General features: G+C 73.9%; 49 protein-coding genes (1 of these 49 running past the window's edge). 18 read left to right on the top strand and 31 right to left on the bottom strand.

What is annotated here, in order from left to right; all coding sequences use genetic code 11:
* Window positions 1-151: 151 nt before the first annotated feature.
* The 5 genes from ACF07N_RS18320 to ACF07N_RS18340 form a co-directional block, all read right to left on the bottom strand.
* The gene (locus tag ACF07N_RS18320) at window positions 152-1267 is read right to left on the bottom strand and encodes a winged helix DNA-binding domain-containing protein (protein WP_392113883.1); all 1116 of its coding nucleotides are present in this window, start codon (window positions 1265-1267) and stop codon (window positions 152-154) included.
* Window positions 1268-1325: 58 nt separating this feature from the next.
* On the bottom strand, window positions 1326-4913 hold the full coding sequence (putP, locus tag ACF07N_RS18325) for a sodium/proline symporter PutP (protein WP_392113886.1): 3588 nt from the start codon (window positions 4911-4913) through the stop codon (window positions 1326-1328).
* Window positions 4914-5108: 195 nt separating this feature from the next.
* Window positions 5109-5585, bottom strand: coding sequence for a SpoIIE family protein phosphatase (locus tag ACF07N_RS18330; protein ID WP_392113889.1), 477 nt, complete (start codon window positions 5583-5585; stop codon window positions 5109-5111).
* 166 nt (window positions 5586-5751) lie between these two features.
* The gene (locus ACF07N_RS18335; protein ID WP_392113892.1) at window positions 5752-6342 is read right to left on the bottom strand and encodes a hemerythrin domain-containing protein; all 591 of its coding nucleotides are present in this window, start codon (window positions 6340-6342) and stop codon (window positions 5752-5754) included.
* Between the two features lie 11 nt (window positions 6343-6353).
* Entirely contained in the window at window positions 6354-7553 is a 1200-nt protein-coding gene (locus ACF07N_RS18340) for a hypothetical protein (protein ID WP_392113895.1), read from the bottom strand.
* 252 nt (window positions 7554-7805) lie between these two features.
* Between ACF07N_RS18340 and ACF07N_RS18345 the strand changes: the two genes are divergently transcribed.
* Entirely contained in the window at window positions 7806-8480 is a 675-nt protein-coding gene (locus ACF07N_RS18345) for a hemerythrin domain-containing protein (protein ID WP_392113898.1), read from the top strand.
* 6 nt (window positions 8481-8486) lie between these two features.
* On the opposite strand, the gene ACF07N_RS18350 is transcribed toward ACF07N_RS18345, so the two are convergent.
* The 6 genes from ACF07N_RS18350 to ACF07N_RS18375 form a co-directional block, all read right to left on the bottom strand.
* Complete coding sequence (locus ACF07N_RS18350) at window positions 8487-9020, bottom strand: hypothetical protein (protein WP_392113901.1); 534 nt, start codon at window positions 9018-9020, stop codon at window positions 8487-8489.
* 54 nt (window positions 9021-9074) lie between these two features.
* Window positions 9075-9623, bottom strand: coding sequence for a DUF1360 domain-containing protein (locus ACF07N_RS18355; protein WP_392113903.1), 549 nt, complete (start codon window positions 9621-9623; stop codon window positions 9075-9077).
* A gap of 5 nt (window positions 9624-9628) precedes the next feature.
* Window positions 9629-10579, bottom strand: a complete 951-nt coding sequence (locus ACF07N_RS18360) for a Rieske 2Fe-2S domain-containing protein (protein ID WP_392113905.1) — start codon at window positions 10577-10579, stop codon at window positions 9629-9631.
* Window positions 10580-10640: 61 nt separating this feature from the next.
* Window positions 10641-11816, bottom strand: a complete 1176-nt coding sequence (locus tag ACF07N_RS18365) for a zinc-dependent alcohol dehydrogenase (RefSeq protein ID WP_392113908.1) — start codon at window positions 11814-11816, stop codon at window positions 10641-10643.
* Window positions 11813-12283: a hypothetical protein gene (locus tag ACF07N_RS18370; protein WP_392113911.1), complete on the bottom strand. Its 471-nt coding sequence runs from the start codon at window positions 12281-12283 to the stop codon at window positions 11813-11815. Before ACF07N_RS18370 ends, ACF07N_RS18365 begins: the two co-directional genes overlap by 4 nt.
* 6 nt (window positions 12284-12289) lie before the next feature.
* A complete protein-coding gene (locus tag ACF07N_RS18375) occupies window positions 12290-12748 on the bottom strand; it encodes a DUF4383 domain-containing protein (RefSeq protein WP_383331097.1) in 459 nt (152 codons plus the stop codon).
* Window positions 12749-12880: 132 nt separating this feature from the next.
* Here ACF07N_RS18375 and ACF07N_RS18380 point away from each other — a divergent pair, with 132 nt between their 5' ends.
* A complete protein-coding gene (locus ACF07N_RS18380) occupies window positions 12881-14134 on the top strand; it encodes a cytochrome P450 (protein ID WP_392113914.1) in 1254 nt (417 codons plus the stop codon).
* Between the two features lie 75 nt (window positions 14135-14209).
* Here the strand turns inward: ACF07N_RS18380 and ACF07N_RS18385 are convergent, their stop codons facing one another.
* Window positions 14210-15187: an SDR family oxidoreductase gene (locus tag ACF07N_RS18385; RefSeq protein ID WP_383588363.1), complete on the bottom strand. Its 978-nt coding sequence runs from the start codon at window positions 15185-15187 to the stop codon at window positions 14210-14212.
* Window positions 15188-15367: 180 nt separating this feature from the next.
* Between ACF07N_RS18385 and ACF07N_RS18390 the strand changes: the two genes are divergently transcribed.
* From ACF07N_RS18390 to argG, 4 genes are all read left to right on the top strand, one after another.
* Window positions 15368-17179, top strand: coding sequence for a methylmalonyl-CoA mutase family protein (locus ACF07N_RS18390; protein ID WP_392113917.1), 1812 nt, complete (start codon window positions 15368-15370; stop codon window positions 17177-17179).
* On the top strand, window positions 17176-19362 hold the full coding sequence (gene scpA, locus ACF07N_RS18395; RefSeq protein WP_392113920.1) for a methylmalonyl-CoA mutase: 2187 nt from the start codon (window positions 17176-17178) through the stop codon (window positions 19360-19362). The genes ACF07N_RS18390 and scpA overlap by 4 nt, the downstream gene beginning before the upstream one ends.
* A complete protein-coding gene (gene meaB, locus ACF07N_RS18400) occupies window positions 19359-20351 on the top strand; it encodes a methylmalonyl Co-A mutase-associated GTPase MeaB (RefSeq protein WP_392113923.1) in 993 nt (330 codons plus the stop codon). Before scpA ends, meaB begins: the two co-directional genes overlap by 4 nt.
* Window positions 20352-20424: 73 nt before the next feature.
* A complete protein-coding gene (argG, locus tag ACF07N_RS18405; protein WP_392113926.1) occupies window positions 20425-21879 on the top strand; it encodes an argininosuccinate synthase in 1455 nt (484 codons plus the stop codon).
* 71 nt (window positions 21880-21950) lie between these two features.
* On the opposite strand, the gene pntB is transcribed toward argG, so the two are convergent.
* Together pntB and ACF07N_RS18415 are read right to left on the bottom strand one after the other, a co-directional pair.
* Entirely contained in the window at window positions 21951-23384 is a 1434-nt protein-coding gene (pntB, locus tag ACF07N_RS18410) for a Re/Si-specific NAD(P)(+) transhydrogenase subunit beta (protein WP_392113929.1), read from the bottom strand.
* A gap of 6 nt (window positions 23385-23390) precedes the next feature.
* Window positions 23391-24947: a Re/Si-specific NAD(P)(+) transhydrogenase subunit alpha gene (locus ACF07N_RS18415; protein ID WP_392113932.1), complete on the bottom strand. Its 1557-nt coding sequence runs from the start codon at window positions 24945-24947 to the stop codon at window positions 23391-23393.
* Window positions 24948-25404: 457 nt separating this feature from the next.
* Here ACF07N_RS18415 and ACF07N_RS18420 point away from each other — a divergent pair, with 457 nt between their 5' ends.
* The 4 genes from ACF07N_RS18420 to ACF07N_RS18435 all read left to right on the top strand — a co-directional run bounded on the left by ACF07N_RS18420 (window position 25405) and on the right by ACF07N_RS18435 (window position 29296).
* Complete coding sequence (locus ACF07N_RS18420) at window positions 25405-26229, top strand: class I SAM-dependent methyltransferase (protein ID WP_392113935.1); 825 nt, start codon at window positions 25405-25407, stop codon at window positions 26227-26229.
* A gap of 213 nt (window positions 26230-26442) precedes the next feature.
* Window positions 26443-27885, top strand: coding sequence for a family 43 glycosylhydrolase (locus ACF07N_RS18425; protein WP_392113938.1), 1443 nt, complete (start codon window positions 26443-26445; stop codon window positions 27883-27885).
* A 61-nt stretch (window positions 27886-27946) separates the two neighbouring features.
* Window positions 27947-28873, top strand: a complete 927-nt coding sequence (locus ACF07N_RS18430; protein WP_392113941.1) for a polysaccharide pyruvyl transferase family protein — start codon at window positions 27947-27949, stop codon at window positions 28871-28873.
* Between the two features lie 102 nt (window positions 28874-28975).
* On the top strand, window positions 28976-29296 hold the full coding sequence (locus ACF07N_RS18435) for a DUF3040 domain-containing protein (RefSeq protein WP_383331133.1): 321 nt from the start codon (window positions 28976-28978) through the stop codon (window positions 29294-29296).
* A gap of 85 nt (window positions 29297-29381) precedes the next feature.
* Here the strand turns inward: ACF07N_RS18435 and ACF07N_RS18440 are convergent, their stop codons facing one another.
* From ACF07N_RS18440 to ACF07N_RS18480, 9 genes are all read right to left on the bottom strand, one after another.
* Window positions 29382-30278, bottom strand: coding sequence for a glycosyltransferase family 2 protein (locus ACF07N_RS18440; protein WP_392113944.1), 897 nt, complete (start codon window positions 30276-30278; stop codon window positions 29382-29384).
* The gene (locus tag ACF07N_RS18445) at window positions 30275-31156 is read right to left on the bottom strand and encodes a glycosyltransferase family 2 protein (protein ID WP_392113947.1); all 882 of its coding nucleotides are present in this window, start codon (window positions 31154-31156) and stop codon (window positions 30275-30277) included. Before ACF07N_RS18445 ends, ACF07N_RS18440 begins: the two co-directional genes overlap by 4 nt.
* Before the next feature lie 17 nt (window positions 31157-31173).
* A complete protein-coding gene (locus ACF07N_RS18450) occupies window positions 31174-32172 on the bottom strand; it encodes a glycosyltransferase family 9 protein (protein WP_392113950.1) in 999 nt (332 codons plus the stop codon).
* A 302-nt stretch (window positions 32173-32474) separates the two neighbouring features.
* The gene (rfaE2, locus tag ACF07N_RS18455) at window positions 32475-33836 is read right to left on the bottom strand and encodes a D-glycero-beta-D-manno-heptose 1-phosphate adenylyltransferase (protein WP_392113953.1); all 1362 of its coding nucleotides are present in this window, start codon (window positions 33834-33836) and stop codon (window positions 32475-32477) included.
* 1 nt (window position 33837) lies between these two features.
* Entirely contained in the window at window positions 33838-34437 is a 600-nt protein-coding gene (locus tag ACF07N_RS18460; RefSeq protein ID WP_383331145.1) for an SIS domain-containing protein, read from the bottom strand.
* Window positions 34437-35654, bottom strand: coding sequence for a glycosyltransferase (locus tag ACF07N_RS18465; RefSeq protein ID WP_392113956.1), 1218 nt, complete (start codon window positions 35652-35654; stop codon window positions 34437-34439). Before ACF07N_RS18465 ends, ACF07N_RS18460 begins: the two co-directional genes overlap by 1 nt.
* Window positions 35651-36601, bottom strand: coding sequence for a glycosyltransferase (locus ACF07N_RS18470; RefSeq protein ID WP_392113959.1), 951 nt, complete (start codon window positions 36599-36601; stop codon window positions 35651-35653). The genes ACF07N_RS18465 and ACF07N_RS18470 overlap by 4 nt, the downstream gene beginning before the upstream one ends.
* Complete coding sequence (locus ACF07N_RS18475; protein WP_383338464.1) at window positions 36598-37587, bottom strand: glycosyltransferase family 9 protein; 990 nt, start codon at window positions 37585-37587, stop codon at window positions 36598-36600. The genes ACF07N_RS18470 and ACF07N_RS18475 overlap by 4 nt, the downstream gene beginning before the upstream one ends.
* Window positions 37584-38192, bottom strand: coding sequence for a D-glycero-alpha-D-manno-heptose-1,7-bisphosphate 7-phosphatase (locus ACF07N_RS18480; RefSeq protein WP_392113962.1), 609 nt, complete (start codon window positions 38190-38192; stop codon window positions 37584-37586). Before ACF07N_RS18480 ends, ACF07N_RS18475 begins: the two co-directional genes overlap by 4 nt.
* Before the next feature lie 270 nt (window positions 38193-38462).
* Here ACF07N_RS18480 and ACF07N_RS18485 point away from each other — a divergent pair, with 270 nt between their 5' ends.
* Together ACF07N_RS18485 and ACF07N_RS18490 are read left to right on the top strand one after the other, a co-directional pair.
* Window positions 38463-39251 (top strand): polysaccharide deacetylase family protein, encoded by a 789-nt coding sequence (locus tag ACF07N_RS18485; RefSeq protein WP_383331160.1) that lies wholly within the window; start codon window positions 38463-38465, stop codon window positions 39249-39251.
* Between the two features lie 83 nt (window positions 39252-39334).
* A complete protein-coding gene (locus ACF07N_RS18490) occupies window positions 39335-39775 on the top strand; it encodes an SRPBCC family protein (protein ID WP_383331162.1) in 441 nt (146 codons plus the stop codon).
* 118 nt (window positions 39776-39893) lie between these two features.
* On the opposite strand, the gene ACF07N_RS18495 is transcribed toward ACF07N_RS18490, so the two are convergent.
* The 5 genes from ACF07N_RS18495 to ACF07N_RS18515 form a co-directional block, all read right to left on the bottom strand.
* Entirely contained in the window at window positions 39894-41045 is a 1152-nt protein-coding gene (locus ACF07N_RS18495) for an XdhC family protein (RefSeq protein ID WP_392113966.1), read from the bottom strand.
* A gap of 52 nt (window positions 41046-41097) precedes the next feature.
* Complete coding sequence (locus tag ACF07N_RS18500; RefSeq protein WP_392113969.1) at window positions 41098-42555, bottom strand: NCS2 family permease; 1458 nt, start codon at window positions 42553-42555, stop codon at window positions 41098-41100.
* 203 nt (window positions 42556-42758) lie between these two features.
* The gene (locus ACF07N_RS18505; protein WP_392113972.1) at window positions 42759-45146 is read right to left on the bottom strand and encodes a xanthine dehydrogenase family protein molybdopterin-binding subunit; all 2388 of its coding nucleotides are present in this window, start codon (window positions 45144-45146) and stop codon (window positions 42759-42761) included.
* Window positions 45147-45148: 2 nt separating this feature from the next.
* Window positions 45149-45730: a (2Fe-2S)-binding protein gene (locus tag ACF07N_RS18510; protein WP_392113975.1), complete on the bottom strand. Its 582-nt coding sequence runs from the start codon at window positions 45728-45730 to the stop codon at window positions 45149-45151.
* Window positions 45730-46620 (bottom strand): FAD binding domain-containing protein, encoded by an 891-nt coding sequence (locus tag ACF07N_RS18515; protein WP_392113978.1) that lies wholly within the window; start codon window positions 46618-46620, stop codon window positions 45730-45732. The genes ACF07N_RS18510 and ACF07N_RS18515 overlap by 1 nt, the downstream gene beginning before the upstream one ends.
* A 379-nt stretch (window positions 46621-46999) precedes the next feature.
* On the opposite strand from ACF07N_RS18515, the gene ACF07N_RS18520 reads away from it, so the two are divergent.
* Both ACF07N_RS18520 and ACF07N_RS18525 read left to right on the top strand, forming a co-directional pair.
* On the top strand, window positions 47000-48673 hold the full coding sequence (locus tag ACF07N_RS18520) for a PucR family transcriptional regulator (protein WP_392113981.1): 1674 nt from the start codon (window positions 47000-47002) through the stop codon (window positions 48671-48673).
* 165 nt (window positions 48674-48838) lie between these two features.
* Window positions 48839-49603, top strand: a complete 765-nt coding sequence (locus ACF07N_RS18525) for a hypothetical protein (RefSeq protein ID WP_392113984.1) — start codon at window positions 48839-48841, stop codon at window positions 49601-49603.
* A gap of 299 nt (window positions 49604-49902) precedes the next feature.
* Here the strand turns inward: ACF07N_RS18525 and ACF07N_RS18530 are convergent, their stop codons facing one another.
* Complete coding sequence (locus ACF07N_RS18530; RefSeq protein ID WP_392113987.1) at window positions 49903-50712, bottom strand: GntR family transcriptional regulator; 810 nt, start codon at window positions 50710-50712, stop codon at window positions 49903-49905.
* A gap of 176 nt (window positions 50713-50888) precedes the next feature.
* Between ACF07N_RS18530 and ACF07N_RS18535 the strand changes: the two genes are divergently transcribed.
* Window positions 50889-51740 (top strand): (2Fe-2S)-binding protein, encoded by an 852-nt coding sequence (locus ACF07N_RS18535; RefSeq protein WP_392113990.1) that lies wholly within the window; start codon window positions 50889-50891, stop codon window positions 51738-51740.
* A gap of 304 nt (window positions 51741-52044) precedes the next feature.
* Window positions 52045-53085 (top strand): DUF2637 domain-containing protein, encoded by a 1041-nt coding sequence (locus tag ACF07N_RS18540; protein WP_383331192.1) that lies wholly within the window; start codon window positions 52045-52047, stop codon window positions 53083-53085.
* 57 nt (window positions 53086-53142) lie between these two features.
* Here ACF07N_RS18540 and ACF07N_RS18545 read toward each other — a convergent pair whose 3' ends face one another.
* Window positions 53143-53634, bottom strand: coding sequence for an ATP-binding protein (locus tag ACF07N_RS18545; RefSeq protein ID WP_383331195.1), 492 nt, complete (start codon window positions 53632-53634; stop codon window positions 53143-53145).
* A 426-nt stretch (window positions 53635-54060) separates the two neighbouring features.
* On the bottom strand, window positions 54061-54684 hold the full coding sequence (locus ACF07N_RS18550; protein WP_383331198.1) for a hypothetical protein: 624 nt from the start codon (window positions 54682-54684) through the stop codon (window positions 54061-54063).
* A gap of 188 nt (window positions 54685-54872) precedes the next feature.
* Here ACF07N_RS18550 and ACF07N_RS18555 point away from each other — a divergent pair, with 188 nt between their 5' ends.
* Window positions 54873-56516 (top strand): helix-turn-helix domain-containing protein, encoded by a 1644-nt coding sequence (locus ACF07N_RS18555; RefSeq protein WP_392113995.1) that lies wholly within the window; start codon window positions 54873-54875, stop codon window positions 56514-56516.
* Window positions 56517-56813: 297 nt separating this feature from the next.
* On the top strand, window positions 56814-57051 hold the 5' portion of the coding sequence (locus tag ACF07N_RS18560; RefSeq protein ID WP_392113998.1) for a peptidase inhibitor family I36 protein. 98 nt of this gene lie beyond the right edge of the window; 238 of the gene's 336 nt are visible here — the first part of the coding sequence; it begins with the start codon at window positions 56814-56816; its stop codon lies off the right edge, out of view.

The raw sequence follows: 57051 nt of genomic DNA on the forward strand, positions 1-57051 counted from the left end.
CCCCGGCACCCCTGCCGCCGCCTGAGGCCGGCCCCGGCCCCCCCCCCCCCCGGGCCCCCCCCCGGGGGGGGGCCCCCCCGGGGGGGGGGGGGCCCCCCCCGGCGCCCCCCCCCCCCCCCCCTCTCCATGTCCGGGCCGGGGCGGACGCCGCTCACCGGCGTACGGTGCCGAAGCGGATGTCGTACGACGTGCCCGGGTGCATGGTCCGCAGCATCCGCTCGCCCTCGGCGGTGACCTCCGCGCGCCGCTGCGCGCCGAGCGGTGCGAAGGGCTCGATCACGAGCGCGTCCCGCTCCAGCCGCCACAGGCCGGCGAGGAGGCCGTCGACGAGGAGCGTGCAATGGGCGATGTTGCCCTGCCAGTTGCGGCCGCGGTGCTCGGCCGGGACGACCCGGGTGCGGTCGGCGTGGGAGAGCAGCAGGTTGTCGAACTCGGGCAGGAAGCGCGGCGGCGCGGGGGTGTCCGGGTCGGGACGCGGGGCGTCCGGCAGGTCGAAGAGTTCGGTGCCCTTGTCGTCCTGGAAGGTGACCAGCCGCGGGCGCAGCCGCTCGAATGCCTCGCCCAGGCGGGTCAGTCCGGCCCAGGTCTGCATGTCGCGCACGGAGGCCGGGCCGAAGGCGGCGAGGTAGCGCAGCACGACCGCGTCGGGCTCTGCGGGCACGCCGACGGGGCGGCCGAGCCACCGTTCGGCGGTGGTGAGGGCGACCTGGCCGCCGCGTTCCCACAGGCCGCGCGGGGTGACCTGGACGAGCGGCAGGCGGCAGCGGGCCGCGACGGCCAGGGCCTGCGGGTCGGCGTCGGGCCACTCCCGGAGCAGGGCCTCGCGCAGTTGCTTCATGGTGCGGGGCTCGGCCTCGACGAGGTCACGGGCCAGGCGGTCGAGCCGGTCCAGGTCGACGCCGGCCAGGCCCGAGCGGAACTGGCCCAGTTCCCGGTCCGTCGCGGGCTGCATCAGCGGCCGCAGGGCGAGGCAGTCGGCCGCGGTGTGGGTGTGCAGGGTCGAGCGCATCGTGACCAGGCGGACGGCCTCACGGTCGGCCATCAGCCGCGACAGCTCCTCCGGCGCGAAGCCGTCGAGGCGGGCCGCGAGCGCGTTGTACGGAGGCTTGACGTTCTGCGCCTGGAGGCCGACGAGGTGCTCGACCGCGCCGGCGGCGGACATCCGGGCCGGGCGCAGGAGCAGCTGCCGGTCCAGGGTGGCGCGGTTGAGGGCCCGGGTCCCGAGGCGGGGTGCCGTACGGGTGACGCTCCGCTTGGTGTTCGTCATACGAGGCACGGTAGCCGGGCTTGCGGACAGGTTCTGTCCGCGAGTCCGGCGCGGTCCGCTACCGGCCGGGGTCCTCACCGTGCCGCAGGACCTGCTCGGTCCAGATGATCTTGCCGTTCGCCGTGTAGCGGGTGCCCCACCGCTGGGCGAGCTGCGCCACGATCAGCAGGCCCCGCCCGCCTTCGTCGGTGGTCCGGGCGTGGCGCAGGCGCGGCGCGGTGCTGGCACCGTCGGAGACCTCGCAGATGAGGCCGCGGTCCCGGATCAGGCGCAGGCAGACCGGTCCGGTCGCGTGGCGGATGGCGTTGGTGACCAGTTCGCTGACGATGAGTTCCGTGGTGAAGGCCAGGTCCGGCAGGCCCCACTCCGCCAGGCGCCCGACGGCGAGGGAGCGGGCGTGCGCGACGGCCGCCGGGTCGCTGGGCAGGTCCCAGGAGACGACCTGCTCCGCGGCCAGCACACGGGTCCGGGCGAGCAGCAGGGCCACGTCGTCGGACGGCGGTCCGGTCAGCAGGGCGTCGACCGCGCCCCGGCCGATCTGCTCCAGGTCCGTCCCGGGCGACCCGAGGGCGTCGCCGAGCCGGTCGAGCCCGAGGTCGATGTCCCGGTCGTAGGTCTCGACGAGGCCGTCCGTGTAGAGGGCGATGAGGCTGCCCTCGGCCAGTTCCATCTCGGTGGACTCGAAGGGGAGGTATCCGAGGCCGAGGGGTGGCCCGGCGGGCAGGTCCAGGAGCCGGGCGGTGCCGTCGGGGCCGACGATCACGGGCGGGAGATGACCGGCCCGGGCCAGCGTGCACCGTCTGCTGACCGGGTCGTAGACGGCGTACAGGCACGTCGCCCCCAGGAACGCCGTGCCCGCGGATTCCTCGTCCGCCGCGGCGGGCTCCCTGTCGCCGTGCGCCCCGAGGTGGCCGATCACCAGGTCGTCCAGGTGGGCCAGCAGTTCGTCCGGGGGCATGTCCAGGTCGGCGAGGGTGCGGACGGCCGTGCGCAGACGCCCCATGGTGGCCGCCGCGTTCATGCCGTGCCCCACGACGTCCCCGACGACCAGGGCGACGCGGGCCCCGGACAGCGGGATCACGTCGAACCAGTCGCCGCCCACCCCGCTGGGCGCGTCCGCGGGCAGGTACCAGGACGCCACCTCCAGCGCCGAGCCCCCGGCCAGTTCCTGCGGCAGCAGGTAGCGCTGCATGGAGCGGGCCGCGGCGCGCTCGCGGGTGTAGCGGCGGGCGTTGTCGACGGACACGGCCGCCCGCGACACGAGGTCCTCGGCCAGCCGTACGTCGTCGTCCTCGAAGGGGCCCGTGCGGGCGGTGCGGGCGAACGTCGCCACGCCGAGGGTGACGCCGCGCGCCCGCACCGGTACGACCACCAGCGAGCGGAAGCCGAAGTCGCGCAGGGTCGAGCCGAGCGACTCGTCCTCGGTCACCCAGGCGCTGGCCGAGAGGTCGAGGACCTTGTCGACCAGCGTCCGGCTCTCCCGCAGGCACCGGGTCACGGGCGACAGGGGCGCGCGCCGCACCGTCTCGCCCACCGCCAGGCTCGCCTCCGGGCAGCCCTCGCGCACCGACTGCTGGCCCGCGCGGCGGATCACGGGCGTCATGCCCACCGGGCCGGGGGCCGGTTCCTCGCCGCGCATGACCGAGTCGAGCAGGTCGACGGCGACGAACTCGGCGACGGCGGGCACCGCCTCGTCGGCCAGTTCCTGTGCGGTCCGGGTGATCTCCAGCGTGCTGCCGATGCGCGCGCCCGCGTCGTTGAGCAGCGCCAGGCGTTCCTGGGCCCGCCGGCGTTCGGTGACGTCGACGACCATGTAGGAGACGCCGACGGTGCGGCCCTTGCGGTCCCTCATGCCGAAGAAGGAGGCGGAGCAGGCACGGACACGGCCGGGGTCGAGGTGGCCGGGGGCGCGGTACTCGTGGTCCAGCACCGGTTCGCCGGTCTCCAGGACCGTGCGCATCTGCTCCTCGAAGGCCGCCGCCTCCGCCTCCGGCAGCACCTCCCGCACCTGGCGTCCCAGCCGCCGTTCGAGCGGGATGAGACGCTCCAGCGGCTCGTTCACCCAGACGTAGCGCAGGTCGGCGTCCAGGACGGCCATGCCGACCGGTGCGTCGGTGAGGAAGGGCGTCACCATCAGGCTGCTGACGCCTCCGCCCGGCATCCGCCAGAAGGCGCGTCTGGGCGGCCGGCCGACGAACCTGCCGAAGACCAGCGCGGCGGCCGTGGCGACCAGCACGCCCGGGACCATCTCGTAGATGTCCGACTCCAGCGGCCCGAGCAGGGGGTCGAGCTGGTCCCACAGCAGGACCGTGGCCGCCCCGGAGACGATCCCGGCCATGGCGCCCGCCCACGTCATGCGCGGCCAGTACAGGGAGAGCAGGACCACCGGCCCGAAGGCGGCGCCGAAACCGGCCCAGGCCTCACCGACGATGTCCAGCAGCCCGCCGCCCCTGAAGGCGATCACGGTGGCCACCAGGATCACCAGCACGACGGCGCCGCGGCCGACGGCCACCAGGGTGCGGTCGCCGGCCCGCCGGTGCAGGAACGCGCGGAAGAAGTCCTCGGTGAGGGCGGTGGAGGACACGAGGAGCTGGCTGTCGGCGGTCGACATGATCGCCGCCAGTACGGCGATCAGCAGCACACCGGCGACCCACGGGGTGAACAGGGTCCGGGCCAGGGCGATGTACACCGTGTCCGGGTCGCCGAGCGGGGTCTCCAGCCGGGCGATGCCCACCAGGCCGACGAGGGTGGCGCCGGCGAGGACGACGGCGACCCAGGCCGTCCCGATGCGGCGGGCCGCCGGGACGGACCGGGTGCTGCGGATGCCCATGAACCGGGCCAGGATGTGCGGCTGGCCGAAGTAGCCCAGGCCCCAGGCGAGCAGCGAGACCGTCGCCACGAAGCCGAGCGGTCCGCCCTGCGACCACCGGCCGTCCGCGTAGGCGACCTCGGCTCCCATGTCGAGCAGGCCCGGGCTGCTGCTGCCGACGGCGTCGCCCAGGGCCCCGAAGCCGCCGAGCACCGTGATCCCCGTCAGCGGGACCACGATCAGCGCGAGGAACATCAGGCTGCCCTGCAGCACGTGCGTCATGCTCACGGCGAGGAAACCGCCCAGGGCGGCGTAGACGGCGATCACCAGGGCGGTCAGGGTCACCCCGAGGCCGAAGCGGACGTCGAAGATCTGCTCGAACAGCACTCCGCCGGCCACCAGGCCGCCGGCCACGTACACGGTGAAGAACACCAGCGTGACGGCGGCCGAGACCAGCCGGAGCATCCGGGTGCGGTCCTCGAACCGTTCCTCCAGATAGGCCGACAGGCTCACGGCGTTCTCGGCGCGCTCGGTGTAGGTGCGCAGCCGGGGGGCGACGAAGAGCCAGTTGAGGTAGGTGCCGACGACCAGGCCGACGGCGATCCAGCCGGCGCCGAGGCCGGCCGCGTAGATGGCTCCGGGCAGGGCGAGGAACAACCAGCCGGACATGTCGCTGGCCCCGGCGGACAGGGCCGCGACGAACGCGTTGAGCCTGCGGCCGCCGAGGGCGAAGTCGGTGAAGGTGCGGGTGCGGCGGTACGCCCAGACACCCGTCCCGATCATGGCGGCCACGTACCCGAGGAACATGGTCAGGATCGGCGCACTCACATCGAGCATGTGGTCCTCGCCTGCGCGGCTCGGGGGACGGGCAGGGCCGTCGGCACGCCTGGCATTTTGTCTGCCTCTTCGCCTAAATGTACAGATCCAGGACAGGAGAGGCCGCTCGGGGCGTCCGAAGGTCGTGGCCGGAAGGATGCGCCGCGCGTGCCCGGACCGTGACGGATCACGGGGGCGGCCGGAACCGGCGGCCCCTCACCCCGCCGCGTGCGGCACGCCGAGCAGGTGCGGCGTCACGTCGTCGTCGTGGCTCGCCGCGTCCGGCGGTGAGCGCCCCGACCAGCCGGGCCGCGGCCCGGTCCAGGGTCTGCGGGCCGGGGCGGGCGCCGGCCAGTTCACGGTCGAGGACGCGCGCCAGGTCGTCGATCCGGGCGTCGATGTCGGTGCCGGGCCGTTCCACCAGTCCGTCGGTGTACAGGGCGAGGGTGCTGCCGGCGGCAGCGGGTGGGGCGCCTCCTCGAACCGCAGCCGGACGCCGGAGGAGTCGTTGACGCCGAGCGGCACCCCGGCCGGCGCCCGCAGCCTGCGGGCGTGCCCGGCGGGAGGCAGCACGATGAGGGGCAGGGGCCCGGCCGAGCACAGGGTGACCCGGTGCGCCGCCTGGTCGATCACCAGGTACAGGCAGGTGACCAGCTGGTCCGCCAGGTCGCCGGTGCACGGACGGTCCCCCACAGCGAGAGGTGAGCGCGACGAGGGCCGCCGCGGTGCCGACCTGCATGGACACCGCGTAGCCGGGCAGCACGCTCTTGAGCGCCTCGGTGTCGGTGAACCAGCCCGTCAGGCCCAGCAGTGCGGCCGCGCGAAAGGGCGCTTCCGGACCGCCGGGCCGCAGGGGTTCTCAGTCCTTGCCCATGGCCCTGCGGACCGCGTCCTTGGTGCGGTCCATCAGCGCGGCGACGGGGCCGAGGGTCACGTTGGCCGCTCCGGACTCGACGCCCGGGTGCGGCCGGGTGGGGGCCATGGCCTCGGCGGCCTTCACGGCCTTGGCCATGGAGGCGAGGCCGGAGGTGTCGGTGCTGCGGCGGATGTGCGTGAACTCGTAGCGCTCCTCAGCCCGGGCGTGCTCCTGCACGTCGGTGCGCAGCTCCCGCAGCCGGGGCAGGAACTGCGGGTCGTCGGTGTCCATGGCGTCGAGGGCCGCGAGGGTCTCCTTCGCCGCCCGCTCCTCGGCGAGCCGGTCCTCCACGACCTGTTCGCCGCCCGGCAGGGACCGGCGGGCGAAGGGGTGGACGACCTCCTCCTCGGCGGTCTCGTGCACGGCCAGCAGCCGCACCAGACGCCGGAAGGCGTCCCGCCGCTCGTCGCCCTCGCAGGCTTCGACCTCGTCGAAGAGGTTGCGGATGTCGCCGTGCTGGCGCATCAGCAGCGCGACGACGTCGGTGTCCTGCGCCTGGTCGTCGCCCGCCTGGGGGGTGTGCAGTTCGGTCATGGCCGGTCGCCTCACTTCTCGCGCATCGCGGGGTCGGGGTGCTCGCCCTCGGACTGCACGCGGTACTCGCGCCCGAACATCTCGTCGTGCTCGGCCATGACCCGCTCGCTGGGCGGCTCCTCGCCGCCGTGGATCCGCTCCTGCATCCGCTCGAACCGCTCGTGGGCCTCGCGCACGTAGCCGGCGCCCAGGGTCGTCAGGTCCATCTGCGTGTCCAGCAGCTCGCGCACGTACTGCTTGTTCGGCTCGAAGGTGAGCACGTTCGGCAGCTCCGGGGCGAGAACCTCCGCCGGTTCCCGCCCGTCGTGGCGCCGCATCAGGTCGCAGGCGGTGTGCAGATGCTCCAGCTCCATGTTCAGGTGCAGCTCCCAGACCGCCTTGACCTGCGGGTCGCTCTCCTGCTCCATGAACGAGTGGTACAGGTAGCACTCGTTGTACTCGTGGTTGACGAGCTGCTCCCACCACGTCTCCCCCGGGTCGACGAGCGACTCGTAGTGGGTGACGTGCTCCTCCTCGATCAGGCCGATCTCCTGGTACAGCTGGCGGGCGATCGGCTCCATGTAGGTGGGGCCGGTGTTCATGTAGAAGTTCATGGTCTGCTGCTCCGCCGCCATGATCGTCAGGGCGTGCAGCTTGGACAGCGGGTTCGTGGTGGCCCGGTCGTACGGGTCGCGCACGTTGTCGGACGGGTCGCGGTGGTGGTACTTCGTCGGCCGGCCCGGCATGACCTCGGTGAGGTCGTCGACGATCGACTCCGCCTTGCGGTGCTCGATCATCTCGTAGAGGTTGGCGTACCGGTACAGGTGGTCGAAGTCCTCCAGCACACCGAACTGGTACGCCTGCTTGAGGTACGGGTCGGGCTCCATCCGCGCCACCCAGGCGGTCAGGTCCACCGCGACCTGCTCGTAGGCGATGGTCGTCTCCAGCACGGAGGACACCCCGGGCAGCAGCCAGTTGACGGCCTTCTGCTGCTGCGCCTCGATGTACCGGGTCTGCGCGAGCTGGCGCTTGACCTCCGGGTCGACGGTGTTGCGGGCGAGCTGGTGGCTGAAGAGGATCGCCTCCACCTCGATGCCGTTCATCGCGATGATCCGGCAGCGGGTGTAGGGGTCGCAGCGGTCGGGATCGATGGGCTGCACGTTCAGCTCGCGCCAGTTGCGCACCTGGCGGTCCAGCGGGATGCCCCGCTGCTCCAGTGGGTTGAAGGTCACGGACGCGCTCCTGGGTGGGGGGAGGGGCACGTGCGCGCCGGCCCCGCCGGGGCCGGTGCGCACGGTTTCGTCCTCGCAGTCTTTCGGCCGGTCCGGGGTCCGGCCACCGCTCGTGCGCCGTGGGCCTGCGGGTTCCGCCGGGCGGGTGACGGGAGGAGTTCCGCGCGAAAAGGGGTACCCGCCGCGCTGCGCGGCGCCGGCGGGCGCCGCGGCGGACGCCGGCCCGTCGCCGCTGGCGGGAAGGAGCGGGGCATGTACAGGACCATCGAGGACCAGACCGTCGAGCAGCTGGGGGGCGAGGGCAGCGTCCTGGCCCGGCAGCGCCGTGACCACGCGGAGATGGACCGGCTGATGGACCGGTATCAGGCGCTGCCGGACGGCGCGGAGCGCGAGCGGGTCCTCAAGCGGCTCGTCCAGCTCGTCTTCAGCCACGCCTTCGCGGAGGAGACCGTCCTGTGGCCGGCCGTGCGGCGTGCTGCGGCGGACGGGGAGGAACTCACCTCCCGGGTCGAGGAGGAGCACCAGGAGATCAACGACCTCGTCACCGCCGTCGAGCGCCTGGAGCCCGGCACGGCGGAGCGCGAGGAGAAGGTGCGGCGGGTCTTCGCCCTGATCCGGCAGGACATCCGGGACGAGGAGGACCTCGTCCTGCCGCGGCTGCAGCAGGCCCTGGACGCGGGCGGGCTGCGGCGGCTCGGCGCGGCGTGGGAGGCGGTGCGCAGGAGCGCGCCGACCCATCCCCACCCGGTGGTGCCGCGGCGCCCGCCCGGCAACGCGGTCCTGGGCGTGCCGCTCAGCCTCTACGACCGGCTGCGCGACGGGCTGGGGCTCGGCGTGTCCGGATCGTGGGGCAGGAGGATCCTGGCCGGTCTGATCGGCCTGCTCGTGTCGGGCGCGGTCGCCGTGCTGGTGCGCAGGCGTTCTTGACGAGGGTCAGCGCCCGGCGGCCTCCCCGCGGGGCAGGGGGCCGACGCCCGCGTGGCGGCCGGGGCGGAGGGCGGCGTGCCGCTGCCCGGGGCCGGGGCCGCCGCGCGCGGCCAGGGCGTCGGCGACGGCACCGGTGACGAACGCGTAGACGGCCTTGTGCACCACGTCCACCGCGAGTTCCCGGCGCGGCCACGTCTCGGGCGGGGCGCCCACGCCGGTCGCGTTCTCCAGGATCTGGTCGTTGGTCAGGCGCACGACGGTGAACTTGGCCGAGGCGACCGGCCCGCGCAGCCCGGCCTGGGCCATCACCGAGCGCAGCACACCCAGGAGGGCGGCCTGGCCGAAGTGCATGGCCCAGTTGACCTTGAGCGGCTGGGTGCCGGGCCGCTCCGGCAGGCCGGTCAGGCGCTGCAGGACACGGGCCGGCACATGGGAGTCCGGCCGGCCCGTGACGGCCTGCTCCAGCTTCTCGCCCAGCGTCATCACGGCGGCTCCGGCGGTACCGGCGAGCAGCCCCTGCCACAGTGCCTGCTTGATCATGCTCCGGCGAGTACCCGTTTCGGCGGTGGGATCACCCGCCGCGGAGCGCCGGCGTCAGTCGCCGGTCGCCTTGTCCATGAGGGCGCTGTAGGCGAGTTGCAGCGTGTCCGCCCCGGCCAGGGCGGTGAGCGTGCCCATGGCGGTACGGGTGGCGCGGGGCCACAGCAGCTGGCCCGCGGTGAGGGCCGAGGCCACCCACACGCTCATGCAGAACGGGCAGGTGGCCAGCTCCCCGACGGTGTGCCTGCCCGGCTCGGGCTGGGCCTCCTCGTGCAGCTCGGCCGGGCCCTGCGGGCCGACGTACCGCGTGAAGGGGGCGCGCAGCGGGCTGGTCACCGACGCCTTGCTGAGCAGCCGGCTCAGGCGGAAGGTGGCCACCGCGGTCAGGGCGACGTCCCACGGCTCGGGGCGGTCGGGTACGGGGCGGCCCCGGACCCGGACGGCCGTGGCCCAGGCCGTCGTGAAGACGGTGAACCCGGCCATGGCGGCGACGTATCCGCCGAGCGGCCGGTCGTGCCCGGCCGAGTAGTCCCGTCCGGCGCGGCGCAGCAGACCGCGCAGCCGCCGGACCGGGCGGCTGTCAGCCACGGGCGTCGTGTCCATGTGCGTCATCCGTTCGCGTTCCGCTTCCCCTGTCCGGCCGGTTCCCGGTCCCGCTCCGCTCGCCGTCCTCCGTCCTGGTGGCGCAGGCGCACCTCGACCCGGCCGTCGGTGGTCCGGGTCTCGAAGGAGGGCTGTGGCGCGGTGGCCGGGCCGCGTACGTTCCAGCCGTCGGAGAGCCGGAAGACGCTGCCGTGCCACGGGCACCGGACGCAGCCGTCCTCCACGGTGCCCTCAGCGAGCGGTCCCGCCAGGTGGCTGCACCGCTCGGTGAGGGCGTGGATCTGCCCGCCGGTCTCGCGGACCACCAGCACCGGCACGTCGTCGACGACCCGGCGCACCGGGCGCCCCGCGGGGAACTCGTCCACGGTCCCGACCTGGTGCCAGCCCTCGGAGACGACGTGCGGGACCTCCTCGGCGTGGTTGGCGCCGGAGGCCTGCCGGTAGGCGAGGTGGCCGCCCAGCATGCCGCCCACACCGACGGCCGTCATGCCGAGGAAGCCGCAGGTCCGGCCCGCGGCCTCGCGTCCCTTGACGCGGCAGGCGAGCGAGGCGGCGTACAGGCCGACGGCGGCCGTGTTGGACAGGGCGTGCACGAGGCCGACGCGCTGCTGCTGCCGGTGCAGTTCCGCCCAGTCGGTCCAGCCCGCGAGGGCGGCCGGGGCGGCGGCGGCCAGGCCGAAGCCGATCAGCAGCCGTGACTCGCGGGAGTGGCCGGGCCGCAGGTCGAGCACCGCCGCCGACAGCCAGCTGCCGATCGGCACCTGCACCATCAGCGGATGCACGGGGTGCCCCAGCCACCGGCCGTGCAGCAGGTCCCGGCCGCGTCCGAGCGGCAGGGCGCGCACGCCCTTGCGGAGCGTGTCGATCACCGCGTCGGCCCGGGGCTCGCGCTCCAGGCGGTCCAGCAGCCACAGGACCCGGTTCTGCCGCAGCAGGCGGCGTCGCGTCGTACTCATGCCCCGCCGGGTTTCCACCGCCCTGTGCGGCAAACGGGGCAGTGTGCGGCGATGGCCCACGTCAGCCGCCCGGCCGGATGACCGCACGGACGCAGCCGTCGCTCTTGTCCTTGAACATCTCGTAGGCCCGCGGCGCCTCGTCCAGGGAGACGCTGTGGGTCGCGAGGTGGGAGGTGCTCAGCTCCCCGGCCGCCAGCCGGTCCAGGAGCATCGGGATGTAGCGCTGGCCGTGCTGCTGGGCGCCCCGGATCGTCAGGCCCTTGTTGATCACCGCACCGAGCGGGAACTTGTCGACGGCGCCGGCGAAGACGCCGAGGACGAAGACGGTGCCGCCCTTGCGGCAGGCGTGGATGGCCTGCCGCACGGCGGTGGGCCGGTCGGTCTGCAGGCGCAGCTGCTGCTTGACCTGGTCGTAAAGGTGGACGGGGCTGTCGCTGTGGGCCTCCATGCCGACCGCCTCGATGCACACGTCGGGGCCGCGGCCGCCGGTGCGTTCGCGCAGCTCGGCGCCGACGTCGGTGGCGGTGTAGTCGATGACCTCGCTGCCGATGTGACGTTCGGTCATCGCGAGGCGCTCGGGGATGCGGTCGATGGAGATCACGCGTTCCGCGCCCAGCAGGACGGCGGCGCGGGCCGCCATCTGGCCGACGGCCCCGCAGCCCCACACGGCGACCACGTCGCCGGGCTTGACGCCGCCCAGGTCGGCGCCCATCCAGCCGGTGGGCACCGAGTCGGAGACGAACAGGGCGCTGGTGTCGTCGACGCCCTCCGGGACGGAGAAGGCACCGTGGTCGGCGAAGGGCACCCGCACGTACTCGGCGTGGCTGCCGCGCAGGCCGCCCATGGCGTGCGAGTAGCCGAAGATGCCACCGGTGTCGGCGCCGAACAGGGCCTGCCCGATGCCGGGGTTGGTGTTGGTGTTGTCGCACAGGGACCACAGGTCGTGGGTGCAGTACCAGCAACGGCCGCAGCCGACGAAGGAGCAGACCACCACCCGGTCGCCCACCTTGTGCTTGCGCACGGCGGAGCCGACCTCGACGACCTCGCCGACGAACTCGTGGCCGATGACGTCCCCGGACCGCATGAAGGGGATGTAGCCGCCGATGAGGTGCAGGTCGGAACCGCAGGTGGTGCCCGCGAGGAGCCGGACGACGACGTCCTGGTCGTTGCGCAGCCCGGGGTCGGGCACCTGCTCGACGGAGAGCTTGTTGACGCCTTCCCAGCACAGGGCCTTCACAGCACTCCCTCCCCGCCGGCGCGGCGGCCGAGCAGTCCGACGAGTTTCCCGCCCGGGGTGTCGTGGGTGGTGGGCGGCGCGTCCGGTTCGAGGACCTCGCCGGCCTCCAGCAGCGACTTGGCGTCCCGCAGCGCGCGCCGCAGGTCCTGGCGCGGGTCCGCACCGGCGAGCCGGGCGGGCAGGGAGTGCGCGCCCTCGGGCTCCGGTTCCCTGAGCCGTACGGCGAGTTCGGTGCCGCGGTCGCCGGGGGCGGGGCCGACGCGCGTCTCGATGCGGTCGCCGTACTCCGCCAGCGGCTCGGGCAGCTTCCCGGGCTGGAGCTCGCCGGGGTCGATGTTGATCGTCACGGCCAGCCAGCGGTTGCCGTCGGCCTGGCCGGCGGGGCCGGCGGCCTTGCGCTGCCAGGCGATGACGGCGCCGGCGGTGAGTCCGGCGGCGGCCGTCCACAGGGTCTTGGCGTGTGCCATCGGCGGTCACATCCTCCGGGAGGCGGTGGCCGGACGACGGGTGAGCAGCGTGCCCAGGGCGATCATGCCGATGCCGAGGACGAAGTGCAGCCAGTCGTCGGCGGTGTTCAGCGGCACGAAGTTGGCGTCGCTGTCGTGGCCGATGATCAGGCCGTACAACCACAGGACCAGGTAGATGGCGCCGCCCGCCAGGAGGTAGGTGCGGGCACCGGAGGCGGTGCGCGCCAGGGCCAGGCCCGCGACGCCGAACGCGAGGTGGACGAGGTTGTGCAGGATCGAGATCTGGAAGATCCCGAGCAGCTCGGCCCCGGAGTCGTGGGAGGCGAACTCCATGGTGTCGTAGTCCGTGGTGATCCCCGGGATGAAGCCCAGAATCCCGACCAGCAGGAACACCGCTCCCACCAGCAGGGCCGCCTGCTGGACGGGGGTTCGGGCCGCTCTCGTCGGCTGGGTGCGTGCGTTCATGACGGTGGCCTTCCGGCGAGGTGGGCGCGTCACGGTGAGCGCCCGATGCGCCGCGAGTACCCCCGTTCCGGGGTGCAATCGTGCGATGCCGGGCCGCGTTTCCGGGCGGGGCCGGCGGGCACTCGCCGCGCCATGGATGAGAGTCGTCGTGCACCGCTCGTGGACAGCTCGCTCGCCCTGCTGGCCAAGGGCTACACCTGGCTGCCCGACCGCAGGCGCCGCACCACCGCCCCGCTCGTGCGCACCCGCCTGATGGGACAGCACGCCGTCGCCCTGTACGGCACGGACGCGGTGCGGTTCTTCTACGACGAGCGGCACGTGGAGCGCGGCTCGGCCATGCCCGGCCCGGTGCTGAGCACCCTGTTCGGGCACGGGGCCGTGCACACGCTGGACGGGCCGCAGCACCGCGGCCGCAAGGAGATGTTCCTGTCGCTGCTCACCGGGCCGAAGGCGGTCGCGGGGGTGGTGGACGAGGTCGCCGCCGTGTGGGAGGAGACGGTGCGCGCGTGGCCCGGACGCCGGGTCGTGCTGTTCGACGAGGCGAGCCGGATCCTCACCCGGGGGGTGTGCCGGTGGGCCGGGATCTCCCCCGACGACGCCGACGAGGTGGCGCGGGACCTGGTCTCCATGGTCGACGGCTTCGCCACGGCCGGGCCGCGCCACTGGCGGGCCCGCCGCGCCCGGGCCCGCAGCGAGGCCTGGCTGGGGCGGCTGGTGGAGGACGTGCGGGCGGGGAACGCGAGCGCCCCGGACGGGTCGGTGCTGGAGACGGTGGTCCGGCACCGCGACTCGGACGGGCGCCTCCTCGATCCGCGCACCGCGGCCGTCGAACTGCTCAACGTGATCCGTCCGACGGTCGCCGTGTGCTGGTTCGTCACCTACGCCGGGCACGCCATGCGCCGCCCGGACGTCCGGGAGCGGCTGCGCGAGGACGACGCGGCCTACGCCGTGGCGTTCGCGCACGAGCTGCGGCGCTTCTATCCCTTCGCCCCGTTCGTCGGCGGCCGGGCCGTCACCGACCTGGACTGGCACGGCGAGCCGATCCCGTCGGGCGCGATGGTCCTGCTGGACCTGTACGGGCAGAACCACGACCCCGACGTCTGGGACGACCCGTACGCGTTCCGGCCGGAGCGCTTCCTGGGGCATCCGCCCGCCCGGGACGAACTGATCCCGCAGGGCGGCGGCGACCGCGCCACGGGCCACCGCTGCCCCGGCGAGGACATCACGGTCGCCCTGCTGACGACCCTCGCGCCGCGGCTGGCCCGCCTGGACTACGAGGTGCCCGAGCAGGACCTGAGGATCCCGCTGAACCGGGTGCCGGCCCGGGTGCGCAGCGGGTTCGTCATCGACTCGGTCCGGGTGGCGGCGCCGGTGCCGGTGCCGTAGGCGGCAGACCGGACGCGGCAGACGTGAAAGCCCGATGGCCCGCCCCGAGGGGCGGGCCATCGGCGTGTTGTGCCGTCAGGCGCGGGCCATCCGGCGCCCCGCGGTCACGGCCGCGCCCATCAGCGCGGTCGCCAGGGCGGCCCGGCGCAGCGCGGTGCGCCGGTGCCCGCCCCAGCCGCCGTGCACCGCGCCCTCGCCGGGCGCCGGCACGTGCAGCGCGCCGTGCGTGGCCGGCGCGTCCTCGTCGTGGTCGAGGTGGGCCCTGTCCGTCTGCCGGGCCATGGCCCGCTCCGCGAGCGCCGGCGCCATCCGCGCCTGGCGCACCAGCGCGCGGCCCGCCGGGCCGACCACGACCTCCCGGCGCGGGCGGCGGACGAGCGCCACGACCGCGTCGGCGACCCGCTCGGGCGTGTAGACGGGCGGCATGGCGACGACCTTGTGCCCGGTGTAGTTGGCCGCCTGCTGGAAGTGCGGCGTGTCGATGGTCGCGGGCAGCACCGTGCACACGTCGATGCCCTTGACGCCCTCGACGCGCAACTGCTGCCGCAGACCGGAGCCGAGCGCCCTGACGGCGTGCTTGGACATGCCGTACGGGTGGCTGTAGGGCTGGGCGACGGCCCCCACGATGGAGGAGACGTTGATCAGCGTGCCCGAGCCCTGCTCCCGCATCACCGGCAGCGCCGCCCGGGCGCCGTGCACACACCCCATGACGTTGACGTCCAGGACCTTGCGGAAGTCCTCCAGCGGCACGTCCTCGAAGCGGCCGAAGGCGTTGACCGCCGCGTTGTTCACCCAGACGTCGATCCGGCCGAACTCCTCGACCGCGCGCCGCGCCAGGTGCTCGACCTCCCCGACGTCGCTCACGTCGGCCGGCACGACCAGCGTGCGCGCTCCCCGGTGCCTCCCGCACTCCTCGGCCGCCGCCCGCAGCGCCTCCTCGCGCCGCGCCGCCAGCACCACGGCGCAGCCCTTGCGCGCGAACGCCCGGGCCGTGGCCCGTCCGATCCCGCTGGACGCCCCGGTCACCACCACCACGTGATCCCGCAGTCGCATCCCGCACCTCCTCACGTCTGCGCAGGGCCGGGCGCCTGGTGCCCGGCCCCGCCGCCCGCCGGGTACCCGCGCCGCGCCGGGCGGCACCGGCCCCGGAGAGCGGGGTCACATCCTGAGCGAGGGAAAGGTCACAGCCATGCCCTCTGCTGCTCCTTCGCGCTTCTGCCCTAGCATCCGAGCATGACGGTCCTGCCTGACGACGGGCTTGAACTGGCCGGCGAGTTCCCTGACGTGCCCCATGAGCAGTGGCAGCGCCTTGTGGCGGGTGTGCTGCGCAAGGCGGGCAAGGACGTCGAGGGCGCCGAGGCCGAGGAAGCCCTCTCCACCGCGTTGGAGGACGGGTTGCGCACCCGGCCCCTCTACACCGCGCGCGATGCCTCACCCGAGCCGGGCCTGCCGGGGTTCGCGCCCTTTGTGCGCGGCGGCCGCGCCGAAGGGAACACCGTCGGCGGCTGGGACGTGCGGCAGCGGCACACGACGGCCGACCACGACGCGGTGCTCGCGGACCTGGAGAACGGGGTCACCTCCCTCTGGCTGACCGTGGGCGAGGGCGGCATCCCGGTGGCCGAGCTGGGCCGGGTCCTCGACGGCGTGTACCTCGATCTCGCTCCGGTGGTCCTCGACGCGGGGTCCGGCACCGGGCCCGCCGCACGGGAGCTGCTGCGGCTGTACGAGGAGCGGGGGGTGGCCCGGGAGGCCGCGCGCGGCAACCTGGGCGCGGACCCGCTGGGCGGCGAGGCCCGCACCGGCCGGGCGTACGAGATGGCGCCGGCGGCGGACCTCGCGCGGCTGTGCGCCGCCGAGTACCCGGGGCTGCGGGCGCTGACCGTGGACGCGCTGCCGTACCACGAGGCCGGTGGTTCGGCCGCACAGGAGCTGGGCGCCTCGCTGGCCACGGCGGTGGCGTACCTGCGGGAGCTGACCGCGGCCGGGATGGACGTCGAACAGGCTTGTAGGCAGCTGGAGTTCCGGTACGCGGCCACCGCCGACCAATTCCTCACCATCGCCAAGCTGCGGGCGGCGCGCCGGCTGTGGGCGCGCGTGGCCGAGGTCTGCGGCGCCCCGCGCGCCGGAGCGCAGCGGCAGCACGCCGTCACCTCGCCGGTGATGATGACGCGCCGCGACCCGTGGGTGAACATGCTGCGCACGACGATCGCGACGCTCGCCGCCGGGGCGGGCGGTGCCGACGCGGTGACGGTGCTGCCCTTCGACCACGCCCTCGGCCTGCCGGACGCGTTCGCGCGGCGCATCGCCCGCAACACGTCGACGATCCTCATCGAGGAGTCGCATCTGGCCCGGGTCATCGACCCGGCGGGCGGCTCCTGGTACGTGGAGCGGCTCACGGACGAACTCGCTCACGCCGGTTGGGAGTTCTTCCAGCGGATCGAAGGGCTGGGCGGCATGGCGGCCGCCCTGCGCTCCGGGGACGTGGAGCGGGATCTCGCCGAGACGTGGCGGGCGCGGAGCGCGAAGCTGGCCAAGCGGCGCGAACCGGTCACCGGTGTCAGCGAGTTCCCGTTCCTGGCGGAGAAGCCGGTGGTGCGCGAGAGCGCCCCCGAGCGGCCGTCCGGCGGGCTGCCGCGGGTGCGCCGCGACGAGGCCTTCGAGGCGCTGCGGGCCCGCTCGGACGCGCACCTGGCGGCGACCGGCTCGCGGCCGCGGATCTACCTGGCCGCGCTCGGCCCGGCCGCCGCCCACACCGCACGCCTCACCTTCGCCTCGAACCTGTTCCAGGCGGGCGGCATCGAGCCGGTCACCGAGGGCGCGTTCGCGGACAGCGGGGCGAGCGAGGCCGTGCTGTGCTCCAGTGACGCCCTGTACGCGGAGCAGGCGGCGGACCGGGCCGCGGAGCTGAAGGCGGCGGGCGCCTCGCGCGTGTTCCTCGCCGGACGGCCCGGGGAGTACCCGGGTGTCGACGATTACGTCTTCGCGGGCTGCGACGCCGTGGCCGTCCTGTCCGCGACCCTCGACCGCATGGGAGTTGCCCGATGACCGCCCCCCATGGCATCCCCGACTTCTCCGGGATCGAGCTGGGCACCCCGGCCGCCGACGGCAGCCCCGACGAGTGGCGCGCGGCGCTGAAGAGCGCCTCCGGCGGCGACGACCTGCTGTGGGAGACCCCCGAGGGCATCGCGGTCAAGCCGCTGTACACGGGCCGTGACCTGGAGGGCCTGGACTTCCTCGACACGTATCCCGGCGCGGCGCCGTACCTGCGCGGCCCGTACCCGACGATGTACGTCAACCAGCCCTGGACGATCCGCCAGTACGCCGGTTTCTCCACCGCCGAGGAGTCCAACGCCTTCTACCGGCGCAACCTCGCGGCCGGGCAGAAGGGCCTGTCGGTCGCCTTCGACCTGCCCACGCACCGCGGGTACGACAGCGATCACCCGCGCGTGACCGGTGACGTCGGCATGGCGGGCGTGGCCATCGACTCGATCCTCGACATGCGGCAGTTGTTCGACGGCATTCCGCTGGACCGCATGACGGTGTCGATGACGATGAACGGCGCCGTGCTGCCGGTGCTCGCCCTGTACATCGTCGCCGCCGAGGAACAGGGCGTGCCGCCCGAGAAGTTGGCCGGGACCATCCAGAACGACATCCTCAAGGAGTTCATGGTCCGCAACACCTACATCTATCCGCCGAAGCCGTCGATGCGGATCATCTCCGACATCTTCGCCTTCACCTCGCAGCGGATGCCGCGTTACAACTCCATCTCCATCTCCGGCTACCACATCCAGGAGGCCGGTGCGACGGCCGATCTGGAGCTGGCGTACACGCTCGCGGACGGCGTGGAGTACATTCGCGCGGGCCGTGAAGCGGGCCTGGACGTGGACGCGTTCGCGCCCCGGCTGTCGTTCTTCTGGGCGATCGGCATGAACTTCTTCATGGAGGTCGCCAAGCTGCGCGCGGCGCGGCTGCTGTGGGCGAAGCTGGTGAAGCAGTTCGACCCGCAGAACGCCAAGTCCCTCTCCCTGCGCACGCATTCGCAGACCTCCGGCTGGTCGCTGACCGCGCAGGACGTGTTCAACAACGTCACGCGCACCTGCGTCGAGGCGATGGCGGCCACGCAGGGCCACACCCAGTCGCTGCACACCAACGCCCTGGACGAGGCGCTCGCCCTGCCGACCGACTTCTCGGCGCGCATCGCCCGCAACACCCAGCTGCTGCTGCAGCAGGAGTCCGGCACGACCCGGGTCATCGACCCGTGGGGCGGCAGCGCCTACGTGGAGCGGCTGACGTACGACCTGGCGCGGCGGGCCTGGCAGCACATCCAGGAGGTCGAGGCCGCGGGCGGCATGGCCAAGGCCATCGACGCGGGCATCCCGAAGCTGCGCATCGAGGAGGCCGCGGCGCGCACGCAGGCCCGGATCGACTCGGGCCGGCAGCCGGTCGTCGGCGTCAACAAGTACCGGGTGGAGACCGACGAGCAGATCGAGGTCCTGAAGGTCGACAACTCCTCCGTGCGCGCCCAGCAGATCGAGAAGCTGCGGCGGCTGCGCGCCGAGCGGGACGAGACGGCCTGCCGGGACGCGCTGGACGCGCTGACCCGGGCGGCCGCGGGCGAGGGCAACCTGCTGGAGCTGGCCGTGCACGCGGCCCGCGCCAAGGCCACGGTCGGGGAGATCTCCGACGCCCTGGAGAAGGTGTACGGCCGGCACGCGAGCCAGATCCGTACGATCACCGGTGTGTACCGCAACGAGACGGGAGAGTCCCCGGGCGTGGACCGCACCCGCACCCTGGTGTCCGCCTTCGAGGAGGCCGAGGGCCGCCGCCCGCGCATCCTGGTGGCCAAGATGGGCCAGGACGGCCACGACCGTGGCCAGAAGGTGATCGCCACCGCCTTCGCCGACCTCGGCTTCGACGTGGACGTCGGCCCGCTGTTCCAGACCCCGGCCGAGGTGGCCCGGCAGGCCGTCGAGGCGGACGTGCACATCGTCGGCGTGTCGTCGCTGGCGGCAGGCCACCTCACCCTCGTCCCGGCGCTGCGCGAGGCGCTGGCCGAGGAGGGCCGCGAGGACATCATGGTCGTGGTCGGCGGCGTGATCCCGCCGCAGGACGTGCCGACGCTGCTGGAGATGGGAGCGGCGGCCGTCTTCCCGCCCGGGACGGTGATCCCGGACGCGGCGTACGACCTGGTGCAGCGGCTGTCGGACGACCTCGGGCACGACCTGTGATCGATGTCGACGCGTATGTGAAGGGCGTGCTCGACGGGAAGCGGGCGCTGGTCGCCCGCGCGATCACACTCGTCGAGTCGACCCGGCCGCAACACCGCGCGCTGGCCCAGGAGTTGCTGACGGCACTGCTGCCGCACAGCGGCCGGGCCCGCCGTATCGGGATCAGCGGGGTGCCGGGGGTGGGCAAGTCGACGTTCATCGACGCGTTCGGCACGATGCTCACCGGGCTCGGGCACCGGGTGGCGGTGCTGGCCGTCGACCCGTCCTCCAGCCGCACGGGCGGCTCCATCCTGGGCGACAAGACCCGCATGGAGCGCCTGGCCGTGGACCCGGCGGCGTTCGTGCGCCCCTCCCCCACCGCGGGCACGCTCGGCGGGGTCGCCAAGGCCACCCGCGAGTCGATCGTGGTGATGGAGGCGGCCGGCTACGACGTGGTCCTCGTCGAGACGGTCGGCGTCGGCCAGTCCGAGACGGCCGTGGCGAACATGGTCGACACCTTCCTGCTGCTCACCCTCGCCCGCACCGGCGACCAGCTCCAGGGCATCAAGAAGGGCGTGCTGGAGCTGGCCGACGTGATCGCCGTCAACAAGGCGGACGGGCCGCACGAGCGCGACGCCCGGGCCGCCGCCCGCGAACTGGCGGGCGCGCTGCGGCTGATGCACGGCAAGGACGCGTTCTGGACGCCTCCCGTGCTGCACTGCAGCGCCCGCGAGTCGACCGGTCTGGACGCGGTGTGGGAGCGCCTGGAGCAGCACCGCACGCTGCTGGACTCGACGGGCCGGCTCACCGCCAAGCGCCGCGACCAGCAGGTCGACTGGACCTGGAGCATGGTCCGCGACGAACTCCTCGGCCGGCTGCAGGCCGATCCGGCGGTGCGGTCCCTGGCGCCGGTCCTGGAGCGGCGGGTCCGGGAGGGCGAGCTGACGCCGACCCTGGCGGCCGAGCGGATCCTGGGCGCGCTCGACGGTTCCGGTACGACGCCTGCCTGACTCCGGACCGGCGGGACCGGGAATTCCGCATACCCCGCTTGCATGAATATGCAAAGTGAGACATACTCTTTCTATGTCCAAGGTCCTCACCTCCCTGCCCGCCGGCGAGCGCGTCGGCATCGCCTTCTCGGGCGGCCTCGACACGTCCGTCGCGGTCGCGTGGATGCGCGACAAGGGCGCCGTCCCGTGCACCTACACCGCCGACATCGGCCAGTACGACGAGCCCGACATCGCCTCGGTGCCCGGCCGCGCCCAGACCTACGGGGCCGAGATCGCGCGTCTGGTCGACTGCCGGGCCGCGCTGGTCGAGGAGGGCCTGGCCGCGCTGACCTGCGGCGCGTTCCACATCCGCTCGGGCGGGCGGGCCTACTTCAACACCACCCCGCTCGGCCGGGCCGTCACCGGCACGCTCCTGGTGCGGGCGATGCTGGAGGACGACGTCCAGATCTGGGGCGACGGCTCGACCTTCAAGGGCAACGACATCGAGCGGTTCTACCGCTACGGCCTGCTCGCCAACCCGCACCTGAGGATCTACAAGCCCTGGCTGGACGCGGCGTTCGTGACCGAGCTGGGTGGCCGCAAGGAGATGTCCGAGTGGCTGCTCGCCCACGGGCTGCCCTACCGGGACTCCACGGAGAAGGCGTACTCCACCGACGCCAACATCTGGGGCGCCACGCACGAGGCCAAGACCCTGGAGCACCTGGACACCGGCATCGAGACGGTCGAGCCCATCATGGGCGTGAAGTTCTGGGACCCCGAGGTCGAGATCGCCACCGAGGACGTGACGATCGGCTTCGACCAGGGCCGCCCGGTGTCGATCAACGGCAAGGAGTTCGCCACCGCCGTCGACCTGGTCATGGAGGCCAACGCCATCGGCGGCCGGCACGGCCTGGGCATGTCCGACCAGATCGAGAACCGGATCATCGAGGCGAAGAGCCGAGGCATCTACGAGGCCCCGGGCATGGCCCTGCTGCACGCCGCGTACGAGCGGCTGGTCAACGCGATCCACAACGAGGACACCCTCGCCCAGTACCACACCGAGGGCCGGCGGCTCGGCCGGCTGATGTACGAGGGCCGCTGGCTGGACCCGCAGGCGCTGATGATCCGCGAGTCGCTCCAGCGCTGGGTCGGGGCCGCCGTCACCGGCGAGGTGACGCTGCGGCTGCGGCGCGGCGAGGACTACTCGATCCTCGACACCACCGGCCCCGCGTTCAGCTACCACCCGGACAAGCTGTCCATGGAGCGCACCGAGGACTCCGCGTTCGGCCCGGTGGACCGGATCGGCCAGCTCACCATGCGCAACCTGGACATCGCCGACTCGCGCGCCAAGCTGGAGCAGTACGCCGGCATCGGCCTGATCGGCACCGGCAGCCCCACCATCGGCGCCTCCCAGGCCGCCGCGACCGGTCTGATCGGCACCATGCCGGAGCTGCCCGAGGGCGGCGCCGAGGCCATCGCCTCCCGCGGCGAGGTCTCGGAGGAGGACGCCTGGCTGGACCGGGCGGCGATGGAGTCCGGCACGGACTGACCGCACGGACGGACACGGGAAGGCCGGCTCGACGGTGTCGAGCCGGCCTTCCCGTGTCCGTGCCCGGTGGTTCAGCGGGACGTGCCCGCCATCTCCCGGACGGGGGTGTCCAGGGCGTCCAGGCCGCGCAGGATGTCCTCCACCCGCTGCTTGGCGTCGCCGAACAGCATCTGGGTGTTCTCGCGGAAGAACAGCGGGTTCTGCACGCCCGCGTACCCAGCGGCCATCGACCGCTTGAAGACGACCACGTTCGCCGCCTCCCACACGTGCAGCACCGGCATGCCCGCGATGGGACTGGACGGGTTGTCCGTGGCGGCCGGGTTGACCGTGTCGTTGGCGCCGATGACCAGCACGACCGAGGTCGCGGCGAAGTCGTCGTTGATCTCGTCCATCTCCAGGACGATGTCGTACGGCACGTTCGCCTCGGCGAGCAGCACGTTCATGTGGCCGGGCAGCCGGCCGGCCACCGGGTGGATGCCGAAGCGCACCTCGACGCCCCGCTCGCGCAGCTTGCGGGCGAGTTCGGCGACCGGGTACTGGGCCTGGGCGACGGCCATGCCATAGCCCGGGGTGATGATCACCGAGGAGGCGTCGCGCAGGAGTTCCGCGGTCTCCTCGGCGCTGATCTCCCGGTGCTCGCCCTGCTCGCCCTCGTCGGACGCGGCGGCGGGAGTGCCGAAGCCGCCGGCGATCACCGAGATGAACGACCGGTTCATCGCCTTGCACATGATGTACGACAGGTACGCACCGGAGGAGCCGACCAGCGCGCCGGTGACGATGAGCAGGTTGTTGGAGAGCAGGAAGCCCGAGGCGGCCGCCGCCCAGCCCGAGTAGCTGTTCAGCATGGAGACCACGACCGGCATGTCACCGCCGCCGATGGAGGCGACCAGGTGCGCGCCGAGGGCGAGGGCGATCACGGTGACCGCGATGAGCAGGCCCATGTCCGGACGGGCCACGAACGCGATGGTCAGCCCCAGGAAGGCGACCAGCGCGCCGATGTTCAGCACGTGCTTGCCGGGCAGCGTCAGCGGCGCGGAGGGGATGCGCGCCGACAGCTTCAGGTAGGCGACGACCGAGCCGGTGAAGGTGACGGCGCCGATGAACACGCCGATGAACACCTCGGCGTGGTGGATGCCGAGCAGGGAGCCGGACAGCTCGGCGTCGACGTCGAGGTAGCCGTTCCAGCCGACGAGCGTGGCGGCCAGGCCGACGAGGCTGTGCATGATGGCGATCAGCTCGGGCATGCCGGTCATCTCGACGACCTTGGCACGCCAGAGCCCGATGCCCGCGCCGACGGCGGTGGCGACGGCGATCAGCACCAGCCCGGTGGCGCTGATGCTCCGGGAGGCGAGTCCGACCGTCGCGGCCAGCGCGACGACCATCCCGGCGATGCCCCAGACGACGCCGGCGCGGGAGGTGCGGTGCTGCGAGAGGCCGGCGAGGCTGAGGATGAACAACAGCGCCGCGACGACGTAGGCGGCCTGTGCGGCCGTGTCTGTGGTCATCCCTGATCAGCCCTTCGAGAACATGCCGAGCATGCGGCGCGTGACGGCGAAACCGCCGAAGATGTTGATGCTCGCCAGCAGGATCGCGGCGAACGACAGCACGGTGACGGCCGTGTCGCCCTGCCCGATCTGCAGCAGCGCGCCGACCACGACGATGCCCGAGATGGCGTTGGTGACCGACATCAGCGGGGTGTGCAGGGCGTGGTGCACATTGCCGATGACGTAGAAGCCGATGACGATCGCCAGGACGAACACCGTGAAGTGGCCGAGGAGTTCGCTCGGGGAGAAGGCCGTCACGAGGAACAGCGCGAGCGCCCCGGCGGCGACGAGGGCGTAGGAGGCCCACGCGGGCCGGGCGGGCTTCGCCGTCGCCTCGGGGGCGGCGGCCGCCGTGTCCTTCGCGGCGGCGGGGGCCGGGGCGGCGGACACCTGCACCGGGGGCGGCGGCCAGGTCTTCTCGCCCTCGCGGACCACGGTGATCGAACGCTGCACCACGTCGTCGAAGTCGAGGACCAGCCGGCCGTCCTTGCCGGGCGTGAGCAGCTTCATCAGGTTGACGATGTTGGTGCCGTACAGCTGCGAGGCCTGGGCCGGGAGCCGGCCGGGCAGATCGGTGTAGCCGATGATCGTCACGTCGTTGCCGGTGACGACTGCCTTGCCGGGGACCGTGCCCTCGACGTTGCCGCCCTGGGCCGCGGCCATGTCGACGATGACGCTGCCGGGCTTCATGCGCGCCACGTGCTCGGCGGTGATCAGCCGCGGCGCCGGGCGGCCCGGGATGAGCGCGGTGGTGATGATGATGTCGACGTCGGCGGCCTGCTCGGCGTACAGCTGCGCGGCGAGCCGGTCGTAATCCTCGGAAGTGGCCTTGGCGTAGCCGTCGGTGCTGACCTCCTGCTCGTCGGAGACCGTCAGGAACTCGCCGCCGAGGGAACGGACCTGCTCGGCGACCTCGGGCCGGGGGTCCGTGGCGCGGACCACGGCGCCGAGGCTGCGGGCCGCGCCGATCGCCGCGAGCCCGGCCACGCCCGCGCCGGCCACCAGGACCTTGGCGGGCGGCACCTTGCCCGCGGCGGTCACCTGCCCGGTGAAGAAGCGGCCGAAGGCGTGCGCCGCCTCGACCACGGCCCGGTAGCCGGCGATGTTCGCCATCGAGCTGAGCACGTCCAGGGACTGGGCGCGCGAGATGCGCGGCACGGCGTCCATGGCGAGCACGGTGATCGGCCGCCGGGCCAGTTCCTCGACCAGCTCCGGGTTGTGGGCCGGGCCGATCAGCGCGATCAGCGTGGCGCCGTCACGGAGCCTGCCGGTCTCCTCGGCCGAGGGGGCGTTGACCTTCAGGACGATCTCGGCCGCCCACGGGTCGCCGAGCCGCGCACCCGCCTCCTCGTACGCGGCGTCGGAGAAGCGGGACGAGGCTCCCGCTCCCGGTTCGACCACCACGTCGTACCCGAGCGCGACAAGTCTCCCCACGGTGGCGGGTGTCGCCGCCGCCCTGGTCTCGCCCGCAGTGGATTCGGCCGGGACGCCGATCCTCTGGGGTTCTGGTTCCGCTGGGGCCATCGTCTGCCTCTCCCGTCTTCGTGTGCCTGTCCTCCTTGGTGCCCGCATCCTGCACCTTCGACGCGGCTTCCGTGGCGGACCGTGGTCACACGGCCGGAGAGGTCGTCCTCACACGACCGGGGGGTTGCCGTGAGGGACGTTCGGCGGTAAGTGCCCCACAGGACGAGAACATCCTGGTCGTGCGCTCCTGGATCTGTTCCGGGGTGAGCTCCTCAAGGGGCTGGGAGATCATCCACAGGTGGCCGAAGGGGGCGGCGAGCCGGCCGCCGCGCTGTCCGTAGGGCTGGTCGGCGACCGGGTACAGTCCCCTCCGTCGGGTGTCTGCGCGGCGCGCGGGCGCCGGCCTCGGGCCGCCGCGTCCCACCGTCCGGCTCGCCCTGCCCCGCGGGAATCACCGTGCGGGACTGAGCCGCCGGACCTAGACTCGGCGGCCCAACGGACGAGGGGGCGGGTGCGGGTGACCACCGGAGAGAGCGCGGGAGAGAACACCGTCGGGGACGTCTTCAGCGCGGGAGCGGAGGAGTTCCACCGGTGGTCGCCGGTGCTGTGGGACCCGATCGGCGAGGCCACCGCCGCCGTTGCCGCCCCGGCCGGCGGGGAGTCGGTGCTGGACGCCTGTTGCGGGGCCGGGGCCTCGGCGCTGCCGGCCGCACGCGCCGTCGGGCCCGGGGGCCGGGTGGACGCTGTCGACCTCGCGGCCGGGCTGCTGGCGATCGGTGAGCGCCGGGCGCGCGAGGCGGGCCTGGAGCACCTCCGCTTCCACCGGCACGACGTCACCTCCTGGTCCGCGCGCGGGGCCGGTTACGACGTCGTGCAGTGCGCGCTCGGCGTGTTCTTCTTCCCCGACATGGACCGGGACTCCGCCGCCCTGACGCGGAAACTGCGCCCCGGCGGCCGGTTCGTCGTGACCGTCTGGGAGAAGGGGGCGCTCGGCGGCTGGCAGTCGGCGCTCGTGGGCGCCGTCGAGACCGAGCGCCCCGTGCCCCGGCCGCCGCAGCGGGACCAACTGGCCCGGATCGACAGCCCGGCCACCCTCGCGGCCTGGCTCACGGACCTCGGCGGAGACGCGCCGCAGGTCACCCGGCGGCGGTTCGACGCCCCGCTGTCCCCGGACACGGCCTGGACGCTGGCCACCGGCAGCGGGACGCGCCGGATGCTGGACGGCCTGGCACCGGACGCCGTGGCGCGGGTGCGGGCCGAGTTCACCGCACGGCTGACCGCGGGCGGGGTCACCGACCTGGACGTCCGCGTGCTGACGGGCACGGCCCGCTTCCCCGGCTGACCGGACCCGGGCGACGACCGGCCGGTGACCGGGTCACCGGCGACCGGCCGCGGGGCGGGCCGCCGCCCGCCGCGCGGCCGTCCCGCGTCCGAACCGTTGACGAGGGTGAGGGCTCCCCCTATCTTCTGACCGCGTTCATGGCCGAATTCACGAACCACGTTCGGCATCTCGGACAGAGCCGGTCTCCTCCCCTCCAGCCCACGGAGAACTCCCTTGAGACGCACAGCAGTACGGCTGCTCCTGGCGGTCCTCGTCGCCCTGGCGACCTGTCTCGCGGGCGCGCCCGCACAGGCCGCCGTGCCCGACTCCCCCGCCGTCACGTACACCAACCCGCTCGCGGAGAAGCGCGCCGACCCGCACATCTTCAAGCACACCGACGGCTACTACTACTTCACCGCGACCGTCCCGGAGTACGACCGCATCGTGCTGCGCCGGGCCACCACCGTCCAGGGGCTGAAGTCGGCGCCGGAGACGACGATCTGGACCAGGCACGCCAGTGGCGTGATGGGCGCGCACATCTGGGCGCCGGAGATCCACTTCATCGACGGCAAGTGGTACGTGTACTTCGCCGCGGGCGCCACCGACGACGTCTGGGCGATCCGGATGTACGTCCTGGAGGGCACCGGCGCCAACCCCCTCACCGCGGCCTGGACGGAGAAGGGCCAGATCAGGACCCAGTGGGAGAGTTTCTCCCTGGACGCCACGACCTTCGTCGTGAACGGCGTGCGCTACCTGGCCTGGGCACAGCGCGACCCGTCCGTGAACAACAACACCGACCTCTACCTGGCCCGGATGGCCAACCCATGGACCATCACCGGGACTCCGGTGATGCTGTCGCGGCCCACCTACTCCTGGGAGACCGTCGGCTACAAGGTCAACGAGGGCCCGGCCGTCATCCAGCGCGGCGGCAAGGTGTTCATGACGTACTCCGCGAGCGCCACCGACAGCAACTACTGCCTCGGCATGCTCACCGCGTCCGCGAGCGCGAACCTGCTCAGCCAGGCGTCCTGGAGCAAGAGCCCCACCCCCGTCTTCGCCAGCAGCGCCGCGACCGGCCAGTACGGGCCGGGCCACAACTCCTTCACGGTCTCCGAGGACGGCAGGAGCGACATCCTCGTCTACCACGACCGCAGCTACAAGGACATCAGCGGGGACCCGCTCGACGACCCCAACCGCCGCACCCGCGTGCAGAAGGTGTACTGGAACGCCGACGGCACCCCGAACTTCGGCATCCCCGTGGCCGACGGGGTCACCCCGCAGCGCTTCTCCTCGTACAACTTCCCTGACCGGTTCGTGCGGCACTACGACTACCGGGCCCGGATCGAGGCGAACGTGACCAAGCTCGCCGACTCGCAGTTCCGGGTCGTGCCCGGTCTCGCCGGCGGCGGCACCGTCTCGCTGGAGTCGGCGAACTTCCCCGGGTACTACCTGCGGCACGACGAGTTCGAGGTGTGGCTGCAGCGGAACGACGGAAGCGCGCAGTTCGCCGCCGACGCCACCTTCCACCGGCGCGCCGGGCTCGCCGACCCCGCGGGCGTCTCGTTCGAGTCGTACAGCCACCCGGGGCGGTACGTGCGGCACTGGGAGTACTTGCTGCACGTGCAGGCGGTGAGCACGGCCACCGGCCGGGCGGACGCCACCTTCTACGCCCAGTGACGTCCTGCGATATGCGCGTAATGCCCTGATTGTCCTCCCGGTGGGCGGGCACTCAGGGCGTGTGCAGACACGAGAGGGCAAGCGACCGCGCAGAGTGCTGCTCACCGGGTGGTTCAGCTTCCGGGACGGGGAGGCCACCGCCGGGGACGTGCTGGCCCTGCGCCGGGTCGAGGACGTACTGCGGGGCACGGGCATCCCCTACGACATCGCCTGGAGTCCCGGCTTCCGGCCGGAGGCCCTGCATCTGGACCGGCTGTGGCCCGGGGACTACAGCCACCTGGTCTTCGTCTGCGGCCCGCTGCACGGGCCGCAGGTCGAGGAGTTGCACCGGCGGTTCGCGCACTGCGTGCGGATCGCCGTCGGCACCTCGGTGATCGACCCCGCCAGTGCCGCCGTGACCGGCTTCCACCGGGTGCTGCCCCGGGACGCGCCGGACAGCGAGCCGGTGGAGGACCTGGCCGCCCGCGCCCCCGAGGTGCCCGCCCGTCCGGTGGTCGGGGTGATCCTGACGCACGGGCAGGAGGAGTACGGGCAGCTGCGGCGGCACGGGCAGGTCGCCGAGGAGGTGACGCGCTGGCTCGCCGCGAAGGACTGCGCCCGGCTGGAGCTGGAGACCCGGCTCGACACCCACGACTGGCACCTCAGCGCCACGCCCGCGCAGCTGCAGTCGGTGCTGGCCCGTCTCGACCTGGTGGTCACCGACCGGCTGCACGGACTGGTGATCGCGCTGCGGGTGGGCACCCCGGTGCTCGCCGTCGACCCGGTCGCGGGCGGCGCCAAGATGAGCGCGCAGGCCCGGGCCTGCGGCTGGCCCGCGCTGGTACCCGCCGAGCGGCTCGGTGTGCGGCAGCTGGACCGTTGGTGGGACTGGTGCCTGACCGGCGGGCGGGTGACCGCCCGGCAGATCCGGGACGCGTTCCGCGAGGGCGTCGCGCCGGACAGCGCGGACCGGCTCGTCGAGGCGCTGGCGCGGCCGGTTCCCGGTTAGCTTCCCGGCCCCGCGGGGCACCCGCTGGTCAGTCCCCCGCCGTACGTCGCCGCCGCGCGTCCCGGGAGGAACCACGGTCCGGCCGCCCGGAAGGAGAACCGCGTGTCCATCGGCCGACTCCCCGATCACGAGCAGCGCATCCTCGACGAGATGGAGCGCGTCCTGCGCCGCGACCGCCGTCTGGACCGGCGCATGCGCACCCTGCGGCCGGGCCGCCGCCCGGATCCGGCCGGGGTGCTGGCCCGGCTCGCCGCCTACCGGCCCCGCGTGCTGACCGTGGCGGTGCTGTTCGCGGTGTCGACGGGTCTGATGGTGGCCGGGATGGTCACCTCCGAGCCCGCCGTGATCTGGGCGTTCGCCGCCCTGTGGCCCCTGACGCTGTTCGCCGGGTTCCGGCTGATGTGCCGCTGGTGCGGCGGCTGAGGCGCGGCGGGACGCCGACGCGGCGGCTGAGGCACCGCGGGACGGCCCCGGGCGACGGCACGTCGCCGGCCGCCGCGGTACGGCCTCAGCCCAGGTAGCGGCGGGCCTTCGAGGCGCGCTGGGCCGGTTCCAGCAGACGCAGCCGGGACTCCACCTCACGGGGCAGGACCCGGCGTTCGCGCAGCACCCAGGGCAGGGCGGCCGCCGCCTCGGCGAACGCGCGCAGGGACGCCGTGTCACGCGGCACCGTGCGGGCCAGGTGGGCGGTCCGCCGCAGGGCGGGTCCGGCCGGGCGGCGCAGCCAGGTGAACCACAGGGTGTTGCGGATGCCGTGGGAGCGGCGCAGGGTCGCGTCCCGGGCCACCGAGGGGTGGTGGTGCACCGCCAGGTGGTCGGCGTACGTCAGCCACCAGCCGTCGGCCGCCAGGTCCGCCGCGAGCAGCTCCTCCTCGCCGCCCAGCCACAGCCGGGGATGGAAACCGCCGGCGGCCCGGAAGGCGTCGGCGCGCAGCACGGTCGCGGCGGCCAGGAACGAGCCGAGCGCGGGACCGGGCAGCCAGCTCGGCCCGGGGACGGGCGAGTTGCGCAGTTCCTCGACGATCGGGTCGTCGGTGCCGCCGGGTTCGACGACGATCCGCGCCGTGACGGACCCCAGCGCCGGATGCCGGTCCAGCAGGTCGGCGGCCCCGGCCAGCGCGCCGGGCGCCCACCAGGAGTCGTCGTCGCAGAACGCGACGTAGGGCGTGGTGACCTGCCGGATCGCCAGGTTGCGGCCGACGGCGCCCAGGTTGCGGCCGGGCCGCAGCAGCCGTACCCACGGGTGGTGGCGGGCCACGGCGTCGGCGGTGCCGTCCGTGGAACCGTTGTCGGTGACGATCACCGGCGGCCGCTCGGGCAGTTCGGCGAGACGGTCGAGCGTGCGCAGCAGCTCCTGGCGCCGGTTGTGGGTGATGACCACGACGGTGGTGCGGTGATCGGTCACGCGGACACTCCCTCCAGCAGGCGCGCGGCCCGCTCGACGTGCGGCGGCAGGGGCCTGCGCTCGCGCAGCGCGGCGGGCAGCCGGACCAGCGTGCCGCGCAGCGCGCGCCGGGCGTGGTCGTCGTGCCGGGCCTCGGCGGCGAGTTCGCGGGTGCGGGCGAGGGCGTACGGCACGGGGCGGCGCAGCCAGGCGGTGAGCAGTTCGTTGCGGCGCTGGACGACCGGGCGGCCGGTGCGGGGCGCGGGTGCGGGATGGTGGTGGGCGACGACGTCCGGGCAGTGGGTGACGCCCCAGCCGCGGGCGGCCAGGTCGTAGGCGAGGAGGGTCTCCTCGCCGCCGAAGAACAGCAGGCGGTGGAAGCCGCCCGCGTCGAGGTAGGCGGTGCGGCGGACCACGGAGGCGCAGGCGAGGAAGCCGAGGACCTGGGTGCCCGGAAGGTCGTCGACCCGCCCGAGGGGCGAGCCGGCCAGCACCTCGTTGAGGGGGTCGGGGTCGGCGGCGGGGCCGACCAGGGTGCGGGCGGCGATCAGGCCGAGGCGTGGATGGTCCTCGAAGAGGCGGACGGCGGTGTCCAGGGCGCCGGGCGCCCACCAGGAGTCGTCGTCGCTGAACGCCACGTACGGCGTGTCCAGGAGCCGGGCGCCGTGGGTGCGGGCGAGGGCGCCGTGGTTCAGCGGCAGCGCCAGGACGCGGACGTCCGGGAAGTCGCGGGCGAGCCGCGTGCGGGTGTCGTCGGTGGAGGCGTTGTCGACGACGAGGATCTCGGGGCGCTCCGGGAGGGCGCGCAGCCGCTGCAAGGCCTCGGCGAGCGTGGCGGAGCGGTTGCGGGTGGCGATGACGATGCCGACGGGGCCCGGGTCCGGGCGCGCGATGGCCATGGTGCGGTGTCCCCTCCTCACGGATGCCGGATGCCGGGCAGCGCGTCGACGGCGTCGAGGACGTCGTCGACGGTGACACGCAGCAGCGCGGGGTCGGTGCGGCGGCCGTGCGGGTCGCCCTCCGGGCCGTACCACAGCGCGCGGTGGCGCGGGCCGGGCGGCGGGCCCCAGCGGCTCGGCGCGACCGGCCCGAAGAGGGTGACGGAGCGCGTGGCGTGGGCGACCGCGAGGTGGGCGATGCCGGTGTCGCCGCTGATCACGACCTGTGCGTCGGCGACGAGCGCGGACAGCCGGCCGAAGGGCAGCCCGCCGCCGAAGACGTCCGTGTCGGGCAGCCCGGCCTGCTTGGCGAGCCGGGCCACGAGGTCGCCTTCGTCGGGGCCGCCGGTGACGACGACCCGGAGGCCCCGGGCGCGCAGTTCCGTCGCGACGGCGGCGTAGCGCTCCACCGGCCAGCAGCGGGCGGGGGATCCGGCGCCGGGGTGCAGCACGGCCGCGCCGGGTGCCGGGGAGGCGCTGCCCGGGCGGGGCAGGTGGAGGTCGGCGGGGTCGGCTTCGATGCCGTACGCCCGCAGCAGCCGGCACCAGCGGTCGCGCTCGTGTTCGTCGGCGTACCAGGGCGGGCCGTCGACCTCCGGGGTGTCCGGGTGGGCGAAGGCGAGCAGCTTCAGCGGACGCAGGTCCATCAGCAGCCGGTGGCTGGGCGGGCCGTTGCCGTGCAGGTCGACGGCGACGTCCGGGGGCGGTCCGGTCCAGTCGAGCGAGCGCGGCACCGCGCGCCCCGGGGCGGCGGCGGGCAGCAGCCGGTCCACGGCGCCCGTCGCCGCGGCGACCGGTGCGAGCTCGGCGGGCGCGGCCAGGACGAGTTCGTGGCGCGGGTACGCCCGGCGCAGGGCCCGCAGGGCGGGCACACCGGCGAGCAGGTCACCGAGCCCCAGGGCACGCAGAACGAGGAGGCGGGGCGGCGCCGGGGCGGGTGGTGGGGCGGGCGTCGGGGCCGGCGCCGCATGGGGCACCAGGGCAGGAGCCCGGGCAGACGGCGGATCGGGCACCGCATCAGGCACCTGGGCAGCCGCCCGGGCAGACGGCGGATCGGGCACCGCATCAGGCACCTGGGCAGCCGCCCGGGCAGACGGCGGATCGGGCACCGCATCAGGCACCGGGGCAGCCGCCCGGGCAGACGGCGGATCGGGCACCGGGGTAGGCACCTGGGCGGGCACCGCGTCAGGCGCCGCGTCGGGCGGCAGGGCGGATGTCATGGCAGCAGCCTGCCGTGGTTCGCCGGGGTCCGCTCCCGTGGCCCGGCTCATCGGGTGCGTCATCGTGCTCCTTCCGCCGCCCGCTCCATCAGGGCCGTCGAGGAGCGGCCGTCGAGATAGGGCAGCAGGACCGCCTGGCCGCCCCAGCGCTCCAGCAGGGCGGCCTCCGGGAGGTCGGCGGCCGCGTAGTCGCCGCCCTTGACCCAGACGTCGGGCCGCAGGCCGGCCAGGAGGCGCTCGGGGGTGTCCTCGTCGAACACGGCGACCGCGTCGACGCAGGCCAGGGCGCGCAGGACGCGGACCCGGTCGGCGAGCGGGTTGACGGGGCGCCCGTCGCCCTTGCGGCGCCGCACCGAGGCGTCGGAGTTGACGCACACCACCAGGCAGTCGCCGAGCCGCCGGGCGGCCTGGAGGAGGCCGACGTGGCCCGCGTGCAGCAGGTCGAAGCAGCCGCCGGCGGCGACGACGGTGCCGTGCGCCGAGCGGACCCGGGCGGCCAGCGCGTGGGGGTCGTCGTCGGGCGGAGGGACACGGGGGGTGTCGGTGGCCGGCACGGCGGCTGCGCCGCCGGCCGCGACGAAGGCGCTCGCGGCGGTCACGGCGCCTTCCACCGCCTCGGCGACCAGGACGCCGTCGGCGAGCAGTCCGGCCGCCGTGGCGGCGAACCGGTCGCCGGCCCCGCAGCTGTCGCCGGGGTGGCCGGCGGGCGCGGGGACGAGCAGCGGGTGCTCGCCGTAGGAGAGCAGGGCGCCGCGCGCGCCGAGGGTGACCGCGACGGCGGCGGCCCGCCACCGCCGGACGAGGGCTGCGGCGCTGTGGGCGGCGGCGTGCAGGTCCCGGCGCGGGGTGCCGTCCCGCGGGGCGAGGACGTGGGCCTCCTTCTCCGCGGGGGTCACCAGCCGGGTGCCGGGGACGGGCGCACCGCCGCGCGGGTGCGGGTCCCAGACCAGGGGCGGCCGGGCGGCGAGGTCGTCGCGCAGGGCGTCGGCGGTGCCACGGCCGTAGTCGGAGACGAGCACGGCGGGTGCGCGGCGGACGAGCTCGCGGGCGGCGCCGGTGGCCTCGCGGGTGCGGCCCGCGCCCCGGTCGAGGCGGACCACCGGCCGGTCCTGCGCGAGGACACGGGTCTTCTCGGACAGGGGGCCGGTCAAGGGCAGCGGGACCAGGGTGAGCCAGGGTTCGAGCAGGCGGCGCAGCTCGCGGCTAGCGGGGTCGTCGCCCAGGCCGGTGACCAGGGTGACGTCCCGGCCGTCGCGGGCCGCGAGGTAGGCGGCGAGCGCGGCCCCGCCGGGCCGGGTCCGCTCCCCGCAGTCGTCGACCACCGGCACGGGCGCGTCGGGCGCGAGCCGTTCGGCGTGCCCGGTGACGTCCCGGTCGAGGAGCGCGTCGCCGACCACCACCAGCGGTGCCTTGCGCTCCATGTCAGCTCCCGCCGCCGTGCCGCCGGGTGCCGCGTTCCACCGCCGCGTCGAACGCCGCGCACACCATGTGGACCGCCACGAGGTGGAGTTCCTGCACGGTCGCGGCGGCCGGCGCGTCGACGCACAGGGACTCGTCGCTGCCCGCGAGCAGCGGGTTGGGGGCCGGACCGGTGAGGGCCCACACCCGGATGCCGGCCGCGCGGGCCGCGTCGGCGGCGGACAGCAGGTTGGCGCTGGCGCCGGAGGTGGACAGCAGCATCAGCACGTCGCCGGAGCGGCCGTGGGCGCGTACCTGGCGGGCGAACACCTCGTCCACGCCGTAGTCGTTGGCGATGGCGGTGGTGGAGGAGGTGTCGGCGTGCAGGGCGAGCGCGGAGAACGGCGGCCGGTCGTCGCGGTAACGGCCGACGAGTTCGGCGGTCAGATGCTGGGCCTGGGCGGCGCTGCCGCCGTTGCCCGCGGCCAGCAGCCGGCCGCCGCCGGTGAGGACGGCGGCGAGGTGCTCGCCCCACCGTTCGGTGAGGTGCGCCGAGGCGCGGAACGCGGTCAGGGCGTCCTGGAGTTCGTCGCAGTGCCCGGTGACGGGCGGGTGCACGGTCATCACGCCACCTCCTTCTGCTGTGCGGGTCCGGCGAGGACCTGGCGGTGGACCTGCTCGACGCCGCCGGCGACGCGCTGCCAGGTGTAGTGGGTCAGGACACGGGTGCGGCCGGCGGTGCCGTAGCGTGCGCGCAGCGCGTCGTCGGCGAGGAGGGCGCGGACGGCGGCGGCGACCGCCTCGGGGTCCTGCGGCGGGACGAGCCGGCCCGTGGTGCCGTCGGCGACACTGTCGCGGTGGCCGCCGACGTCAGTGGCGACGACGGGGACGCCGCAGGCCATGGCCTCCAGCGGCACGATGCCGAACGGCTCGTAGGCGGGGGTGCACAGCACCAGGTCGGCGCTGCCGATCAGGGCGGGCATGGCGGCCGGGTCGACCGCGCCGGGCATCAGGACCCGGTCCGCCACGCCGATGCGCCGGGCGAGGCGCCGCAGCCGCCGGGCCTCGGGGTCGTCGGCGAGCAGTGCGGCGGCGGGACCGCCGGCGATGACCAGTTCGGCGTCCGGGATCCGGGCGAGGGCCTGGATGGCCTGGTCGTAGCCCTTGCGCGGGACGAACCGGCCGCAGGCGAGGAGCCGGTGGCGTGCGGTGCGCGGCGGGACGCGGCCGGGTGGCACGCCGGGCCGGAACTGCTCCGCGTCCACCCCGCAGGGCACGACGGACACCCGCCGCGGCGGCACGCCCATCTCGGCGAGTTCGCGCACCTCGTCGGAGCAGGTGGCCAGGACCCGGGCGCAGCCGCGGCCGATCTGCCGCTCGACGCCGACGCGTTCGGGCGGGCTGGTGTCGAGCCGGCCCTGGTGGCGGCGCTTGACGGTGCCGAGGGCGTGGAAGGTCTGGACGACGGGCACGCCGTGCGGGTGGGCGCCGATCCGGGCCGCCATGCCGGACATCCAGAAGTGGGCGTGTGCCACGTCCGGCCGCTCACGGGCCCAGACACGGGCCAGCCAGGCGCCGAACTCGGGCATGTACGGGAAGAGTTCGTCCTTGGGGACGGCCCGGGCCGGTCCGGCCGGGACGTGCGCGACGACGGCGCCGCCGGGCAGCGGCACCCGGTCGGGCAGGCCGGGCGCGTCACGGCGGGTGTAGACCGTCACCTCGTGGCCGCGCCGGGCGAGTTCCTCGCTCAGGCGGGCCACGTACACGTTCTGGCCGCCGGCGTCGACGCCGCCGAGCGCGGCGAGCGGGCTCGCGTGCTCGGAGACCATGGCGATCCTCATCGGGCCACCTCCTTCAGCAGCCGCTCCCAGTCGTCCAGGAAGCGGTTCAGCCCGTAGCGGGCGAGGGCCGCCGCCCGGGCTGCCTCGCCGGCCGTGCGCGCGTGGAGCGGGTCGGCGAGGAAGTCGCGTACGGCGCCGGTCAGTTCGTCGATCTTGTTGGAGACCACTCCGGCGGTGGGCGGTACGGCCTCGGTGACCTCGGTGGTGGCGAGGGCGACCACGGGCATGCCCAGGTGCATGGCCTCCAGCAGGGACAGGCCGAGGGAGGTCCAGCGCACGGGGTGCACGTAGACGCGGCGGCGGGCCATCTGCGTGTGCAGTACGGCCTGGGTGAGCTCGTGGGAGCGGCAGCGTCCGGCGGGGATGCCGAGCCGGCCGGCCAGGCCGTCGGTGCCCATGCCGAAGACGTCCAGCGGGGCGGCCTCGGCGAAGACGGGCAGCAGGTCGGTGCCGGTGGTGCGGCCGCGCCGCAGCGGCTCGTTGACGGCGACGGCGGCGCGCTCCAGCTCCCCGGTCCACAGCGGGCCGGGGTCGACGATGCCGTGTTCGATGACCGTGCTGGGCGTCGGGCCGGCGTCCCACATCAGCCGGTTGAAGTGCGTGACGTGGACGAGGGTGGCGCCGGGGATCCCGGCGGCGGGGTGGCGGGTGTCGGGCACGTCGCCGTGCGGGGCGTTGTGCTCCAGGTACACCAGCGGCGGGCGGCGGCCCAGCCACCGGTCGACCAGGCCGAGTTCGTGCGGGCGCTGCAGGACGACGACGTCGATGTGCTCGTCGCGCAGCCGCTCGGGCGGCACCTCGACGACGCTGCCGGGCCAGTCCCAGGTGCGGGCGCGGCCGAGGCCGTCGGGGCCGCGGTCGCGGGTGACGGGGACGACGTAGGTGTGCGGGCCCTGCACGAAGGCGGTGGTCCATGAGCCGTGCACGTGCCACAGGAGGATCCTCACGTCTCCCCCCGCAGCTTCTCGACGGCGGTGACCACGTCGTGCGCGGTGACGGTGTCCAGGCAGGGATGGCCGGGCACGGGGCAGTGCCGGGCCCTGCTGTCCGCGCAGGGCGCGTCCTGGTCGCCGAGCAGCACGTACGGGACGCCGTGGGGCCGCCAGCGTTCGGCGGGCACGACCGGCGCGAACAGGGAGACGACGGGGGTGCCGACGGCGGCGGCGAGGTGGGCGGGGCCGGTGTTGCCGGTGACGACGGCGTCGGCGCCCGCGAGGACGCCGGACAGTTCCGCGGCGCCGGTGCGGCCGCCGAGGTCGAGGGCCTGCTCGCCCGCGACGAACGCGGTCAGGTCGCTCTCCGCCGCGCCGCCGGTGACCACCACCCGGTGGCCGGCGGCGGCCAGTTCGCGCACCGCCTCGGCGCAGCGCCCGGGGCTCCAGGCGCGGGCGGGGACGCTGGCCCCGGGGTGCACGACGACGTAGGGGCCGGGGCCGGTGAGGCCTGCGGTCGGGGGCGGTTCGAGCACGCGCAGCCGGCCGTCGTCGGGTGCGGGGAACCCGGCGGCCTCGGCGAGGTCGAGGGCGGCCTCGGCCTCGTGGGCGTGCGGGGCGCGGTGGTGGCGCACGTCGAGCAGGGAGCCGGGGTAGTCCTCGCTGTCGGCGGCGATGAAGCCGACGCCGGCCAGGCGCAGCAGCAGGGCGGCGGGCAGCGGCGACTGGTGGAAGGAGGTGAGGATCAGCGCGGTGTCGGCGTCGATGGTGTCGATGAGCTGGTCGACCTCGCCGCGGCCGACGGGCGGCGGTGTGAAGCCCACCCAGGGCGCGTCCCACACCAGGATGTCGTCGACGCCGGGCAGCAGCCGGGCGGCGGGCGCGCCGCGCGGTCCGCACAGCACGGTGACGGTGTCGGCGCGGGCGGCGACGGCGCGGATCGCGGGACCGGCGAGCAGCACGTCGCCGAAGCTGTCGAGTCGGGTCACGAGGGCTTTCACCGGCACCTCCGGTGTCCGGGGCCGCTGGTGAAGGCCTCCTGGACGGGTCGTTCGTCGGCCAGGACGCGGCCCCGCGGCACTCCGCCGAGCACGGCGCGGACGGCGGTCGTGAGGTCGGGGGCGACGTGGTCGGCGTCCGCGACCTCCTCGGGGCGGGTCTGGGCGTTGGGGACGAGGATGCCGTGGGCGCCGGCCCGGCGGGCGGCCTCCACGTCGGCGCCGATGTCGCCGATGACGACCACGTCGGCGGGGTGGGCGCAGACGCGTCCGGCCGCCCAGAGCACCATGCCCGGCTGCGGCTTGCGGCATCGGCAGCCGTCGTCGGGGCCGTGCGGGCAGACGGCGAACACGTCGAAGGGGCCGAGGAGTTCGTCGACGCGGTGGTTGACGCGGCGGACGTCGGCCTCGGTGAGCAGGCCGCGCGCGACGCCGGACTGGTTGGTGACGACGCCGGTGGCGATGCCGCGTTCGCGCAGGCCGGCGAGCGCCTCGCGGGCGCCCGCGACGGGGCGGACCAGGTCGGGGTCGCCGTTGTAGGGGACGTCCTCGACGAGTGTGCCGTCCCGGTCGAACAGCACGGCCTTCACGGGGTGGGCGCGGTTCACAGGGTCACCTCCTCCTGCCACGCCGGGGCGTGGGGAGCAGGGCGTTGATACCGAGGATGCGCATGAGCCGGGTGCACCTTCCCGTGGGGTGGGAGGACTACGGTGCTGGCGAGTGCCGCGAGTGAGCTGAATTAAACACTTGATGGCTACTTGTGACGAAAGTACCGATTTGTCGCTCTTTGTAGCCGTGCGCGCGTGCCGACCGCCGGCGCCCAGGCGGACCACCGAAAACTATGAACCACACGTATACACGCTGTGTATAGTCCCGGCATGCCTTCTCCGACCAAGAAGATGAAGAAAACGGGGACCGCGTTCCGGACGATCGGAACGCTCGCGGCGGCCGCCGCCCTCACCCTCGCCCTGAGCGGCTGCTCGGGCCTCGACACGACCGCCCCCAGCGCCGTCCGCGCCGAGCCGGCCGCCGGCGCCCCGGCGGCCCGGTTCGGCACCGTCGACTGCCGCAAGGCGAAGTGCATCGCGCTCACCTTCGACGCCGGGCCGAGCGAGCACTCGGCGCGGCTGCTGGACATCCTGAAGGAGAAGCAGGTCCCGGCGACCTTCTTCCTGCTGGGCGAGCGGCACATCGAGAAGTACCCCGAGCTGGTGCGGCGGATGGCCGGCGAGGGCCACGAGGTGGCCAGCCACACCTGGGACCACAAGATCCTGACCGATCTGGCGCCCGAGCGGATACGTGAGGAACTGGAGCGGCCGAACCGGGAGATAGAGCGCCTCACCGGCCGCCGCCCCACCCTGATGCGCCCGCCGCAGGGCCGCACGAACGACACCGTGCACGAGATCTGCCGCGACCTCGGCCTGTCGGAGGTGCTGTGGACCGTGACGGCGAAGGACTACACGACCACCGACTCGGACCTCATCGGCCGCCGCGTCCTGGAGCAGGCGTCCCGGGACGGGATCATCCTGCTGCACGACATCTACGACGGCACGGTGCCGGCCGTGCCCGGGATCGTCGACGCGCTGAAGGAACGGGGCTATGTCTTCGTGACGGTGCCGCAGCTGCTGGCGCCGGGGAGGGCGGAGCCGGGGGCCGTGTACCGGTGACGGTCCGGCCGGGGGCTGGACCCGACGGGTGAACGGGGCCGCGGCCGGGTCGGTGGGCGGGGCGGGTTGCCTACGATCGTGGCGTGGCGAACATCGAGCTCCAGCGCACGGCCCCGCTCCCCCTCGACGAGGCGTGGCGCCGGATCACGGCGTGGCACCGGCACGGTGACGTCGTGCCGCTGACGGTGGTCCGGGTGGACCCGGACGGCCCGACGCGGCAGGGCACGCGCGTCGTGGCCCGCTCGGGCGTCGGGCCGTTCGCCTTCGACGACCCCATGGAGGTCACCCTCTGGCAGCCACCCGTGGACGGGGGCCCGGGGAGGTGCCGGCTGGAGAAGCGCGGGCGCGTGGTCCTCGGCTGGGCGGAACTGGAGGTGCGGCCGGGCCCGGGCGGGCGCACCCGCGTGGTGTGGCGGGAGGAGATCCGCCTGCGCTTCCTGCCGCCGCTCTTCGACGGCGTGGTGCGCCGTTCGTCGCGGTACGTGTTCGGCCGGGCGCTGAACCAGCTGCTCCGCCGTCCGTGACCCGGGGCGGGACCGTCGTCCGGGACGGCCCGGTCCTGCCCTGCTCCCGGTCACCCCGCCGCCGGGCGCGGAGCCGTTCTCGCTGCTGCAGGCGGCGGCCCGCCGACCGGTGGGGGGCTCAGGCCACCGAGCCGATCCGCCCCACCGTGCCGGGCCCCGGCTCGTGGTGGATCGGCGTGTGCGCGCCCGTCAGCGGCATTCCGCTGCCGCCGCGCCGCCCGGCGACGATCTCCGCCGCGATCGACAGGGCCGTCTCCTCGGGGGTACGGGCGCCGAGGTCGAGGCCGATCGGCGAGTGCAGGCGGCTCAACTCCAGCTCCGTGACGCCGACTTCACGCAGGCGGGCGTTGCGGTCCAGGTGGGTGCGCCGGGAGCCCATGGCGCCGACGTACGCCACCGGCAGCCGCAGCGCCAGCCTCAGCAGGGGCACGTCGAACTTGGCGTCGTGGGTCAGCACGCACAGCACCGTGCGGGCGTCGACGTCCGTGCGTTCCAGGTAGCGGTGGGGCCAGTCGACGACGATCTCGTCGGCCTCGGGAAAGCGCGCGCGGGTCGCGAAGACGGGGCGGGCGTCGCACACCGTGACGTGGTAGCCGAGGAACTTGCCGACGCGGACCAGGGCGGAGGCGAAGTCGATGGCGCCGAACACGATCATGCGCGGCGCGGGGACGGAGGACTCGACCAGGACCGTGAGCGGCGCTCCGCAGCGGGAGCCCCCCTCCCCGATCTCCAGGGTGCCGGTGCGCCCGGCGTCCAGGAAGGCGCGCGCCTCGGCCGCGACCGTGCGGTCCAGTTCCGGGTGGGCGCCGAAGCCGCCGTGCCGGGAGCCGTCGGGGCGGACCAGCAGGGCGCGGCCGGTCAGGTCGCCCGGGCCCGACACGATCCGCGCCACCGCCGCCGCCTCCCCGCGCGCGGCGGCGGCGAGCGCGGCCCGCACCACCGGCCGGACCGGATCGCCGGACCGTACCGGGGTGACCAGGATGTCGATGACGCCGCCGCAGGTCAGGCCCACGGCGAAGGCGTCGTCGTCGCTGTAGCCGAAGCGCTCCAGGACGCTCTCGCCGTCCCGCAGCGCCTGTTCGCACAGCTCGTAGACCGCACCCTCCACGCACCCGCCGGAGACCGAGCCGACGGCCGTGCCCTCGGTGTCCACCGCGAGCGCGGCGCCGGGCTGCCGGGGCGCGCTGCCGCCGACGGCCACCACGGTGGCGACGGCGAAGTCACGGCCCTGCTCGACCCACCGGTTCAGCTCCTCGGCGATGTCCAGCATCTGTCTCGGTCTCCTTGAGGTCGTGGCGTCCTGGAGGGTGCTGCGGAGGGCGTCAGTGCACGCCCAGCCAGCTCTCGATGGGGTTGAGAGCGAAGTAGACGAGGAACACCGCGGTGAGGATCCACATGAAGGTGCCGATCTCGCGCCACTTGCCCTGGGCGGTCTTGATGGCGACGTAGGAGATGACGCCCGCGGCGACACCGGTGGTGATGGTGTAGGTGAACGGCATCAGCACGACCGTGAGGAACACCGGGATGGCGGTGGCGCGGTCGGCCCAGTCGACGTGCCGGGCGTTCATCAGCATCATCGCGCCGATGACGACGAGGGCGGCGGACGCCACCTCCTGCGGCACGATCGCGGTGAGCGGGGTGAAGAACAGGCAGGCCGCGAAGAACAGCCCGGTGACGACCGAGGCGAGGCCGGTGCGGGCACCCTCGCCGACCCCGGTCGCCGACTCGATGAACACCGTCTGGCCGGAGCCGCCCGACACACCGCCGATCGCGCCGCCCGCGCCGTCGATGAACAGCGCCTTGGACAGGCCCGGCATCCGGCCCTTGTCGTCGGCGAGCTTCGCCTCGGTGCCGACGCCGATGATGGTCGCCATGGCGTCGAAGAACCCGGCGAGCACCAGGGTGAAGACGATCATGCCGACGGTCATCGCGCCGACCTGGCCCCAGCCGCCGAACTCGACGTCGCCGAAGAGCGAGAAGTCGGGCATGGACACGGCGCTGCCGTGCAGTTCGGGGGCGCCGGCCGCCCACTGCTCGGGGTCGATGACGCCGGCGGCGTTCAGGATCGCGGCGACGACAGTGCCGCCGACGATGCCGATGAGGATGGCGCCCGGGATGTGCCGGGCCTGGAGCATGAAGATCAGCAGCAGGGTGCCGGCGAAGAGCAGGACCGGCCAGCCGGCGAGTTCGCCCGCCGGGCCGAGCGTGACGGGGGTGGCCTCGCCCTGGTGCACGAAGCCGGACTTGTAGAAGCCGATGAGGGCGATGAACAGGCCGATGCCCATGGTGATGCCGTGCTTGAGCGCGAGCGGGATCGCGTTCATGATCATCTCGCGCAGGCCGGTGACGACCAGCAGCATGATGACGACGCCGTACATCACGCACATGCCCATCGCCTGCGGCCAGGTCATCTCGGGCGCGACCTGGGAGGCGAGAACCCCGGAGACGGACAGGCCGGCGGCGAGGGCGAGCGGCACCTTGCCGACGAGGCCCATCAGCAGGGTGGTGAGGGCCGCCGCGAACGCGGTCGCGGTGATCAGGGGCTGCTGGGCGAGCGTGTCCCCGGCCGCGTCCCTGCCGGACAGGATCACGGGGTTGAGCAGGAGGATGTACGCCATCGCCATGAAGGTCGTGACGCCGCCGCGCACTTCGCGGGCGACGGTGGACCCTCGGTGGGATATGTGGAAGTACCGGTCGAGCCAGGACCGTCCGGCCGGGACGCGGGTGCCTTCGCCCGCGTCGTCGGCTGTGGTCCTCGGCTCTACTGACTGCTGGGTCATGTGGGCCTACTCCCAAGGTTCACAGGGGCACCCGCGGCTCGTCGGGTCGACGTGCGGGATTTGGGAAGGTGCTTCGGCCGCACGACCCGGGGGACGGCCCGAGACGAACGATCAGTCGGTCACCGGGGACCGCGAGCGGTGCGGTGCCCGGTCCTCCGGGCGGCGCGGAAGTGTGACGTTCCGGTGCGCCGCCCGGAGAGCTCTCACGCGGTGCCGGTCAGGTGCTCGGGGCGGACCGGCGTCCTGTTCAGCTCCAGCCCGGTCGCCGCGCGGATCGCCGCGAGCACGGCCGGGGTGGACGACAGGGTGGGGGCCTCGCCGATGCCCCGCAGCCCGTACGGGGCGTGGTCGTCGGCGAGTTCGAGCACGTCGACCGGGATGGTCGGCGTGTCGAGGATGGTGGGGATCAGGTAGTCGGTGAAGGAGGGGTTCTTGACCTTCGCCGTCTTCGGGTCGACGACGATCTCCTCCATGACCGCCACGCCCAGGCCCTGGGTCGTGCCGCCCTGGATCTGGCCGACGACGGAGAGCGGGTTGAGCGCCTTGCCGACGTCCTGGGCGCAGGCCAGCTCGATCACCTTCACCAGGCCGAGTTCGGTGTCCACCTCGACGACGGCCCGGTGCGCGGCGAAGGAGTACTGCACGTGCCCGTTGCCCTGGCCGGTGCGCAGGTCGAAGGCTTCGGTCGGCCGGTGCCGCCACTCCTCCTCGACCTCCACGACCTCGCCCTCCAGGACGTCTGCCAGGTCGCCGAGGACCTCGCCGGCGTCGATGACGACCTTGCCGCCCTCCAGGAGCAGCTCGGCCGTGGCCCAGGCCGGGTGGTAGGAGCCGAACTTGCGGCGGCCGATCTCCAGGACCTTCTCCCGGACGAGTTCGCAGGCGTTCTTCACGGCGCCGCCGGTGACGTACGTCTGCCGCGAGGCCGACGTCGAACCGGCGCTGCCGACCTGGGTGTCGGCCGGGTGGATGGTCACCTGCGTGACGCCGAGTTCGGTGCGGGCGATCTGCGCGTGGACGGTGACGCCGCCCTGGCCGACCTCCGCCATGGCCGTGTGGACGGTGGCGACGGGTTCGCCGCCCACGACCTCCATGCGGACCTTGGCGGTGGAGTAGTCGTCGAAGCCCTCGGAGAAGCCGACGTTCTTGATGCCGACGGCGTAGCCGACCCCGCGGACGACGCCCTCGCCGTGCGTGGTGTTGGACAGGCCGCCCGGCAGCTGCCGTACGTCGGCGCCCTCGCTGGACTCCCACTGGCGCTCCGGCGGCATCGGCATCGCCTTGACGCGGCGCAGCAGTTCGGCGACCGGGGCCGGGGAGTCGACGGGCTGGCCCGTCGGCATCAGGGTGCCCTGCTCCATGGCGTTGAGCTGCCGGAACTCGACCGGGTCCATGCCGAGCCGCGCCGCGAGCTTGTCCATCTGCGCCTCGTAGGCGAAGCAGGCCTGGACCGCGCCGAAGCCGCGCATGGCGCCGCAGGGCGGGTTGTTGGTGTAGAGGGCGATCGCCTCGATGTCCACGTCGTCGATCACGTAGGGGCCGACGGACAGGGAGGAGGCGTTGCCGACGACCGCCGGGGAGGCCGACGCGTAGGCGCCGCCGTCCAGGACGATCCGGCACTTCATGTGGGTGAGCTTGCCGTCCTTAGTGGCGCCGTGCTCGTAGTACAGCTTCGCGGGGTGGCGGTGGACGTGCCCGAAGAAGGACTCGAAGCGGTTGTAGACGATCTTCACGGGCTTGCCGGTGCGCAGCGCCAGCAGGCAGGCGTGGATTTGCATGGACAGGTCCTCGCGGCCGCCGAACGCGCCGCCGACGCCGGACAGCGTCATGCGCACCTTGTCCTCGGGCAGGCCCAGCACGGGCGCGATCTGCCGCAGGTCGCTGTGCAGCCACTGGGTGGCGATGTAGAGGTGCACGCCGCCGTCCTCCTCCGGCACGGCGAGCCCGGACTCGGGGCCGAGGAAGGCCTGGTCCTGCATGCCGAAGGTGTACTCGCCCTCGACGATCACGTCGGCCCGCTCGCGTGCCTCCCGCACGTCGCCGCGCACGATCGGCTGGCGGTGCACGATGTTCGGGTGCGGGACGTGACCGCTGTGGTGGTCGTCGCGGTTCTCGTGGACGAGGATCGCGTCCGGGGCGGTCGCGGAGGCCTCGTCGGTGACGACGGGCAGCTCCTTGTACTCCACCTTGATCTTCGCCGCGGCGCGGCGCGCGGTCTCCGGGTGGTCGGCGGCGACCAGGGCGACCGGCTCTCCGTGGTGGCGGACCTTGCCGTGGGCGAGGACCGGGGTGTCCTGGATCTCCAGGCCGTAGTTCTTCACGTCGGTCGGCAGGTCGTCGTACGTCAGCACGGCGTACACGCCCGGCGTGGCCAGCGCCTCCCCGGTGTCGATGGAGACGATCTCGGCGTGCGCGACCGTGGAGCGCAGGATCTGGCCCCACAGCATGTCCTCGTGCCACATGTCGGAGGAGTACGCGAACTCGCCGGTGACCTTGAGGGTGCCGTCCGGGCGGAGCGTGGACTCGCCGATGCCGCCCTTGGTCTGCGAGCCCTGGGTGATCTTGGTGGGGGTTCCGCTGGGGGAAGACATGCTCAGACCGCCTCTCCCTGCCGGGCGGCCGCCAGGCGGACCGCGTCCATGATCTTCTCGTAGCCGGTGCAGCGGCACAGGTTGCCCGAGAGGGCCTCGCGGATGTCCGCGTCGCTGGGGTTGGGGTTGCGCTCCAGCATCTCGTCGGCGGCGACCAGCAGACCGGGCGTGCAGAAGCCGCACTGGACGGCGCCGGCGTCGATGAACGCCTGCTGGATCGGGGAGAGTTCGGTGCCCTCGCCGGTCTGCGAGTCGGTGCCCCTGGCCTGCCACGCCTGGGCGTCCTGCAGCCCGGTGCCGCACGCCCCGGAGGCGCAGCCGCCCTCGGCGCGCTGCCTGGCGTACTCGGCGAGGCCCTCGACGGTGACGACCTCGCGGCCCTCCACCTGCCCGGCGGCGACCAGGCACGAGCACACCGGCACGCCGTCCAGGCGGACCGTGCACGAGCCGCACTCGCCCTGCTCGCAGGCGTTCTTGGAACCGGGCAGTCCGAGCCGCTCCCGGAGCACGTACAGCAGGGACTCGCCCTCCCACACGTCGTCGGCTTCCTGCGGACGGCCGTTGACCGTGAAGTTGACGCGCATTACGCAGCTCCCTCCGAGGCGCGGCGGGCGCCGCGGTAGGACTCCCAGGTCCAGGTCAGCGTGCGGCGGGCCATGACGCCGACCGCGTGCCGGCGGTAGCTCGCCGTGCCCCGGACGTCGTCGATCGGGTTGCAGGCGGCGGAGCACAGGTCCGCGAACTGCTTGGCGACCGACGGGGTGATGATCTTGCCGTTGTCCCAGAAGCCGCCTTCCTCCAGCGCGGCGTTGAGGAACTCCTCGGCGGCCTTGGCCCGTACGGGCGTCGGGGCCGCCGAGCCGATGCCGGTGCGCACGGTGCGGGTCGCGGGGTGCAGGGCGAGCCCGAAGGCGCACACGGCGATGACCATGGCGTTGCGGGTGCCTACCTTGGAGAACTGCTGGGGTCCGTCGGCCTTCTTGATGTGCACGGCGCGGATCAGCTCGTCGGGCTGGAGCGCGTTGCGCTTCACGCCCGTGTAGAACGCGTCGATCGGGATGCGGCGCGACCCGCGCACCGACTCGACCTCCACCTCGGCGCCCGCGGCGAGCAGGGCGGGGTGGGCGTCGCCGGCCGGGGAGGCGGTGCCGAGGTTGCCGCCGACGCCGCCGCGGTTGCGGATCTGCGGGGAGGCGACCGTGTGCGAGGCGAGAGCGAGCCCCGGCAGCTCGGTGCGCAGGTTCTCCATGATCCTCGTGTAGGGCACGGAGGCACCGAGCCGCACGCTCTCCTCGCCGACCTCCCACTCGGAGAGGTCGCCGACGCGGTTCAGGTCCATGAGGTACTCGGGCCGGCGATGGTCGAAGTTGATCTCGACCATCACGTCGGTGCCACCCGCAATCGGCACAGCGGTGGGGTGCTCGGCTTTCGCGGCGAGCGCCTCCTCCCAGCTGGCGGGGCGAAGGAAGTCCATGACCGGCTCTCTTCTTCGTCTTCTCGTGGGGCGTTCAGATTGAGCCAATCCGTGTGCGGCGGTCCCGGCTCGTTCATGTGCTGTTAACGCGTAGTGGCCTCAGTACACAGCGCGGTACTCCGACGGGGTCAGTCACGGAAACCATGAAGGAGTTGGCTGGCCAGAAGAGGCATCTTGTAGATTCGTATGAACGGAGGCCATCGGAAACCTCCTCGTTCTCCTGTGGAAACGCGCGACAGGACCGCGTGACCTGGGACACAGACCGGGACCCGGTGCGGGGACGGCGAGCGCCGCTCACCAGCCCGCCGAACGGGCGGCCCCTCCGTACCCCCACCAAGATCCACCATAGATTTCGAGACAAGGAACGGCGGCGACGAGAATGCGGCTGCGCGCACTGCTGGACACGGACGCGCTGGGCCTCAAGCTGCTCGGCGGCGAGGACGAGCTGGACCGCGCCGTGCGCGGCGTGATGACCACCGACCTGCGTGACCCGAGCCGCTACCTCTCGGGCGGCGAGCTGGTGCTCACGGGGCTGGCCTGGCGCCGGGACGCCGCCGACTCCGAACCGTTCGTGCGCATCCTGGTGCAGGCCGGGGTGGCGGCCCTGGCCGCGGGCGAGGCCGAGCTGGGCGACGTGCCGGAGGACCTGGTCGTGGCCTGTGCCCGTCACCGCCTGCCGCTGTTCGCGGTGCACGAGTCGGTGGCCTTCGCGACGATCACCGAGCACGTCGTGCGGCAGGTCTCCGGCGAACGGGCCGGCGACCTCGCGGCGGTGGTGGACCGGCACCGCCGGATGATGACCTCGGGCCCGGCGGGCGGCGGCCCGGACGTGGTCCTGGATCTGCTCGGCTCGGACCTCGACCTGCGGGCCTGGGTCCTGTCCCCGACCGGCCGCCTCATCGCGGGCTCGAAGGCCGCGGGCCCGGCCCTGCCCGCCGAGGCCTGCGCGCGCCTCGCGGCGGAGCACCTGTCCGCCACCCGCACCGGCCGCCGCGGCCCCCACCGCGTCATCCTCGGCTCCACCACCTACTCGCTCTTCCCGGTCCGCTCGACGGGCCGTGCCCCGCAGGGCGCCCGGGACGTCCGGGAGACCGTGCTGTCCGACTGGCTGCTGGCGGTCGAGGCGGACGCCGGTGACTGGGCCGAGGAGCGCCTGGACCTGCTGCACGGCGTCACGCAGCTGATCGCCGTCGAGCGGGACCGCCGGGACGCCGCCCGTACGGTCCGCCGCCGTCTCGCCCAGGAGGTGCTGGAGCTGGTCCAGACGGGCGCGGCCCCCGCCGAGATCGCCGCCCGCCTGCGCGTGGCCGCTCCGGTGCTGCTGCCCGGGCTGGGCGCCGCGCCGCACTGGCAGGTCGTCGTCGCCCGGGTCGACTGGGACGGCGCCGGGGCCGAGACCGGCCCGGTCGCGCAGGCCCTGCTGGAGGAGATCCTCGTCGACCCCCAGTCGTCCGGCCCGGAGCACTCCGACCGCATCGCGGTGGCCCACACCGGCGACGAGGCCGTAGCCCTGGTCCCCCTCCCCGCCGTCTCCGCCGAGCACGACGGCTCGGAGAGCGGCGTCCTCGCGGACGCGCTCCTGCAAGCCGTCCGATCCCCCCTCTCGGCCGGCCTGGACGACGACGGCCGCCTCACCCTCGGTGTCAGCGCGGCCGTGCATTCCGCGGAGGGGTTGCGCGGCGCGCTGGAGGAGGCCCGCCACGCCCGGCGCGTCGCGGCGGCCCGCCCGGGCCGGGTCTGCGCGGCCGGCCACCAGGAACTGGCCTCCCACGTCCTGCTGCTGCCGTTCGTCCCGGACGACGTCCGCCGCGCCTTCACGGCCCGTCTGCTGGACCCGCTGCGCGACTACGACCAACGCCACCGTGCCGAGCTGATCCCGACACTGGAGGCCTTCCTCGACTGCGACGGCTCCTGGACCCGCTGCGCCACGCGTCTGCACCTGCACGTCAACACGCTGCGCTACCGGGTGGGCCGGATCGAGCAGTTGACGAGCCGTGACCTGTCGCGGCTCGAGGACAAGCTGGACTTCTTCCTGGCGCTGCGGATGAGCTGAAAGACGGGGGTGTCCCGTCCCAAACCCGGGACGCCCCCCAGTCCCACGACTTTGTGAAATCCTTCACCCACCCTCTTGGCCCGGCCCCGCGATTCGTGCTGAGATGCCGCCACCACTCAACAGCTCGATGGCGTGCTCGGGGAGGGCAACGTGGCGCATACCGCCATGTCTGGTAACGGAACGACCGCCGGTGACGATCCCCTCCAGACCGCGGTATGGCGGCTGCGCTCCCGCGGGTGCTGGGGCGACGCGGCCGCGCTGCTGCTGCCCGCCACCCCGGCGGCGGCGCTGCAACGCGCGGCGCTCCTGGTCGAACGGTGTCTGTACACCGAGGAGGGCTGGGAGGAGGCCGAGGACGCGCTGCGCACGGCCGAGGCGCTGGCCCACAGCGACGACGAGCGGGGCGCGGCCGCTTGTGAACGCGGGTACTTGGCCTACGCGGCGACCCTGCTGGCGGTGCGGGACCGGGCCGACGAGGCGCGGGCCGCGCTGGGCCGGGCGGCGGCGCTGATCCCTCCGGGGGTTCCGCAGCGGGCCCTGCTGGACTTCCGCCGGGGCCTGCTGGCGGAGAACCTGACGAGCGCGCCCCAGGCCGCGCGGGCCGCGTACCGCCGCGCCCACGCGGGCGCCACGGCCCACGCCGACCCGCTGCTGCTCTCCTTCACGTGGCGCCACCTCGCCGGACTGGCCCTGCGCGAGGGCGAGCTGGCGGAGGCCCGGCACGGCTTCGCCGAGTCCCTGCGCATCCGCGAGGAACTGGGCTACCTGGTGGGCACGGCCCCGGCGCTGGTGTCCCTGGCCGACACGGAGACGGAACCGGAGGCGTCCCGGCTGCGGGAGGAGGCTCGGCGGCTGTACCGGCTGCTCGGGGGCGTGCCGACATGGCTGGCACGCCGTCTCTCACCGGCGCCTCCGGCGGCCACGGCCTGAGGGGCACCCCGCGGCACGCAGGCCCGCGGCTGGGCGCACCCGCACCCGCCGGCGCGCGGAAGGGGCCGTGCCGGGGGTGTCCGCCCGCAGCGGTTGGCGCGTCAACGGACAGTCAGTCGGCACGCAACCCCGTCGCGCCGTTCCGGGGACGGACACCCCCGGCACGGCCCCGACCCGCACCCCACCGCCAGGCGCTACCCCACCGTCAGGCGCTACCCCGAAGGCACCCCACCGCCAGGCGCCACCCCACAGCCACTCCACCGTCAGGCGCCACCCCACAGCGACCCCACCGTCAGGCGCTACCCCGCGGCCGCCCCCGCGAAGTGCTCCCCCACCAGTGCCCGCACCACGTCCAGGTCCCGCGCGATCAGCGCGTCCAGCAGCGCCGTGTGCTCGTGCGCGTCCGCCACCAGGTCCGCGCGCCCCCGGACTCCGGGCCCGCCCCCGACCAGCGGCCACTGCGCCCTGCGGTGCAGGTCCTCCGCGATCCGGACCAGCTGCCGGTTCCCGGACAGGGACAGCACCGCCCGGTGGAAGTGACGGTCCGACTCCGCGTAGGTCGCCCGGCAGCCCGAGGACGCCGCGCGCACCGTCGCCTCGGCCAGCGGGCGCAGTTCGGCCCACCGCTCGGCGGGCACCGTCCGGGCCAGCCGCAGCATCACGGGCACCTCGATCAGCGCCCGGACCTCGGCCAGCTCCGCCAGGTCCCGCGTTCCCCGCTCGACGACCCGGAAGCCGCGGTTCGGCACCACCTCGACCGCGCCCTCCAGCGCCAGCTGCTGCATCGCCTCGCGCACCGGCGTCGCCGACACCCCGAAGCGCTCCCCCAGCACCGGCGCGGAGTACACCTCCCCGGGCCGCAGGTCACCCGCCACCAGCGCGGCCCGCAGCGCGTCGAGGATCTGCCCCCGCACCGAGGAGCGCTGCACCACCGGCCGCCCCCGGGTGACAGGCGGCGCCGGGGGCTCGGAGTGCGTGTGCTCCCCGCGCACGGCCCCGGCCTGCCGCACCACCCCGGCCTGCCCGGCCGCCTGCCCCGGGACCCGCTGAGCCTCCGCGCGGATCTGCGGAACCCCCGTCCCGGCGGAGCCCTGCGCACCCTGCTTCACGGGTCCTCCTCCGGACGTATCGGTACTTGGGGTCATTACGGCGGGTTGTTACTCGCCCGTCAAGCACGATAAGCGCACCGGCCCCCAGTTCAAATCCCGGCGATCTTCGGTAAGGTAAGGCTTACCTTCAGGACTTGTCCTCACGGGACCGTCTACACACATGGATCGGTGATCACATGCCCGCGACCCGTTCGGCCGTCTCCGGCGCCTACGCCCGCCTGGCCGAGGTCCTCCCGGGACTCACCGTCACCGAACTCGCCCCGGAGCAGCCGGCCCCGCACGGCGGCGGCTGGGTCACCGCCGCCGGCCTCGCCGCGGCCGGGTCCGGCCTCGACGCCTACCTCGCCTGGGACGAGGCCCAGATCCGGCGGGACTACGACCGGCAGGCCCGCCCCGACGTCGTCGCCAGCTTCGGCCTGCACCGCTACGCCTGGCCCGCCTGCCTGCTGATCACCGTGCCGTGGTTCCTGCAGCGCCGTGTCCCCCGCTACCCCGTGACGCACGTCTCGTACGACCGCACCGACCCGGCCCACGCCCTCGGCCACCTGGCCGTCCGCCCGGCCGGTTTCGCCTGCCTGCCCGGCGACGAGGCCGCCGCGCTGCCCGGCGCCCGGGTCGTCCCGGACGAGGAGGCCCTGCGTGCCGAGGTGCGCTCGGCGGTCGCCGAGCACCTGGAGCCGGTCCTGACCGGTTTCGGCCCCCGGATGCGGCGCCGCGGCCGGGCCCTGTGGGGCATGGCGACCGACGAGATCGTCGAGGGCCTGTGGTACGTCGGCCAGTTGTTCGGCGAGCTCGAGGAGCGGCGCGCCATGCGTGAACTGGAGCTGCTGCTGCCCGGCGCGACCAAGCCGTACGTCGGCACGGCGGCGTTCCGCGAACTGACCGGCCCCGGCGGCGAGCCGCTGCGCACCCGGGACCGCGCGAGCTGCTGCATGTTCTACACGCTGCGCCCCGAGGACACCTGCGCCACCTGCCCCCGCACCTGCGACACGGACCGGGTCAGCAAGCTGCTCGCCACGGCCAGTTGACGCACCGTCGGACAACGCACCGGCCCGCGTCCCGTAGGATCATCACGGAACCGGGCACCCGCACGCCCACAGGCGATTCACAACTCCCTCACGCGTCACGGGAACTTTCCGGAGAACCACTCGTACGGGTAGTCTTGTTCGAACTCAACTCCCGCCCCTCAAGCGGCAGTTCGAGCAGAACGCCGCCCTGGGCATCCCCTTGCACTTCCTTGGCGGCCTCTTGCCCCGAAACCCCCTGAGGGCCGGTGGGATTGGGCCACTATGGCGGGCGTTACGCCCTATCCCCATGCAAGGGACCACCCACATGAGACTGACCGACATATCGCTGAACTGGCTGCTTCCGGGCGCCGTGCTTCTCCTGGGCATGCTGGCGGCGGTGGCGGTGCTCGCGCGCGGCAAGCGCTCCTCGGTCAAGGACACGAGCGCGGACGATTCCTGGGAGCGCAGCGAGGAACGCCGCAGACGCAAGGAAGCGATCTACGGCACTGTTTCCTATGTCCTGCTGTTCTGCTGCGCGGCCGTCGCCGCCGCGCTCTCCTTCCACGGCCTGGTCGGCTTCGGCGAGCAGAACCTCGGCCTGACCGGCGGCTGGCAGTACCTCGTCCCGTTCGGCCTGGACGGCGCGGCGATGTTCTGCTCCGTGCTCGCGGTGCGCGAGGCCAGCCACGGTGACGCGGCGCTCGGTTCCCGGATACTGGTCTGGACGTTCGCGCTGGCCGCCGCCTGGTTCAACTGGGTGCACGCGCCCCGGGGCGTCGGACACGACGGCGCCCCCCACTTCTTCGCCGGCATGTCCCTCTCCGCCGCGGTCCTGTTCGACCGCGCGCTGAAGCAGACCCGCCGGGCCGCGCTGCGCGAGCAGGGCTTGGTGCCCCGGCCGCTGCCGCAGATCCGCATCGTGCGCTGGCTGCGGGCGCCCCGGGAGACCTACAAGGCCTGGTCGCTGATGCTGCTGGAGGGTGTGCGCAGCCTGGACGAGGCGGTCGACGAGGTGCGCGAGGACAAGCGCAAGAAGGACGCCGAACGGCAGCGGCGCCGCGACCAGCAGCGCGTGGAGCGGGCCCAGCTGAAGGCGATCAGCCGCGGCCACCGCGGCCACCTCCTGGGCCGCGGCGGCGGCCGGGAGCTCGAGGTGCAGGTGGAGCGCGGCTCCTCGCAGGTCACCGCGGAGCCTGCCATATCCGGGCCGGAACTGCCCGTACGCTCGCGTCCCTCCCTGCAGCCCGTGCGCAAAGGGAGTGAGCCGGTGACCGTCGACCTCACCGCGGAGGACGACACCATGGCACTGCCGCGCCTCGACTCGCTGGAGCGCAAGCTCAAGGATCTGGAGCAGCAGTTCGGCTGACCGAGCCGCACCGGTACGGCGAGGGGGCGTGGCCTGCGGGCCGCGCCCCTTCGGCCGTCACGCCGCCTCGGCCTCCAGCTCGAACCAGACGGCCTTGCCCACGCCGTGCGGGCGGACCCCCCAGGCGTCCGCGAGGGACTGCACGAGGAACAGGCCCCTGCCGTTCGTGCCCTCGTCGGCGGCCGGCATGCGCAACCGTGGCCTGCGGGCCACGAAGTCCCGTACCTCCACGTGCAGTCCGCGCGGGCCCACGGTGGCCGTCAGGACCGCGTCGTGGTCCGTGTGGACGATCGCGTTGGTGACGAGCTCGCTGGTGAGCAGCTCCGCCACGTCGGAGATGTCCGGCCGTCCCGGCCTCCCCCATTGCCCGAGCAACTCCCGCAGGGCCCTGCGGGCTTCCGGCACGGCTCGCAGGTCCGCCCTTCCCAGTCTGCGCCTCAGCTGAGGCGCCGGCGCCCGCTCCGTGACGTCGTCGGTCCCGTCCTCCGCCGTTTCCGCCGAGAAGGCCCCGATCGTTATGGGACCGCCTCCTCGTGCCTGCCTCTCCATGACCCCCGCCCGCGCGCCGATGTCGGTTCCCCTCCTGCTCGAACACGTTCACGGGGATCCATGCCCGTTCGGGCACGCGGCAGTCATGTCGCATCGTCAACGACCGGGTGTTCGGCCACCCACGGGCGGCCGGATGCGCGGCCGGAGGGGCGCGGGGCGGTGCGGCCGGGGCGGATCGGGGGACAAGAGGGCAGCCGGTTCAGGGCCCCGGACGGAGGCTGACCGCCCGGGATCGGACGATGGGCCGACGGCCGGCTGCCGACGGTTGCGTACGCGGCGGAGGGCCGGGGCGCCACGGCCCCGTGCTCGCCGGTCCGCCGAAGTTGGCCGAAGTACGACGGTTATTCCGGGGCACCGACCGGTACGGGACCGTCCTCCCCACCCCCGTGGCGGGAGGACGGCCCCGGCTCAACCGGTGCGCGCCCGTCAGTAGAGCTTGTTGACGGCGGTGGTCGTCGTCTTCTTGAAGGCGGCCACGGGCGCGTCGTCGAAGTCGCCCAGCTGTCCCCACTGCACGACGGTGACGGTCCTGCCGTCCCGCCCGACGGACAGCAGGTCGATGTCGGTGGCGCCCCAGGAGGTCTCGGTGTGCAGGCCCCGGACGCGGGCGCCTTCCTCGACGGGCAGCGAGCCGTAGTCGCGGCCCTCGGCCTCGATGTCCGGGTCGGCCTTCTCGATGCGGTCCGCACAGGTGCGGATCAGGTCGTCGTAGTGCTTCGCCAGAGCCTTGGCCAGGGCGGGCGTGTCCGCCACGACGGTCAGCTGCACGGCGCCGGTGTCCAGGTCGGTCCGGAACTCCCGGTGCCGGTAGTCGTAGGAGGGCACGCCCTCGGTGCTCACGCAGAAGCCGAGGGCCTCCGGGAACCCTTCGGTGACGGGCCCGGCCGTCCAGGACGACGTCGGGTGCGGCGGCAGCTGGGACGCCGACAGGAACTTGGGTGCGGCGGCCTTCGGCGCGGCGCCGGCGGCCGGTGCCGTGAGGACCGCGCCGGCCGCGAGGGCGGCGGCGGTGAGTGCGGTGAGCACGCTGGTGCGGATGCGCATGGGCATGGGTGTCCCCCCGTGATGTGGTGCGTGGATGTGAGGTCGCCGCGACGCCCGGCGGTCGGCTCGGGCCCGGTCGGCGGCGACACCAGAAGCATCAGCGGTCACAGCGGGCGGACGCAACAGCCGGCGCCCGATCCACCGGGGTGGAACCATCCCAGCCCCTCTGACGTGCAGGTACATGAGTGCCTGGGATGCCGTCCCCGGCCGGTTCGCACCAAGGAGACGGGGGCACGGTGGCGGAACAGGACGACGTCGCGCGGTTCGCGGCGCTGCTGAGGGCACTGAAGGAGCGCACGGACCGCAGCTACGGTTCGCTGGCCCGCCGCCTGGCCATGAACACCTCGACGCTGCACCGCTACTGCGCGGGCGAGGCGGTCCCCGTGGACTTCGCCCCGGTGGAACGGTTCGCTGCACTGTGCGGGGCCTCGCCCGACGAACGCCTGGACCTCCACCGCCACTGGCTTCTCGCGGTGGCGGCCCGTCAGCGCCCGCGGGGCGCGGCCGCGGACCGCTCGGCGGAGGAAGCGGACCCGGCGCGCGGAGAGGGCGCGAACGGAAGCGAGGACGCCGCGAACGCGCCGAGCACACCAGAGAACGGGCGCGCGGCGCACGCGGGAAGCGCCCCGCACAGCGCGGGCGCGGCACAGGGCGCGGACACGGCGCGCGGAGAGAGCGCGGACACGGCGCACGGGCAGGAACCGGGCGCGGCTCGGGACACGGGTGCCTCGGAGAAGGAGGAGGACGACGCAACGGCGGCGGCCGCCGGGGAGCCGGTCGTGAGGGAACCTGTCGGCGAACCGGTCGTGAGGGAACCGGTCGTGGGGGAACCGGTCGTAGGGCCGGTCGCTGAGGGCGCCCTCCCCCGTCGCCCCTGGTACCGCCGCAGGCGTCTCGCGGTCGGGCTGGCCGCCGCCTGCGCCGTGTTCGCGACGCTCGGGAGTCTGGCCGCACTGCCGGACGGGCGGCGCGCGGCCGCAGGCGACCGCGCCCGCGCGACGGGTTCGGTCACACCCGGAGCGCCGGGGGCGGGGGCATCCGAGCGGGGCGGTGCCTCCCGCTCGCCGAGCGCCTCCCCCACCCCCGAGGGTTCCTCACCCTCCGCGGACCCGGAAGAGAAGGGGAAGACGGAAGAGAGGGAGAAGGGGAACGAAAAGGGGAAGCCCGGCCCCGCGCCCTCCGGCCGCACCACCGCCCCGCCGCGCAGCGGGACGGCCCCGGCGGCACCGCTCACCTGGTCCGCGGACTCCCAGGCGTGGAAGCTCGGCTGCGGTCACGACTACGTGATCACCAGGCCGCCGGCCCAGGTCCCGCCACCGCCGGTCCCGCAGGACGCCGGGGCGTGGGCGGCGTCCGAGAACGCGGTGCACGGCGGCGAGACGCTTGTGCGGCTGTCCGTGCAGGGCCGCAGCGACACGGCCGTCGTGCTGGACGCCCTGCGCGTGCGCGTGGTCGGGCGGGCCGCACCCGTCCAGGGCAACGCCTACGCCATGGACCAGGGCTGCGGCGGTTCGATCACCCCGCGGTCCTTCGACGTGGACCTGGACAAGGACCGCCCCATCGCCCGCGCGGTCGCCGGGAGCGACGCCGGTACGCCGATCCCGGCGGTGAGCATGCCGTACCGCGTCTCGGCGCGGGACCCCGAGGTGCTGCTCGTCAACGCCCGGACGCGGGGCTGCGACTGCCGCTGGTACCTGGAACTGGACTGGTCCTCGCAGGGCCGCAGCGGCACGGTCCGCATCGACGACGGCGGCCGCCCGTTCCGCACCAGCGGCATCGCGGGTCTGCCCCGCTACCTCTACGACACCTCGGCACGCCAGTGGAAGCCGTACCGCTAGACAGCGAAACAAGACACAAGAAAGAAAACAAGTCGGCTGGCGAATACTCGACCCCGCCGAGGCGGAAATACCCACCGCGGCGGCGTCTCCGCTTCCGTGACCTGCGGTCATAAACGGAGACTTATCAACCGGAGGGAATGATGTCTGATCACGGCCACTGACAACGGTGCGCCCGGGCTGAAATCATTCGAGCACGGCACCGGAAGAACTGGCGAAAGGCGGATGGCGGATAACCCATCCCTTTCGCAGTTCCTCATTCGGGCACCGCGTCATCAAGAAGGAGATGTCTTGCCCCCCATGCGGAAGACCATGCTCACGGTTGCGGCTCTGGCCGGAATCGCCCTCACCAGCCAGCCCGCCGTCGCCCAGACCCAGGCGAGCGGCAGCTGGCGCGCCTACACCGGGACCAACTTCTCGGGTCCGGACACGACGTTCACCGGGGAGGTGGGCGAGTGCAAGTACGTCGGTGACAACTGGAACGACAAGACCCGGTCCGCCAAGTCGTCGACCGCCACCACCCGGGTGGAGTTGTGGG

Source organism: Streptomyces sp. NPDC015242 (assembly GCF_043079125.1).
Lineage (GTDB): Bacteria > Actinomycetota > Actinomycetes > Streptomycetales > Streptomycetaceae > Streptomyces.

Bases quoted from the DNA above. Each gene is read 5' to 3' on its own strand.
- ACF07N_RS18320 (WP_392113883.1), bottom strand. From the start codon at position 1,267: ATGACGAACACCAAGCGGAGCGTCACCCGTACGGCACCCCGCCTCGGG.
- putP (WP_392113886.1), bottom strand. From the start codon at position 4,913: ATGCTCGATGTGAGTGCGCCGATCCTGACCATGTTCCTCGGGTACGTG.
- ACF07N_RS18335 (WP_392113892.1), bottom strand. From the start codon at position 6,342: ATGACCGAACTGCACACCCCCCAGGCGGGCGACGACCAGGCGCAGGAC.
- ACF07N_RS18345 (WP_392113898.1), top strand. From the start codon at position 7,806: ATGTACAGGACCATCGAGGACCAGACCGTCGAGCAGCTGGGGGGCGAG.
- ACF07N_RS18350 (WP_392113901.1), bottom strand. From the start codon at position 9,020: ATGATCAAGCAGGCACTGTGGCAGGGGCTGCTCGCCGGTACCGCCGGA.
- ACF07N_RS18355 (WP_392113903.1), bottom strand. From the start codon at position 9,623: ATGGACACGACGCCCGTGGCTGACAGCCGCCCGGTCCGGCGGCTGCGC.
- ACF07N_RS18360 (WP_392113905.1), bottom strand. From the start codon at position 10,579: ATGAGTACGACGCGACGCCGCCTGCTGCGGCAGAACCGGGTCCTGTGG.
- ACF07N_RS18370 (WP_392113911.1), bottom strand. From the start codon at position 12,283: ATGGCACACGCCAAGACCCTGTGGACGGCCGCCGCCGGACTCACCGCC.
- ACF07N_RS18375 (WP_383331097.1), bottom strand. From the start codon at position 12,748: ATGAACGCACGCACCCAGCCGACGAGAGCGGCCCGAACCCCCGTCCAG.
- ACF07N_RS18380 (WP_392113914.1), top strand. From the start codon at position 12,881: ATGGATGAGAGTCGTCGTGCACCGCTCGTGGACAGCTCGCTCGCCCTG.
- ACF07N_RS18385 (WP_383588363.1), bottom strand. From the start codon at position 15,187: ATGCGACTGCGGGATCACGTGGTGGTGGTGACCGGGGCGTCCAGCGGG.
- ACF07N_RS18390 (WP_392113917.1), top strand. From the start codon at position 15,368: ATGACGGTCCTGCCTGACGACGGGCTTGAACTGGCCGGCGAGTTCCCT.
- scpA (WP_392113920.1), top strand. From the start codon at position 17,176: ATGACCGCCCCCCATGGCATCCCCGACTTCTCCGGGATCGAGCTGGGC.
- argG (WP_392113926.1), top strand. From the start codon at position 20,425: ATGTCCAAGGTCCTCACCTCCCTGCCCGCCGGCGAGCGCGTCGGCATC.
- pntB (WP_392113929.1), bottom strand. From the start codon at position 23,384: ATGACCACAGACACGGCCGCACAGGCCGCCTACGTCGTCGCGGCGCTG.
- ACF07N_RS18415 (WP_392113932.1), bottom strand. From the start codon at position 24,947: ATGGCCCCAGCGGAACCAGAACCCCAGAGGATCGGCGTCCCGGCCGAA.
- ACF07N_RS18445 (WP_392113947.1), bottom strand. From the start codon at position 31,156: ATGGCCATCGCGCGCCCGGACCCGGGCCCCGTCGGCATCGTCATCGCC.
- rfaE2 (WP_392113953.1), bottom strand. From the start codon at position 33,836: ATGGAGCGCAAGGCACCGCTGGTGGTGGTCGGCGACGCGCTCCTCGAC.
- ACF07N_RS18460 (WP_383331145.1), bottom strand. From the start codon at position 34,437: ATGACCGTGCACCCGCCCGTCACCGGGCACTGCGACGAACTCCAGGAC.
- ACF07N_RS18465 (WP_392113956.1), bottom strand. From the start codon at position 35,654: ATGAGGATCGCCATGGTCTCCGAGCACGCGAGCCCGCTCGCCGCGCTC.
- ACF07N_RS18485 (WP_383331160.1), top strand. From the start codon at position 38,463: ATGCCTTCTCCGACCAAGAAGATGAAGAAAACGGGGACCGCGTTCCGG.
- ACF07N_RS18495 (WP_392113966.1), bottom strand. From the start codon at position 41,045: ATGCTGGACATCGCCGAGGAGCTGAACCGGTGGGTCGAGCAGGGCCGT.
- ACF07N_RS18500 (WP_392113969.1), bottom strand. From the start codon at position 42,555: ATGACCCAGCAGTCAGTAGAGCCGAGGACCACAGCCGACGACGCGGGC.
- ACF07N_RS18505 (WP_392113972.1), bottom strand. From the start codon at position 45,146: ATGTCTTCCCCCAGCGGAACCCCCACCAAGATCACCCAGGGCTCGCAG.
- ACF07N_RS18510 (WP_392113975.1), bottom strand. From the start codon at position 45,730: ATGCGCGTCAACTTCACGGTCAACGGCCGTCCGCAGGAAGCCGACGAC.
- ACF07N_RS18515 (WP_392113978.1), bottom strand. From the start codon at position 46,620: ATGGACTTCCTTCGCCCCGCCAGCTGGGAGGAGGCGCTCGCCGCGAAA.
- ACF07N_RS18520 (WP_392113981.1), top strand. From the start codon at position 47,000: ATGCGGCTGCGCGCACTGCTGGACACGGACGCGCTGGGCCTCAAGCTG.
- ACF07N_RS18525 (WP_392113984.1), top strand. From the start codon at position 48,839: ATGTCTGGTAACGGAACGACCGCCGGTGACGATCCCCTCCAGACCGCG.
- ACF07N_RS18535 (WP_392113990.1), top strand. From the start codon at position 50,889: ATGCCCGCGACCCGTTCGGCCGTCTCCGGCGCCTACGCCCGCCTGGCC.
- ACF07N_RS18540 (WP_383331192.1), top strand. From the start codon at position 52,045: ATGAGACTGACCGACATATCGCTGAACTGGCTGCTTCCGGGCGCCGTG.
- ACF07N_RS18545 (WP_383331195.1), bottom strand. From the start codon at position 53,634: ATGGAGAGGCAGGCACGAGGAGGCGGTCCCATAACGATCGGGGCCTTC.
- ACF07N_RS18550 (WP_383331198.1), bottom strand. From the start codon at position 54,684: ATGCCCATGCGCATCCGCACCAGCGTGCTCACCGCACTCACCGCCGCC.
- ACF07N_RS18555 (WP_392113995.1), top strand. From the start codon at position 54,873: ATGCCGTCCCCGGCCGGTTCGCACCAAGGAGACGGGGGCACGGTGGCG.